This is a genomic window from Buttiauxella agrestis, assembly GCF_900446255.1.
GTDB classification, from domain to species: domain Bacteria; phylum Pseudomonadota; class Gammaproteobacteria; order Enterobacterales; family Enterobacteriaceae; genus Buttiauxella; species Buttiauxella agrestis.
In genome coordinates, this window is record NZ_UIGI01000001.1 from 4,885,120 (window position 1) to 4,942,790 (window position 57,671).

General features: G+C 50.2%; 50 protein-coding genes, 1 tRNA gene and 3 rRNA genes (2 of these 54 only partly in view). 23 read left to right on the forward strand and 31 right to left on the reverse strand.

Annotated features, from left to right (window positions below):
• Both waaA and coaD read left to right on the forward strand, forming a co-directional pair.
• A protein-coding gene (waaA, locus tag DY231_RS23105; RefSeq protein ID WP_115631682.1) for a lipid IV(A) 3-deoxy-D-manno-octulosonic acid transferase crosses the window boundary here: on the forward strand, positions 1 to 960 show its 3' portion. 318 nt of this gene lie to the left of the window's left edge; 960 of the gene's 1,278 nt are visible here — the last part of the coding sequence; its start codon lies beyond the left edge, outside the window; its stop codon occupies positions 958 to 960.
• 8 nt (positions 961 to 968) lie between these two features.
• Positions 969 to 1,448: a pantetheine-phosphate adenylyltransferase gene (gene coaD / locus DY231_RS23110; RefSeq protein WP_115631683.1), complete on the forward strand. Its 480-nt coding sequence runs from the start codon at positions 969 to 971 to the stop codon at positions 1,446 to 1,448.
• Here the strand turns inward: coaD and mutM are convergent, their stop codons facing one another.
• From mutM to radC, 4 genes are all read right to left on the reverse strand, one after another.
• The gene (gene mutM, locus DY231_RS23115; protein WP_034499991.1) at positions 1,449 to 2,258 is read right to left on the reverse strand and encodes a bifunctional DNA-formamidopyrimidine glycosylase/DNA-(apurinic or apyrimidinic site) lyase; all 810 of its coding nucleotides are present in this window, start codon (positions 2,256 to 2,258) and stop codon (positions 1,449 to 1,451) included.
• Positions 2,259 to 2,330: 72 nt separating this feature from the next.
• The gene (gene rpmG, locus DY231_RS23120; RefSeq protein ID WP_002208990.1) at positions 2,331 to 2,498 is read right to left on the reverse strand and encodes a 50S ribosomal protein L33; all 168 of its coding nucleotides are present in this window, start codon (positions 2,496 to 2,498) and stop codon (positions 2,331 to 2,333) included.
• 13 nt (positions 2,499 to 2,511) lie between these two features.
• Complete coding sequence (rpmB, locus tag DY231_RS23125; protein WP_034461465.1) at positions 2,512 to 2,748, reverse strand: 50S ribosomal protein L28; 237 nt, start codon at positions 2,746 to 2,748, stop codon at positions 2,512 to 2,514.
• 216 nt (positions 2,749 to 2,964) lie between these two features.
• Positions 2,965 to 3,630, reverse strand: coding sequence for a RadC family protein (gene radC, locus DY231_RS23130; protein WP_115631936.1), 666 nt, complete (start codon positions 3,628 to 3,630; stop codon positions 2,965 to 2,967).
• A 177-nt stretch (positions 3,631 to 3,807) separates the two neighbouring features.
• Here radC and coaBC point away from each other — a divergent pair, with 177 nt between their 5' ends.
• From coaBC to slmA, 3 genes are all read left to right on the forward strand, one after another.
• The gene (gene coaBC, locus DY231_RS23135; RefSeq protein WP_115631938.1) at positions 3,808 to 5,019 is read left to right on the forward strand and encodes a bifunctional phosphopantothenoylcysteine decarboxylase/phosphopantothenate--cysteine ligase CoaBC; all 1,212 of its coding nucleotides are present in this window, start codon (positions 3,808 to 3,810) and stop codon (positions 5,017 to 5,019) included.
• Entirely contained in the window at positions 4,997 to 5,455 is a 459-nt protein-coding gene (gene dut / locus DY231_RS23140; protein ID WP_147295662.1) for a dUTP diphosphatase, read from the forward strand. Before coaBC ends, dut begins: the two co-directional genes overlap by 23 nt.
• Positions 5,456 to 5,576: 121 nt before the next feature.
• On the forward strand, positions 5,577 to 6,173 hold the full coding sequence (slmA, locus tag DY231_RS23145; protein ID WP_115631684.1) for a nucleoid occlusion factor SlmA: 597 nt from the start codon (positions 5,577 to 5,579) through the stop codon (positions 6,171 to 6,173).
• A 30-nt stretch (positions 6,174 to 6,203) separates the two neighbouring features.
• Here slmA and pyrE read toward each other — a convergent pair whose 3' ends face one another.
• Together pyrE and rph are read right to left on the reverse strand one after the other, a co-directional pair.
• Entirely contained in the window at positions 6,204 to 6,845 is a 642-nt protein-coding gene (pyrE, locus tag DY231_RS23150) for an orotate phosphoribosyltransferase (protein WP_115631685.1), read from the reverse strand.
• 138 nt (positions 6,846 to 6,983) lie between these two features.
• Complete coding sequence (gene rph, locus DY231_RS23155) at positions 6,984 to 7,700, reverse strand: ribonuclease PH (protein WP_115631686.1); 717 nt, start codon at positions 7,698 to 7,700, stop codon at positions 6,984 to 6,986.
• Between the two features lie 124 nt (positions 7,701 to 7,824).
• Between rph and DY231_RS23160 the strand changes: the two genes are divergently transcribed.
• Together DY231_RS23160 and DY231_RS23165 are read left to right on the forward strand one after the other, a co-directional pair.
• Positions 7,825 to 8,688 carry a YicC/YloC family endoribonuclease gene (locus tag DY231_RS23160; RefSeq protein WP_115631687.1) on the forward strand — a complete coding sequence of 288 codons (864 nt, stop codon included), beginning with the start codon at positions 7,825 to 7,827 and terminating at the stop codon, positions 8,686 to 8,688.
• Positions 8,689 to 8,924: 236 nt separating this feature from the next.
• A complete protein-coding gene (locus DY231_RS23165; protein WP_115631688.1) occupies positions 8,925 to 9,542 on the forward strand; it encodes a trimeric intracellular cation channel family protein in 618 nt (205 codons plus the stop codon).
• Here the strand turns inward: DY231_RS23165 and ligB are convergent.
• A complete protein-coding gene (gene ligB, locus DY231_RS23170) occupies positions 9,539 to 11,227 on the reverse strand; it encodes an NAD-dependent DNA ligase LigB (protein ID WP_256682697.1) in 1,689 nt (562 codons plus the stop codon). The two genes, DY231_RS23165 and ligB, sit on opposite strands and share 4 nt — an antisense overlap.
• A gap of 255 nt (positions 11,228 to 11,482) precedes the next feature.
• On the opposite strand from ligB, the gene gmk reads away from it, so the two are divergent.
• From gmk to recG, 5 genes are read left to right on the forward strand one after another with little or no spacing between them, the layout of a single operon-like run.
• Positions 11,483 to 12,106 (forward strand): guanylate kinase, encoded by a 624-nt coding sequence (gene gmk, locus DY231_RS23175; RefSeq protein ID WP_034499981.1) that lies wholly within the window; start codon positions 11,483 to 11,485, stop codon positions 12,104 to 12,106.
• Positions 12,107 to 12,160: 54 nt separating this feature from the next.
• Positions 12,161 to 12,436 carry a DNA-directed RNA polymerase subunit omega gene (gene rpoZ, locus DY231_RS23180; RefSeq protein ID WP_034499980.1) on the forward strand — a complete coding sequence of 92 codons (276 nt, stop codon included), beginning with the start codon at positions 12,161 to 12,163 and terminating at the stop codon, positions 12,434 to 12,436.
• Between the two features lie 18 nt (positions 12,437 to 12,454).
• Positions 12,455 to 14,566, forward strand: coding sequence for a bifunctional GTP diphosphokinase/guanosine-3',5'-bis pyrophosphate 3'-pyrophosphohydrolase (gene spoT, locus DY231_RS23185; RefSeq protein WP_115631689.1), 2,112 nt, complete (start codon positions 12,455 to 12,457; stop codon positions 14,564 to 14,566).
• Positions 14,567 to 14,570: 4 nt separating this feature from the next.
• Positions 14,571 to 15,260: a tRNA (guanosine(18)-2'-O)-methyltransferase TrmH gene (gene trmH / locus DY231_RS23190; RefSeq protein WP_115631690.1), complete on the forward strand. Its 690-nt coding sequence runs from the start codon at positions 14,571 to 14,573 to the stop codon at positions 15,258 to 15,260.
• A gap of 4 nt (positions 15,261 to 15,264) precedes the next feature.
• On the forward strand, positions 15,265 to 17,346 hold the full coding sequence (recG, locus tag DY231_RS23195; protein ID WP_115631691.1) for an ATP-dependent DNA helicase RecG: 2,082 nt from the start codon (positions 15,265 to 15,267) through the stop codon (positions 17,344 to 17,346).
• A 3-nt stretch (positions 17,347 to 17,349) separates the two neighbouring features.
• On the opposite strand, the gene gltS is transcribed toward recG, so the two are convergent.
• Entirely contained in the window at positions 17,350 to 18,552 is a 1,203-nt protein-coding gene (gene gltS, locus DY231_RS23200) for a sodium/glutamate symporter (RefSeq protein WP_115631692.1), read from the reverse strand.
• Positions 18,553 to 18,781: 229 nt separating this feature from the next.
• Between gltS and DY231_RS23205 the strand changes: the two genes are divergently transcribed.
• Positions 18,782 to 20,173 carry a nucleobase:cation symporter-2 family protein gene (locus DY231_RS23205; protein ID WP_115631693.1) on the forward strand — a complete coding sequence of 464 codons (1,392 nt, stop codon included), beginning with the start codon at positions 18,782 to 18,784 and terminating at the stop codon, positions 20,171 to 20,173.
• A gap of 126 nt (positions 20,174 to 20,299) precedes the next feature.
• Entirely contained in the window at positions 20,300 to 21,982 is a 1,683-nt protein-coding gene (locus DY231_RS23210; RefSeq protein ID WP_115631694.1) for an AsmA family protein, read from the forward strand.
• Positions 21,983 to 22,007: 25 nt separating this feature from the next.
• Here DY231_RS23210 and fabY read toward each other — a convergent pair whose 3' ends face one another.
• The 5 genes from fabY to typA all read right to left on the reverse strand — a co-directional run bounded on the left by fabY (position 22,008) and on the right by typA (position 26,874).
• Positions 22,008 to 22,949, reverse strand: coding sequence for a fatty acid biosynthesis protein FabY (gene fabY / locus DY231_RS23215; RefSeq protein WP_034499970.1), 942 nt, complete (start codon positions 22,947 to 22,949; stop codon positions 22,008 to 22,010).
• A gap of 44 nt (positions 22,950 to 22,993) precedes the next feature.
• On the reverse strand, positions 22,994 to 23,431 hold the full coding sequence (gene dtd / locus DY231_RS23220; protein ID WP_034499967.1) for a D-aminoacyl-tRNA deacylase: 438 nt from the start codon (positions 23,429 to 23,431) through the stop codon (positions 22,994 to 22,996).
• A complete protein-coding gene (locus DY231_RS23225) occupies positions 23,428 to 24,300 on the reverse strand; it encodes a virulence factor BrkB family protein (RefSeq protein ID WP_034499965.1) in 873 nt (290 codons plus the stop codon). The genes dtd and DY231_RS23225 overlap by 4 nt, the downstream gene beginning before the upstream one ends.
• Positions 24,297 to 24,893: a glucose-1-phosphatase gene (yihX, locus tag DY231_RS23230; RefSeq protein ID WP_115631695.1), complete on the reverse strand. Its 597-nt coding sequence runs from the start codon at positions 24,891 to 24,893 to the stop codon at positions 24,297 to 24,299. The genes DY231_RS23225 and yihX overlap by 4 nt, the downstream gene beginning before the upstream one ends.
• A gap of 154 nt (positions 24,894 to 25,047) precedes the next feature.
• Positions 25,048 to 26,874 carry a ribosome-dependent GTPase TypA gene (gene typA, locus DY231_RS23235; protein WP_115631696.1) on the reverse strand — a complete coding sequence of 609 codons (1,827 nt, stop codon included), beginning with the start codon at positions 26,872 to 26,874 and terminating at the stop codon, positions 25,048 to 25,050.
• A gap of 343 nt (positions 26,875 to 27,217) precedes the next feature.
• Here typA and glnA point away from each other — a divergent pair, with 343 nt between their 5' ends.
• The 3 genes from glnA (at position 27,218) to glnG (ending at position 31,232) form a co-directional block, all read left to right on the forward strand.
• Complete coding sequence (gene glnA, locus DY231_RS23245; protein ID WP_064541871.1) at positions 27,218 to 28,627, forward strand: glutamate--ammonia ligase; 1,410 nt, start codon at positions 27,218 to 27,220, stop codon at positions 28,625 to 28,627.
• Between the two features lie 137 nt (positions 28,628 to 28,764).
• Positions 28,765 to 29,814 carry a nitrogen regulation protein NR(II) gene (gene glnL / locus DY231_RS23250; protein WP_115631697.1) on the forward strand — a complete coding sequence of 350 codons (1,050 nt, stop codon included), beginning with the start codon at positions 28,765 to 28,767 and terminating at the stop codon, positions 29,812 to 29,814.
• Positions 29,815 to 29,822: 8 nt separating this feature from the next.
• Complete coding sequence (gene glnG, locus DY231_RS23255; RefSeq protein WP_034499940.1) at positions 29,823 to 31,232, forward strand: nitrogen regulation protein NR(I); 1,410 nt, start codon at positions 29,823 to 29,825, stop codon at positions 31,230 to 31,232.
• Positions 31,233 to 31,263: 31 nt separating this feature from the next.
• Here glnG and hemN read toward each other — a convergent pair whose 3' ends face one another.
• Positions 31,264 to 32,637 (reverse strand): oxygen-independent coproporphyrinogen III oxidase, encoded by a 1,374-nt coding sequence (hemN, locus tag DY231_RS23260; protein WP_115631698.1) that lies wholly within the window; start codon positions 32,635 to 32,637, stop codon positions 31,264 to 31,266.
• A 149-nt stretch (positions 32,638 to 32,786) separates the two neighbouring features.
• Positions 32,787 to 33,302: a Der GTPase-activating protein YihI gene (gene yihI / locus DY231_RS23265; protein WP_115631699.1), complete on the reverse strand. Its 516-nt coding sequence runs from the start codon at positions 33,300 to 33,302 to the stop codon at positions 32,787 to 32,789.
• A gap of 586 nt (positions 33,303 to 33,888) precedes the next feature.
• Here yihI and yihA point away from each other — a divergent pair.
• Positions 33,889 to 34,545 (forward strand): ribosome biogenesis GTP-binding protein YihA/YsxC, encoded by a 657-nt coding sequence (gene yihA / locus DY231_RS23270; RefSeq protein ID WP_034500102.1) that lies wholly within the window; start codon positions 33,889 to 33,891, stop codon positions 34,543 to 34,545.
• A gap of 86 nt (positions 34,546 to 34,631) precedes the next feature.
• Here yihA and spfP read toward each other — a convergent pair whose 3' ends face one another.
• Together spfP and polA are read right to left on the reverse strand one after the other, a co-directional pair.
• Positions 34,632 to 34,679 (reverse strand): small protein SpfP, encoded by a 48-nt coding sequence (gene spfP / locus DY231_RS25705; protein ID WP_071892919.1) that lies wholly within the window; start codon positions 34,677 to 34,679, stop codon positions 34,632 to 34,634.
• Positions 34,680 to 34,832: 153 nt separating this feature from the next.
• Positions 34,833 to 37,625, reverse strand: a complete 2,793-nt coding sequence (gene polA / locus DY231_RS23275) for a DNA polymerase I (RefSeq protein ID WP_115631701.1) — start codon at positions 37,623 to 37,625, stop codon at positions 34,833 to 34,835.
• 448 nt (positions 37,626 to 38,073) lie between these two features.
• Between polA and yihG the strand changes: the two genes are divergently transcribed.
• Positions 38,074 to 38,961, forward strand: coding sequence for a 1-acylglycerol-3-phosphate O-acyltransferase, YihG family (yihG, locus tag DY231_RS23280; protein WP_115631702.1), 888 nt, complete (start codon positions 38,074 to 38,076; stop codon positions 38,959 to 38,961).
• Positions 38,962 to 38,992: 31 nt separating this feature from the next.
• Here the strand turns inward: yihG and dsbA are convergent, their stop codons facing one another.
• From dsbA to DY231_RS23295, 3 genes are all read right to left on the reverse strand, one after another.
• Positions 38,993 to 39,616, reverse strand: coding sequence for a thiol:disulfide interchange protein DsbA (gene dsbA / locus DY231_RS23285; RefSeq protein ID WP_115631940.1), 624 nt, complete (start codon positions 39,614 to 39,616; stop codon positions 38,993 to 38,995).
• Between the two features lie 28 nt (positions 39,617 to 39,644).
• Positions 39,645 to 40,631, reverse strand: coding sequence for a serine/threonine protein kinase (locus DY231_RS23290; RefSeq protein WP_115631703.1), 987 nt, complete (start codon positions 40,629 to 40,631; stop codon positions 39,645 to 39,647).
• 76 nt (positions 40,632 to 40,707) lie between these two features.
• On the reverse strand, positions 40,708 to 40,977 hold the full coding sequence (locus DY231_RS23295; RefSeq protein WP_034499931.1) for a YihD family protein: 270 nt from the start codon (positions 40,975 to 40,977) through the stop codon (positions 40,708 to 40,710).
• Between the two features lie 71 nt (positions 40,978 to 41,048).
• Here DY231_RS23295 and mobA point away from each other — a divergent pair, with 71 nt between their 5' ends.
• Together mobA and mobB are read left to right on the forward strand one after the other, a co-directional pair.
• On the forward strand, positions 41,049 to 41,630 hold the full coding sequence (gene mobA / locus DY231_RS23300) for a molybdenum cofactor guanylyltransferase MobA (protein ID WP_218568346.1): 582 nt from the start codon (positions 41,049 to 41,051) through the stop codon (positions 41,628 to 41,630).
• The gene (mobB, locus tag DY231_RS23305) at positions 41,630 to 42,136 is read left to right on the forward strand and encodes a molybdopterin-guanine dinucleotide biosynthesis protein MobB (RefSeq protein WP_115631705.1); all 507 of its coding nucleotides are present in this window, start codon (positions 41,630 to 41,632) and stop codon (positions 42,134 to 42,136) included. The genes mobA and mobB overlap by 1 nt, the downstream gene beginning before the upstream one ends.
• A 92-nt stretch (positions 42,137 to 42,228) precedes the next feature.
• On the opposite strand, the gene rrf is transcribed toward mobB, so the two are convergent.
• From rrf to DY231_RS23325, 4 genes are all read right to left on the reverse strand, one after another.
• A 5S ribosomal RNA gene (gene rrf, locus DY231_RS23310) occupies positions 42,229 to 42,344 on the reverse strand.
• 112 nt (positions 42,345 to 42,456) lie between these two features.
• Positions 42,457 to 45,365: ribosomal RNA gene (locus DY231_RS23315) — 23S ribosomal RNA — on the reverse strand.
• 218 nt (positions 45,366 to 45,583) lie between these two features.
• A tRNA-Glu gene (locus DY231_RS23320) sits at positions 45,584 to 45,659 on the reverse strand.
• An 85-nt stretch (positions 45,660 to 45,744) separates the two neighbouring features.
• Positions 45,745 to 47,284: ribosomal RNA gene (locus tag DY231_RS23325) — 16S ribosomal RNA — on the reverse strand.
• Together the 16S, 23S and 5S rRNA genes with 1 tRNA gene alongside form the textbook arrangement of a ribosomal RNA operon.
• Before the next feature lie 498 nt (positions 47,285 to 47,782).
• Between DY231_RS23325 and DY231_RS23330 the strand changes: the two genes are divergently transcribed.
• Both DY231_RS23330 and mdtD read left to right on the forward strand, forming a co-directional pair.
• Entirely contained in the window at positions 47,783 to 48,481 is a 699-nt protein-coding gene (locus tag DY231_RS23330) for a FadR/GntR family transcriptional regulator (protein WP_115631706.1), read from the forward strand.
• A gap of 42 nt (positions 48,482 to 48,523) precedes the next feature.
• A complete protein-coding gene (mdtD, locus tag DY231_RS23335) occupies positions 48,524 to 49,906 on the forward strand; it encodes a multidrug transporter subunit MdtD (RefSeq protein ID WP_034499906.1) in 1,383 nt (460 codons plus the stop codon).
• On the opposite strand, the gene rbsR is transcribed toward mdtD, so the two are convergent.
• The 7 genes from rbsR to kup all read right to left on the reverse strand — a co-directional run.
• Positions 49,903 to 50,895 carry a ribose operon transcriptional repressor RbsR gene (gene rbsR / locus DY231_RS23340; RefSeq protein WP_115631707.1) on the reverse strand — a complete coding sequence of 331 codons (993 nt, stop codon included), beginning with the start codon at positions 50,893 to 50,895 and terminating at the stop codon, positions 49,903 to 49,905. The genes mdtD and rbsR overlap by 4 nt on opposite strands.
• Positions 50,896 to 50,906: 11 nt before the next feature.
• Positions 50,907 to 51,827: a ribokinase gene (rbsK, locus tag DY231_RS23345; RefSeq protein WP_115631708.1), complete on the reverse strand. Its 921-nt coding sequence runs from the start codon at positions 51,825 to 51,827 to the stop codon at positions 50,907 to 50,909.
• A gap of 72 nt (positions 51,828 to 51,899) precedes the next feature.
• Entirely contained in the window at positions 51,900 to 52,787 is an 888-nt protein-coding gene (gene rbsB, locus DY231_RS23350; RefSeq protein WP_034460716.1) for a ribose ABC transporter substrate-binding protein RbsB, read from the reverse strand.
• Positions 52,788 to 52,815: 28 nt separating this feature from the next.
• The gene (gene rbsC / locus DY231_RS23355) at positions 52,816 to 53,781 is read right to left on the reverse strand and encodes a ribose ABC transporter permease (protein ID WP_034499898.1); all 966 of its coding nucleotides are present in this window, start codon (positions 53,779 to 53,781) and stop codon (positions 52,816 to 52,818) included.
• Positions 53,778 to 55,292 (reverse strand): ribose ABC transporter ATP-binding protein RbsA, encoded by a 1,515-nt coding sequence (gene rbsA, locus DY231_RS23360; protein ID WP_115631709.1) that lies wholly within the window; start codon positions 55,290 to 55,292, stop codon positions 53,778 to 53,780. Before rbsA ends, rbsC begins: the two co-directional genes overlap by 4 nt.
• Positions 55,293 to 55,299: 7 nt before the next feature.
• Positions 55,300 to 55,719 (reverse strand): D-ribose pyranase, encoded by a 420-nt coding sequence (rbsD, locus tag DY231_RS23365; protein WP_115631710.1) that lies wholly within the window; start codon positions 55,717 to 55,719, stop codon positions 55,300 to 55,302.
• Between the two features lie 193 nt (positions 55,720 to 55,912).
• Positions 55,913 to 57,671 carry the 3' portion of a low affinity potassium transporter Kup gene (gene kup, locus DY231_RS23370; protein WP_115631711.1) on the reverse strand. 110 nt of this gene lie beyond the right edge of the window, so the window shows 1,759 of its 1,869 coding nt (coding positions 111-1,869); its start codon lies off the right edge, out of view; the stop codon is at positions 55,913 to 55,915.

Genomic DNA, 57,671 nt, shown 5'->3' on the forward strand with positions numbered 1-57,671 from the left:
CCTTATGATCTCCCCGGCTCGCTTAATCGCTTTCTTGATAAGGTAGACCCTAAACTGGTTCTGATTATGGAAACCGAGTTATGGCCGAACCTTATATCAGCATTGCATAAACGCCATATTCCGCTAGTCATTGCCAATGCACGCTTGTCTGCTCGTTCAGCTGCAGGCTATGCCCGGCTGGGCAAATTCATTCGTTCATTGTTACGCCGCATCACACTCATTGCGGCTCAGAATGAAGAAGATGGCGAGCGTTTCATCGCTTTAGGCGCAAAACGCAGCCAGTTAACCGTTACAGGCAGCCTCAAGTTTGATATTTCAGTAACGCCGCAACTCGCTGCTCGTGCCGTCACGCTGCGCCGCCAATGGGCACCTCATCGCCCTGTGTGGATTGCAACCAGCACGCATGAAGGTGAAGAAAACGTGGTGCTGGATGCACATCAGATGCTTCTAAAACAGTTCCCAGATTTGCTGCTGATACTAGTTCCTCGCCATCCTGAACGTTTCCCTGATGCGATTAATCTGGCTCGCCAGAAAGAACTAAGCTTTATTACTCGTTCTTCTGGTGATGTCCCTTCTGCCAGCACGCAGGTTGTCATTGGCGATACCATGGGAGAGCTTATGCTGCTGTATGGAATTGCTGACCTTGCATTTGTCGGTGGTTCTCTGGTTGAACGCGGTGGACATAACCCTCTTGAACCAGCAGCTCACGCGATTCCTGTGTTGATGGGCCCACATACCTTTAACTTTAAGGATATTTGTGCCCGACTGTCGCAAGCAAGCGGCCTGATCACCGTGACGGATACCGCTTCTTTGAGTAAAGAGATTAGCTCTTTACTTACTGACGAGGATTATCGAAACTTCTATGGTCGCCATGCAGTGGAAGTGCTCTATCAAAATCAGGGCGCCCTACAACGTTTGTTGCAACTGCTGGAACCCTATTTGCCACTCAAAGCACATTAAGGTCTGACATGCAAAAGCGGGCTATCTATCCAGGGACTTTCGATCCTATTACCAACGGCCATCTGGACATCGTGACTCGCGCATCAAAGATGTTCGATACCTTAATTCTGGCAATTGCTAACAGTCCCCACAAAAAAACCTTGTTCACCCTTGAAGAAAGAGTGCATCTTGCGCAAGGCGTTACAGGCCATTTGCCTAATGTAGAAGTGGTCGGATTTGGCGATCTGATGGCGAATTTTGCCAAAACTCAGCAGGCTAACATTCTGGTAAGAGGGTTACGTACAGCGGCTGATTTCGAGTATGAGATGCAACTGGCTCATATGAACCGTCACTTAATGCCAGAGCTGGAAAGCGTCTTCCTGATGCCATCAAAAGAGTGGTCTTTTGTCTCTTCATCATTGGTGAAAGAAGTCGCGCGCCACGCAGGTGACGTCGCACACTTCTTACCAGAACAAGTACACCAGGCGTTGCTTGAAAAACTAAAGTGATTATTTCTGGCAATGGCGGCAATAAAAAGTGCTGCGTTGCCCGTGCTTGCTGATGACAATTGGCGCACCGCACACCCGACACGGTTCCCCTGTACGGCCATAGACCTGTAGTTCTTGAGCGAAATAGCCAGGTTTGCCATCAGACTGTAAAAAATCTTTCAACGTTGTCCCGCCCTGTTCAATCGAACGTAGCAGAACCGCTTTTATCGTTTTGACCAGTAATTCGCATTCGTTTTTTGACAACGACTGAGCAGCACGGTCAGGGTGAATTCCCGCAGCAAATAACGATTCGCTGGCATAAATATTACCGACACCGACTACCAGCTTGTTATCCATCAGCCAGGGCTTAATCGCCATTTTCTTTTTCGCGGATTTTTCACGCAGATACTCAGCCGAAAATTCGTCGCTTAAAGGTTCCGGACCAAGATGCGCCAGAACATTACTGCCCTCTAGCTCTTTCGCCCACAGCCAGGCACCAAAACGGCGCGGATCGGTATAACGTAGTACTTTGCCATTGCTCATGACCAAATCCACGTGGTCATGCTTTTCAGCGGGATAATCTTCAGGGAGGATGCGTAAGCTGCCAGACATTCCGAGATGGATAATAATCCAACCGTCCGGAAGCTCGAGCAGCAGATACTTAGCGCGGCGCTGCACGCTGAGAACGGGTTTATCGCTTAGAGCATGGATTTCGTCAGAGACAGGCCAACGCAGCCGCCCATTGCGCACAATGGCGTGAAGAATGGTTTCGCCAACCAGATGCGGTTCAATACCGCGGCGGCTGGTTTCTACTTCAGGTAATTCAGGCATCTCTCCTCCAGGCTCAAAACCCTAAAACAAAAAAACCCCGCCGAAGCGAGGTTTTCATCAAAGATACTAAAATTATTTAATTTTAGCTTCTTTGTACAGTACGTGTTGACGGACAACTGGATCGAACTTTTTCAGTTCCAGTTTTTCCGGCTTAGTACGCTTGTTCTTCGTGGTGGTATAGAAGTGACCAGTACCAGCAGAAGAAACCAGCTTGATCTTCTCGCGAACACCTTTAGCCATGACTTAGTTCCTCTTAGTACTTCTCGCCACGGGTACGCATATCGGCCAAGACCGTTTCGATACCCTTCTTATCAATTACACGCATACCTTTAGCAGATACACGCAGTGTGACAAAACGCTTCTCGCTCTCAACCCAAAAACGGTGAGAGTGCAGGTTCGGCAGGAAACGGCGTTTGGTCGCGTTCATTGCGTGGGAACGGTTATTACCGGTCACCGGACGCTTGCCAGTAACTTGGCAGACTCGGGACATGTCTATTCTCCAAAAATCAAATTAGCTCGAGCTTCGTATAGGGTTATGGCGCCTCGTCAGGCCGCAAGCCTGGTCCCTGGCGGTTCAATGTGAACCACAGTGCCAGGCGCATAATGCCAAAACCCGAGATTCTCAAAGGTGGCGTAGTATACGCTGCATAACGCATGTGCTCAAGTCCCGAACAGACAAAGATCCCAAAGGATCGCCTAATTCGTTCTAAATCCACCCACGTTCGGCAAAAGAAACGTACTCTCCACGGCCAATAACAAGGTGATCGAGCACTTGTATTTCCATAAACAGGCAAACTTTTATGATGCGTTCGGTAATAACACGATCAGCTTTGCTCGGTTCTGCTCGACCAGACGGGTGATTATGCGCGAGTATTAACGCCGCTGCATTGGATTTCATCGCTTCGCGCACAATTTCTCTTGGATGGACCTCTACATGGTTCAGCGTTCCAGAAAACATTGGGCAATGTTTAATCACCCGATGCTGATTATCCAGAAAAATCACCATAAAGATCTCGCGTTCTGCATTCGTCAGTTGGCTCTGAATAAACTCCCTGACTGAATCTGGCCCTTTAAGGGTTAGTTCTTCAACTCCACGCGAGTAGTAATAACGCCTCGCCAACTCCGCAATGGCGTTGAGTTGCGTATATTTCGCTGCACCAATGCCCTTCACTTCCTTGAATTGTGAATAATCCGCCGACAAAAGCCTACTAAGTGAACCGAACTGGTCCAGCAAACTGTGCGCAAACGCGAGTACATTCATATTATTGCAGCCAGTGCGTAAAAAAAGTGCCAAAAGCTCCACATCGGATAATGCGCTGGCACCAAATTTCAACAGCTTTTCACGCGGCATGTTCGCCTTATCCAACTCCATTATTTCTTCCACCAGAACCTCCTTGCCCTTCTCTGGCCGTCATTGTGCACAACTCATCAAGCACATACGACATGCAGATTTCCTCCATGCGGGATACCTCGCAAACAGCAAAAAGTCGATACCGAATGAGTGTGGTAAAATAGCCAGATGACTGTGACTTCTGGTGGAAAAATCATGATGGGGCTTTCTGGCAAAAAAATTGTTCTGGGTGTGAGCGGCGGAATCGCCGCCTATAAGACACCAGAACTGGTACGCCGTCTGCGTGAACGCGGCGCGGAGGTTCGGGTGGTTATGACAGAGGCAGCCAAAGCCTTTATTACCCCTCTGAGTTTACAAGCCGTGTCGGGTTATCCTGTGTCAGATAGCTTGTTGGATCCCGCGGCAGAAGCGGCAATGGGTCATATAGAATTAGGGAAATGGGCAGATTTAGTCATCCTGGCACCTGCCACAGCGGATTTAATTGCTCGCATTACCGCAGGTATGGCAAATGATCTTGTGAGTACAATATGTCTCGCAACCCCCTCTCCCGTTGTGGTCGTGCCTGCCATGAATCAGCAAATGTACCGGGCAACTGCAACTCAGCACAATCTTGAGACTCTCGCTTCGCGCGGTTTACTGATATGGGGCCCAGATAGCGGCAGCCAGGCCTGTGGTGATGTTGGCCCAGGTAGAATGCTTGACCCTCTAACGATAGTTGAAATGGCCGCTCAACATTTTTCTGTCATCAAAGATCTGCAACATCTTAATGTCATGATTACCGCAGGCCCTACTCGCGAACGTCTGGACCCAGTGCGCTACATCACCAATGATAGCTCGGGCAAAATGGGCTACGCGATTGCAGCAGCAGCGGCCGCGCGTGGTGCAAATGTGACCTTAATCTCTGGCCCAGTTTCTTTGCCTACTCCAGCCTGGGTAAAACGTGTTGATGTCACTACCGCTCTGGAAATGGAAGCCGCAGTGCAACAACATGTTCAGACGCAACAAATTTTCGTTGGCTGTGCGGCTGTTGCAGATTATCGTGCCGCAACCGTTGCAGACGAAAAAATCAAAAAGCAAGGCGATGAAATCACAATAAAAATGATAAAAAACCCGGATATTGTTGCCGGTGTCGCAGCACTTTTAACTCATCGTCCTTATGTTGTTGGGTTTGCCGCCGAAACAAATAATGTGGAAGAATACGCCCAGCAAAAACGCCTGAGTAAAAACCTCGACCTGATTTGTGCAAATGATGTTTCACAGGCAGGGCAAGGATTTAACAGCGAAAACAATGCATTACACCTTTTCTGGCAGGATGGAGATAAAGTCTTACCTCTCGAGCGTAAGGAACTCCTTGGCCATCTTTTACTGAACGAGATAGTTACCCGTTATGATGAAAAAAATCGACGTTAAGATTCTGGACCCACGCGTTGGCCAACAGTTCCCACTGCCGACTTATGCAACTTCCGGCTCTGCGGGACTTGATCTACGTGCCTGCCTGGATGACGCCGTAGAGCTTGCCCCTGGTGTCACCAAGCTGATTCCAACGGGGCTGGCTATCCATATCGCCGATCCGTCTCTGGCGGCAGTCATTCTGCCTCGTTCAGGTCTTGGTCATAAGCATGGCGTAGTTTTAGGCAACCTTGTTGGGCTGATAGACTCCGATTACCAGGGTCAGTTGATGGTTTCAGTCTGGAACCGTGGACAAGACAACTTCACTATCGAACCCGGTGAGCGTATTGCTCAAATGGTGTTTGTGCCTGTCGTACAGGCTGAATTCAATCTGGTTGAAGATTTTGACTCCAGCGACCGCGGCGAAGGTGGCTTCGGCCATTCAGGCCGTCAGTAACTTTCGTTTATACACGTAACCCCACAGCGTAAAAAATGTGAAAAAACCGCAAACTTTAAGTTTGCGAGCGCTGTGTGGCTACTTGCCTGACAAGTGCGTTATTTCAGGGGTATTTTAGAACATGGCAGAAAAACAAACTGCGAAACGGAATCGTCGCGAAGAAATACTTCAGTCTCTGGCCCAAATGCTTGAATCCAGTGATGGCAGCCAACGAATCACAACTGCCAAGCTTGCGGCTACTGTTGGTGTTTCCGAAGCAGCACTTTATCGACATTTTCCTAGCAAAACGAAGATGTTCGATAGCCTTATCGAGTTTATTGAAGACACTCTGATTACCCGTATCAATCTTATTCTGAAAGATGAGAAAGATACCCACGCACGTTTACGTTTAATCGTTCTCTTGATTCTGGGATTTGGCGAACGTAACCCTGGCCTTACTCGCATTCTTACCGGTCATGCATTGATGTTTGAACAAGACCGACTGCAAGGCCGGATCAATCAGCTTTTTGAGCGCATCGAAGTCCAGTTGCGCCAGGTCATGCGCGAAAAAAAGATGCGTGAAGGAGAAGGTTTCATCACCGATGAATCACTGCTGGCAAGTCTTCTTCTGGCATTTTGTGAAGGGACGCTGTCGCGTTTTGTGCGTAGCGAGTTCCGCTATTTACCGACCGATGATTTTGATACCCGCTGGCCGCTGGTTGCCTCCCAGCTTCAGTAATTGAAAAGGGCCTTTAAAAGGCCCTTTTTCTTATACGCCGTACTGAGTACGGTAATCCTGTACAGCAGCTAAATGCGCGGCCATCTCAGGTTTTTCTTCCAGGTATTCAACCAGGTCTGTCAGGGTGATGATTGAGATCACTTTGCATTGGTAGTCACGCTCAACTTCCTGAATGGCTGAAATTTCGCCACGGCCACGTTCCTGGCGGTCCAGAGAAATTAGCACACCAGCCAGGGACGCATTGTTCGCAGCAATGATTTCCATTGATTCACGGATTGCCGTCCCTGCGGTGATCACATCATCCACCAGCATCACGCGCCCTTGCAGTGCACTACCGACCAGATTACCGCCTTCACCATGATCTTTTGCTTCTTTGCGGTTAAAGCAATATGGCAGATCAAGCTCGTGATGTTCGGCCAATGCAACGGCCGTAGTCGTCGCAATTGGAATCCCTTTGTAAGCCGGCCCAAACAGCAAATCAAACTCAATCCCGGAATCGACTAACGCGGCAGCATAAAAACGCCCCAACAGTGCCAGATCACGCCCGGTATTGAACAGCCCTGCATTGAAGAAATAAGGGCTGGTACGGCCAGATTTCAGCGTGAATTCGCCGAACTTAAGTACCTGCTTGTTAAGCGCAAACTCAATAAACTGGCGCTGATACGGTTTCATGGATTTGCTCCTATAAATTTCATTTATACATTTACCCAAAATAATTCGAGTTGCTTCGCGGCGAGCGAATACTGCCAACGACAATGCAGCTTGAAGTATTAGGGATATAAAAAAGGCGACTCTCAGAGTCGCCTAAAATTAATTCTCTAACGCCGCCTTCTGCGCCGTTACGATTGATTCAATTCCCCCTCGCGCCAGCGCCAGTAGCGCCAACAACTCTTCATGGGTGAACGGCTCGCCTTCTGCGGTGCCCTGAACCTCAATCATGCGTCCATCTTCCATCATCACGACGTTCATGTCGGTTTCTGCTGCGGAATCTTCAACATATTCCAGGTCGCACAGAGCTTCGCCTTTAACGATACCGACTGATACCGCTGCAACCATCCCTTTCATTGGGTTGGTTTTTAATTTCCCAGCAGCAACCAGTTTGTTCAGAGCATCAGCCAGTGCAACACAAGCACCTGTGATAGATGCTGTGCGAGTGCCGCCGTCTGCCTGCAAAACATCGCAGTCCAGAGTAATGGTGTATTCGCCGAGGACTTTCAAATCCACTGCAGCACGCAGTGAACGGGCGATCAGGCGCTGAATCTCAAGAGTACGGCCGCCCTGCTTACCTTTTGCTGCTTCACGAGCATTACGGCTATGAGTTGCGCGCGGCAACATACCATATTCAGCAGTGATCCAACCTTGTCCCTGGCCTTTCAGAAAGCGCGGAACACCCTCTTCAACGGTGGCGGTACAAAGTACTTTAGTATCGCCAAACTCGACCAGCACGGAGCCTTCTGCGTGTTTGGTGTAATTACGGGTCAGGGTGACTGGGCGCACTTGATCGGCGCTACGACCTGATGGACGCATGGGGTTATCTCCGGCTAAAACGAATGTGGCTGCGCATTATACGGACTTCGCTCGCTTATTCCTATCCTGTCAGGCCGGGCATGGCTATAATCCCCACATCTATTACAGAATACGGTTACGAAATATGATCCGCAGTATGACCGCCTATGCCCGACGTGAAGTTAAAGGCGAATGGGGCAGCGCCTCCTGGGAGTTACGTTCGGTAAACCAGCGTTATCTCGAAACTTACATCCGCATGCCGGAGCAATTCCGTAGCCTCGAACCTGTGGCACGCGAGCGTATTCGTACCCGCTTAACCCGTGGGAAAGTCGAATGTAACCTGCGTTTCGAGCCCGATGCTCGCTCTCAAAGCTCTTTGCTGCTCAACGAAAAATTGGCTAAACAGCTGGTTGAAGCAGCGAACTGGGTAAAAATGCAAAGCGATGAAGGCGAAATCAACCCGGTTGATATTCTGCGCTGGCCTGGTGTGATGTCTGCTCAAGAGCAGGATCTGGATGCCATTACCGCTGAAATTCTTGCAGCATTGGACGGCGCGCTGGATGACTTCATTGTTGCGCGTGAAACAGAAGGCCAGGCACTGAAACAACTTATCGAGCAACGCCTTGAAGGTGTGAGCGGTGAAGTCGTTAAAGTTCGTGCACAAATGCCAGAAGTTCTGAAATGGCAGCGCGAGCGTTTAGTTGCCAAACTCGAAGACGCTCAGGTTCAGCTTGAAAATAACCGTCTTGAACAAGAACTGGTGTTAATGGCACAGCGTGTAGATGTCGCTGAAGAGCTGGACCGCCTCGAAGCGCACGTTAAAGAGACGTACAACATTCTGAAGAAAAAAGAAGCTGTTGGCCGTCGCCTCGACTTTATGATGCAAGAGTTCAATCGCGAGTCGAACACTCTGGCGTCAAAATCTATCAATTCAGATGTCACCAATTCAGCTATCGAATTGAAAGTGCTGATTGAACAGATGCGCGAGCAAATCCAGAATATCGAGTAATGTTCATATTGAATTTTAAGCCCGCACCATGCGGGCTTTTGTTACTTGAGCACTCTTTCAGAAATAATTTAACTAATCCATTTTAAATCCAGTTGGCAATAAAAACCCTTATATAACTGCCAATAAAAACATTTATGCATTAGTAAATATTATCGAAACCGCTTCGCTTTAAAAAAACTCAATCGTGATGTCATTCGCAAAACGTTACCCTCCCAGCGTTTAAATTGGGGGTATCAATGCTGTTACATATTCTTTATTTGGTCGGCATTACTGCCGAGGCAATGACCGGCGCGTTAGCGGCTGGCCGCCGTCGTATGGATACTTTCGGTGTGATTATCATCGCAACTGCCACGGCTCTTGGTGGTGGCTCAGTACGCGATATCCTCCTGGGACACTACCCTCTGGGTTGGGTGAAGCATCCTGAATATGTCATCATTGTTGCCGTCGCGGCGGTACTCACAACAGTGTTTGCTCCTGTAATGCCTCACCTACGCCGTCTTTTTCTGGTGCTGGACGCCCTGGGTCTGGTGGTGTTCTCTATCATCGGTGCGCAAATTGCATTGGATATGGGTGAAGGGCCAATTATCGCAATAATTGCAGCCGTGATAACGGGTGTGTTTGGCGGTGTTCTACGCGATATGTTCTGTAAACGCATCCCACTGGTGTTTCAGAAGGAATTGTACGCAGGCATTGCGTTCGCCTCTGCGGTGCTTTACATCGTTTTGCAGCACTACGTTTCCAACCAGGACGTCGTTATCATTTCCACATTAATATTCGGCTTCACCACGCGTTTGCTGGCGTTGCGCCTGCGCCTTGGTTTGCCCGTGTTTCATTACAAGCACGCGGATCACTAGTCGCTAAATCCCTGGATTCCATGCTGCGCCAGAAAGGCCGCAAGGGCAGCAATTTGGGGATGATTCACAAACTCCACCAACTTTTTAGCTCTCCCGGGACCGATACCGGGAAGCTTTTGCCAGCTGAGTTCATCCCGGGCGACTAAATGCAGCCATTGTGAATCCGGCATTGTCGTGAGTACCGCTCTTGGAAGCGGCAGGCCGAATGCCATCAACCATTGTTTAAACGGCTGCTGCCGTGTTTTCGTGAATTGCTGCCAAAGTTGCACGGTTTTGGCTGAAGAGAAACCGTTAATTTTTGATAACTCTTCCTGTGTGAGCGCCAACCATGAAAAGATATGTTGCAGGCTCAATTTTTGTTGAAGTTGCTGCCAGGAACTTACGCTCACACCGTTGATATTCAAAACTGCGGGAGAGCTTATCCATGCCAGTCGAGCAATAAACTGCTCACGGCACCGGGGTTCAAAATACAAGCAACTTAAAGGCGTAATCATCTCTTTTGATGGGGGTTGTGGCTTGCTACGCTGACTGACGCGCCATACCACTTCATCAACTCGTGGAATCCCTTGCCCAGCAAGACTCACCATCACCTGATCACCGGGCGCAATATCCATAGTCTGCCAACGTTTAACTGAACCGATATTGACGCGTTTAACTTGTTTATCATCAACCTGTAAAGGATTCAGGTTTAGGACAACGGTAATTCTTCCAGTTCGTCCAATCGAGAATTGAATATCTTTAACTTCTGCAAGTTGCTGTGCAGGTGGAAACTTCCAGGCGATCACCCATGTTGCTTTACCGGGAAGCCAATGCTTTCCAGCTGGTTCCTGGGATTGGCGAATGACAATCCCATCCGTCACAAACGGTAGGGGGCCCGCAAACCAGGACTCCCGTAGTGTGGCGATATCGCTCATGGATTTAATAGGTTTTGACCATGTTTTAGTCAGTGAGAAACCAGCTTGATCAAGCGAATTTAGCTTTTGATTCATGTCAGCGGGGCCATCGGGCCACGCCCAAATAAATATCCCCAATTCCTTGAGTAATCCAGCATCCCCCTTGCGCATCATGGCACCCGCGACTTTTCCTCTGGCACTGATACTCCCCATTGTTTTCTGTACATGATTTTCCCTTTTCAAGAAAACCTCTCCCTGTAAAACACTGTTAGCCAGCCGACCGGAAAGCATTTTAGGAATGGCATCAATCATTTTGGCTTTTGCCGTCCAGTCCTGTCCTTTCTCGCCATCGCCACGGCTAAGGAGTTTGAGCAAACGACCCTGTTGATAAACCAGTGTTACCGCAACGCCATCCACTTTGGGCTGTACCCAAAGATCTGACTTGCCATTTATCCACTGTGCAACAGCCGCAGCATCCGGAAGTTTTTTAACACCGGTATGAGCAATCGGGTGCAGCACTTTCCCCTCGGTGAAAAGCTGAGGTTCTTGCGGTTGCTCCGCTGGGTTAAAACAATGCTGCCATTCATTAAACTGGCTGCGTAGACCATCGTACGTCTCATCGCTGACAACGCTGGTACCTTGTTGGTAATAGGCTCGATCCCATTCTGTAAGCTTTTCGTTCAGTTTTCCCATCTCCTTCTGGGCGTGCACAGGCGACCAGTCAGGACAGGTTGCTGATGCCACTGCGCTGAGCAAAACCAGCAAACCGATAAGTTTTGTTATCCACAACATAAATCCCTCCATTTCAAACTCAGGGAGGTATAACGCCAGGAAGTGAACATGACGAATGGTGATTCAGCAGAGTGCGTGAAGCTTTCAGAGGAAGTTAATTTGTTGCAGTAACACGATGTGTTCTTTGGAAAGTATTACGCAAAATGGCAGAAATATTGCCATTGAACGTGACAAATTCACCGTGACGGGAAGACGCCGTGTATAATAGGCCGGTATACGCACTTCTTTTTATGCTTACCGAATAAGTTAGAACTCATGGCTCAAGGCACGCTTTATATTGTTTCCGCTCCAAGTGGCGCAGGAAAATCCAGCCTCATCCAGGCTTTGTTAAAGACACAACCGCTGTACGACACGCAAGTTTCTATTTCCCATACCACTCGTGGTATTCGTCCGGGAGAGAAACATGGCGAGCACTATTTCTTCGTGGAAAAGGAAGAGTTTAAGCAGATGATTGCTGAAGACGCATTCCTTGAACATGCGGAAGTGTTCGGTAATTACTACGGCACTTCTCGCCATGCCATTGAACAAGTTTTGGCAACCGGCGTTGACGTTTTCCTGGATATTGACTGGCAAGGCGCGCAGCAAATCCGTGAGAAAATGCCGCAAGCCCGCAGTATCTTTATTCTGCCGCCGTCAAAAGACGAGCTGGACAGGCGTCTGCGTGGTCGCGGGCAAGATAGTGAAGAAGTTATCACGAAGCGTATGGAACAGGCTGTTGCAGAAATGAGCCATTACGCTGAATATGACTATTTAATCGTCAACGACGATTTTGACACCGCACTGTCAGATTTAAAAATTATCATTCGTGCCGAGCGTCTACGAATGGGTCGCCAAAAAGCGCGACATGACGCTTTAATCAGCAAACTATTGGCAGACTGAGCCCAGTTTCAGTATCATGCCCAGTCATTTCTTCATCTGTGGAGCATTTTAATTATGGCACGCGTAACTGTTCAGGACGCTGTTGAGAAAATTGGTAACCGTTTTGACCTGGTTCTGGTCGCCGCACGTCGCGCTCGTCAGATGCAAACTGGTGGTAAAGATCCACTCGTTGCTGAAGAAAACGACAAAACGACCGTAATCGCACTGCGCGAAATCGAAGAAGGGTTGATTACCAACCAGATTCTCGATGTTCGTGATCGCCAGGAACAGCAAGAGCAGGAAGCCGCAGAATTGCAGGCTGTTACCGCTATTGCTGAAGGTCGTCGTTAATTAGCCTGCGGGTAGCCCTTGTATCTGTTTGAAAGCCTGAATCAACTGATTCAACAATACTTGCCCGAGGAGCAGATTAAGCGACTTCGGCAAGCATACCTTGTTGCGCGTGATGCTCACGAGGGACAAGCACGTTCAAGCGGTGAACCCTATATCACCCATCCTGTAGCTGTTGCCTGCATTCTGGCCGAGATGAAACTCGACTATGAAACGCTGATGGCCGCTCTACTGCATGATGTGATTGAAGACACCCCTGCCACCTACCAGGATATGGAACAACTGTTTGGCAAAAGCGTTGCCGAACTGGTGGAAGGGGTATCTAAGCTCGACAAACTGAAATTCCGCGATAAGAAAGAAGCTCAGGCTGAAAACTTCCGCAAAATGATCATGGCGATGGTGCAAGACATCCGCGTCATTCTGATCAAACTCGCTGACCGTACGCACAACATGCGCACTCTTGGGGCGTTGCGCCCTGATAAGCGTCGCCGCATTGCTCGCGAAACCCTCGAAATTTATAGCCCCCTGGCACACCGTCTTGGTATTCATCATCTGAAAACTGAGCTGGAAGAACTGGGCTTTGAAGCGCTTTACCCGAATCGCTATCGCGTCATTAAAGAAGTCGTGAAAGCCGCACGTGGTAACCGCAAAGAGATGATTCAAAAAATTCTCTCGGAAATCGACGGGCGTTTGCAAGAAGCAGGCATTCCCTGCCGCGTCAGTGGCCGCGAGAAACATCTTTACTCCATCTACTGCAAAATGACGCTTAAAGAGCAGCGTTTCCACTCGATTATGGATATCTACGCTTTCCGCGTAATTGTTCACGATATGGATACCTGTTATCGCGTTCTTGGGCAGATGCATAGCCTCTACAAGCCCCGTCCAGGGCGGGTAAAAGACTATATCGCCATTCCAAAAGCGAACGGATATCAATCGCTGCATACTTCAATGATTGGCCCGCACGGTGTGCCGGTTGAAGTGCAAATCCGTACCGAAGACATGGATCAGATGGCAGAAATGGGTGTTGCCGCTCACTGGGCTTATAAAGAGCAAGGTGAAAGTGGTACTACCGCGCAAATCCGCGCCCAGCGCTGGATGCAGAGCTTGCTTGAGTTGCAGCAAAGCGCCGGTAGCTCATTTGAATTTATCGAGAGCGTAAAATCCGATCTGTTCCCGGATGAGATTTACGTTTTCACCCCGGAAGGGCGCATCGTCGAATTGCCGGCGGGCGCGACGCCTGTCGATTTCGCCTATGCCGTGCATACTGACATCGGCCATGCCTGCGTTGGCGCACGTGTCGACAGGCAACCCTATCCGCTGTCACAGTCGCTCAGCAGCGGCCAGACAATCGAAATCATTACCGCACCGGGTGCTCGCCCTAACGCTGCCTGGCTGAACTTCGTTGTAAGTTCGAAAGCGCGCGCCAAAATTCGCCAGATGCTGAAAAACCTCAAACGAGACGATTCCGTCAGCTTGGGTCGTCGCCTGCTTAACCATGCGTTAGGTGGCAGCCGAAAACTTGCTGAAGTTCCGCCGGAAAATATTCAACGTGAGCTTGAGCGTATGAAGCTCGCCACGCTTGACGATTTGCTGGCTGAAATTGGTTTAGGCAACGCCATGAGCGTAGTGGTGGCGAAGAATCTGCAAGGTGAATCATCGGTAATTGCGCAAGGAAATACCCCCGCACACAGCCACCTGCCTATCAAAGGCGCTGACGGCGTGCTGATTACTTTCGCGAAGTGTTGCCGCCCAATTCCTGGCGACCCGATTGTGGCTCACGTCAGCCCTGGCAAAGGGTTAGTTATCCACCATGAGTCCTGCCGTAATATCCGTGGCTACCAAAAAGAAGCCGAGAAGTTTATGGCGGTCGAGTGGGATAAAGAGACCGAGCAAGAATTCCTCACTGAAATTAAAGTGGATATGTTCAACCATCAGGGTGCATTGGCAAACCTGACCGCGGCAATCAACACCGCAGGCTCGAATATCCACAGTCTGAATACTGAAGAGAAAGATGGCCGCGTTTACAGCGCGTTCATTCGTTTATCTGCTCGCGATCGTGTTCATCTGGCCAATGTTATGCGCAAGATTCGCGTAATGCCGGATGTCATTAAAGTTACCCGCAACCGAAACTAGTGTTATGAATCCTCAACGTTATGCGCGTATTTGCGAGATGCTTGCCAGGCGTCAGCCTGATCTGACCGTCTGCATGGAACAGGTCCATAAACCCCATAACGTCTCGGCGATTATTCGCACCGCTGATGCAGTGGGCGTGCATGAAGTTCACGCGGTTTGGCCGGGTAACAGAATGCGTACCATGGCCTCTTCTGCTGCCGGAAGTAACTCCTGGGTTGAAGTGAAAACACATCGCAATATTGGCGATGCCGTTAGCCATCTGAAAAACAACGGGATGCAAATCCTCGCCACCAACCTTTCGGATAAAGCCGTCGATTTTCGCGAGATTGATTACACGCGCCCGACCTGCATTCTGATGGGTCAGGAAAAAACCGGTATTACTCAGGAAGCACTAGCGCTGGCTGACCAGGACATCATTATTCCGATGATTGGCATGGTGCAATCTCTAAACGTTTCCGTGGCTTCCGCACTCATTCTTTATGAAGCGCAGCGCCAACGTCAGAATGCCGGAATGTATCAACGCGAAAACAGTACCCTGCCGGAGTCTGAGCAACAGCGACTGCTGTTTGAAGGCGGCTACCCGGTACTGGCACGAGTTTCTCGCCGTAAAGGTTTGCCCTACCCGCATGTGAATCAGCAAGGTGAGATAGAAGCTGATGCCGCATGGTGGGCCACAATGCAATCTGCGGAGTAGTTGGATGAAAGGCCGTTTGCTGGATGCCATACCGTTAAGTACGCTTGCCGGAGTGGGTGCCAGTCAGAGTGGCAAACTGGCCAAAATTGGCCTGTATACCATTCAGGATCTTCTTCTCCACCTTCCGCTTCGCTACGAAGACCGCACCCATCTCTACCCGATTAACGACCTTATACCGGGTGTTTACGCCACTGTGGAAGGTGAAGTGCTGAACTGTAATATCAGTTTTGGCCGCCGCCGTATGATGACCTGCCAGATTTCTGATGGCACCGGCATCCTGACCATGCGGTTTTTCAACTTCAATGCCGCAATGAAAAACAGCCTCTCGGCCGGTAAACGCGTGCTTGCCTATGGTGAAGCGAAACGCGGCACGCACGGCGCGGAAATGATTCACCCGGAATACCGTATTCAGGGCGACCTCAGCACACCAGAATTACAAGAAACGCTGACGCCGGTTTACCCCACAACGGAAGGCATTCGTCAGGCGACACTGCGCAAACTCACCGACCAGGCCCTGGAATTGCTGGATACCTGCGCCATTGCCGAATTGCTCCCGGCTGATTTGAGCAAGGGAATGATGAGCCTGCCAGAAGCGTTGCGCACTCTGCATCGCCCGCCGCCAACCATGCAGTTAGCCGATCTGGAAACCGGGAAGCACCCGGCTCAACAGCGCTTAATCCTCGAAGAATTACTGGCTCATAACCTGAGCATGCTCGCGTTGCGCGCAGGTGCCCAGCGTTATCATGCGTTGCCGTTGCATAATCATGACGAGTTAAAAAACCGCTTGTTAGCCGCGCTGCCGTTTAAACCAACCCGGGCGCAAGAACGGGTCGTGGCAGAAATCGAACACGACTTAGCACTCGATGTACCGATGATGCGTCTGGTACAAGGTGATGTAGGGTCGGGCAAAACGCTGGTTGCCGCGCTCGCCGCACTGCGTGCGATTGCTCATGGCAAACAAGTAGGCCTGATGGCACCCACCGAATTGCTCGCCGAGCAGCACGCCAACAACTTCCGCCAGTGGTTTGCACCACTGGGAATCGAAGTGGGCTGGCTTGCGGGTAAGCAGAAAGGCAAAGCCCGTATCGCTCAGCAAGACGCAATAGCCAGCGGCCAGGTGTCGATGGTGGTGGGAACGCACGCGATCTTCCAGGAACAGGTGCAGTTCTCACAGCTCGCGTTAGTTATCATTGATGAGCAGCATCGCTTTGGCGTCCATCAGCGCCTGGCGCTATGGGAAAAGGGTCAGATTCAGGGATTCCATCCGCATCAACTTATCATGACTGCAACCCCAATTCCGCGCACGCTGGCGATGACGGCATATGCCGATTTGGATACGTCCACTATCGACGAGCTGCCACCAGGCCGTACGCCAGTAACCACTGTTGCGATCCCTGATACGCGCCGCAACGATATTATCGAGCGAGTGCGAGAAGCGTGTAGCAATGAAGGTCGCCAGGCATACTGGGTCTGTACTCTGATAGAAGAGTCTGAATTGCTGGAAGCCCAGGCCGCGGAAGTCACATGGGATGAGTTAAAAGCTGCCCTGCCGAATCTGAACGTTGGCCTGGTTCATGGCCGCATGAAGCCTCAAGAAAAGCAGGCCGTGATGCAGGCTTTCAAAGAAGGCTCGATTCATCTGTTGATCGCCACAACGGTTATTGAAGTGGGTGTGGATGTGCCGAATGCCAGCCTGATGATTATTGAAAACCCAGAACGTCTCGGTCTTGCGCAACTCCACCAGCTTCGTGGCCGTGTTGGCCGTGGTGCCGTCGCATCCCACTGCGTGTTGCTTTATAAATCACCGCTATCAAAAACGGCGCAGCTACGATTGCAGGTGTTGCGCGACAGCAATGATGGCTTTGTGATTGCACAAAAGGATTTAGAAATTCGTGGGCCAGGTGAATTACTCGGCACGCGCCAGACGGGGAATGCCGAGTTTAAAGTAGCTGATTTGCTGCGCGATCAAGCGATGATTCCAGAAGTACAGCGCCTTGCGCGCCATATCCATGAACGCTATCCCGAGCAGGCAACCGCGCTCATTGAACGCTGGATGCCTGAAACGGAACGCTATTCAAATGCCTGATGCTTAGCCAAAGATTGGCAGCATCAGATACATCTTGATTACCAACGCGTTGACGATATCAATAAAGAACGCGCCAACCATTGGCACCACCAGGAACGCCATGTGTGACGGGCCAAAGCGCTCAGTAATCGCCTGCATGTTAGCGATTGCTGTAGGCGTTGCGCCCAGGCCAAAACCACAATGCCCCGCAGCAAGGACCGCCGCATCATAGTTTTTACCCATCAAACGATACGTCACGAAGATGGCATACAGTGCCATAAAGATGGTCTGCACCGTCAGAATCGCCAGCATTGGCAACGCCAGAGAAGCCAGCTCCCACAGCTTCAGGCTCATCAGCGCCATAGCGAGGAACAGCGACAAACAGACGTTCCCGAGCACGGAAACTGCACGTTCAAATACCCGATAGAAGCCGAGCAGTGAGAGTGTGTTGCTGAGGATAACCCCAACAAATAACACGCAAACAAACGTCGGTAATTCAAAGCTCGTGCCTTGAATGAGTTGGCCCGCAAACTTACCCACGGTAAGGCAGATAGCAATCATCGCAATGGTTTCAATCATCACCATGGAGGTGATCATGCGCCCGACAGCCGGTTTTTCAAAAGCGGTGGGATCAATGCTATCTTCAGGTGTGCCATTTGGCGTGGATGAGTGTTTGACCAGATAACGCGCCACCGGCCCGCCAATCAAACCGCCCAACACTAAACCAAACGTTGCGCAAGCCATCGCAACTTCAGTGGCGTTCTGGAAGCCATAGCGCTCGGTAAACAGCTTACTCCAGGCCGCTCCCGTACCATGTCCGCCCGATAACGTAATAGAACCTGCCAGTAAACCCATTAATGGATCAAGGCCCAACAGGCTCGCCATACCAATACCGATGGCATTTTGCATCACCAGCAAACCAACAACCACAACCAGGAAAATACCGACAACTTTGCCACCCGCACGCAAGCTGGAAAGGTTGGCGTTAAGGCCGATGGTGGCAAAGAAGGCGAGCATCAAAGGGTCTTTGAGGCTCATATCAAATTCAAATTCCCAGCCGACGCTCTTTTTGAGCACCAACAAGGCCAGAGCGATTAAGAGTCCACCCGCTACCGGTTCAGGGATAGTGTATTTTTTTAACAGCGGTATGGTATGGACCATTTTACGGCCCAGTAACAACACGAGAGTTGCGGCAACAAGCGTAGAAAGTGTGTCGAGATAAAACATAGAAGTGCTCCTGTTTGCGCATATTTCTCACAGACGCTTTTAATTATCCTTCACTGGAATTTCAGGGTTTAGAAAAGTCAGCAGCTGGATTTTAACCAAAAAACAGCTGAAAGTTATATAAAAAGGTCGTTATATACACTTTTTATCTTATGAAACTTCGGTAGCAAACGTTTGCTTTTACCATTCAGTCCGCTAAAATCACCGTTTTTTCTCCTGGGGATAATTTCCGATGTCTGTTAATGCTGTTGAGTCAGACGATGCGCAACCGATTGCTAAGACTCATTCCAGTGAATTGATCTACCGCCTCGAGGATCGCCCTCCTCTTCCACAAACACTTTTTGCTGCCGGGCAGCACTTATTAGCGATGTTTGTAGCGGTTATCACGCCTGCGATGTTGATTTGTCAGGCGCTGGGACTTCCGGCTGAAGATACCCAACACATTATCAGCATGTCTTTGTTCGCCTCAGGCGTAGCATCGATTATCCAGATTAAAGCCTGGGGCCCGGTTGGCTCTGGGCTTCTGTCTATCCAGGGCACCAGTTTTAACTTTGTTTCACCGTTGATTATGGGCGGCATGGCATTGAAAAATGGCGGTGCCGATGTACCAACCATGATGGCCGCACTCTTCGGCACGTTGATGTTGGCAAGCTGCACAGAGATGCTGTTGTCGCGCTTTCTGCATCTGGCTCGTCGCATTATTACGCCACTGGTTTCTGGTGTAGTGGTGATGATTATCGGCCTGTCGCTGATTCAGGTTGGCTTGACATCCATTGGTGGTGGCTACGGTGCAATGAGCGACCACACCTTTGGCGCGCCGAAAAATCTGCTGCTGGCAGGTGCCGTGCTGCTGGTCATTATTTTGCTTAACCGTCAGCGAAACCCTTACTTACGTGTAGCGTCACTGGTTATCGCGATGGCGGTAGGTTATGCGCTGGCCTGGGCGATGGGCATGCTGCCGAACGTCGCGCCATCAACCAATACAGACCTGATCATGGTGCCAACGCCGCTTTATTACGGGTTGGGTATCGACTGGAATTTGCTTATCCCGCTGATGCTGGTGTTTATGGTGACGTCTCTGGAAACTATCGGCGATATTACGGCAACGTCTGACGTTTCCGAACAGCCGGTTTCTGGCCCGCTGTATATGAAGCGCCTGAAAGGTGGCGTGCTGGCGAACGGCCTGAATTCCTGCGTTTCCGCCGTGTTCAACACCTTCCCTAACTCTTGCTTCGGCCAGAACAACGGCGTTATTCAGCTTACTGGCGTTGCCAGCCGCTATGTCGGTTTTGTCGTTGCGCTGATGCTGATTGTGCTGGGCCTGTTCCCAGCAGTAAGCGGATTCGTACAACACATTCCCGAACCAGTTCTGGGCGGCGCAACTATCGTGATGTTCGGCACCATCGCCGCATCCGGCGTGCGTATTGTCTCTCGTGAACCTCTGAACCGCCGCGCAATTATGATTATTGCGCTGTCCCTGGCGGTCGGTATGGGTGTTTCTCAGCAGCCACTGATTTTGCAGTTTGCACCTGAATGGCTGAAGACATTGCTCTCTTCCGGTATTGCTGCCGGTGGTATCACCGCTATCGTGTTAAACCTGATTTTCCCACCTGAGAAAAATTGATGTACTTCACGCGCTGGCGATTTGTTTACGCCAGCGCGTGTTACCCCTCCTGACAATCCCATCCTTGAGCTATAACGGTAAATGGGGCATAAAACCCTTTACCGAAACTTCATGGGATGGAAGACAATGAAATTTCTCGGAAAGCTAATCATTGCGTTATTGGTTGTCGTACTTGTACTGCTTCTTGCTGCTTATCTTTTACTGCAAACCCGTTGGGGCGCCGCCCAGGTTAGCAGTTGGGTTAATGAGAAGAGTGATTACAATTTCTCTTTTGAAGAGATGGATCATCGTTGGGCATCACCCACGCATGTCACTCTGACGAATGTCACTTTCGGGCGCAAAGGCCAACCGGCGACGCTGGTTGCAAAGAATATTGATATTGGGCTTAGCTCACGTCAGTTCTCAGATCCTCTGCACGTCGACAATATTTTGTTGCAAAACGGAACGTTAAACATCAGCCCGGACGCCGCCCCGCTGCCATTCCAGGCCGACATGCTGCAATTAAGTGATATGGCACTCAACAGTCCAAATACCGAATGGGATTTACATGCCCAACGCGTCAACGGGGGTGTAAAGCCCTGGCAACCGACGAAAGGTAAAGTGCTGGGAAGTACCGCAGATATTCAGTTTAGTGCCGGGTCCATGACGCTCAACGGTGTTCCAGCGACCAACGTGTTATTGCAGGGTGCGATTAATAACGAGCAGGTGACGCTTTCCACTATCGGGGCGGATATGGCTCGCGGCTCGCTTACCGGCAACGCCAGGCGCCTTGCTGACGGTTCATGGCAAATTGGTAGCCTGCGTTTGAACGATATTCGCCTGCAAACTGAAAAATCAATTACCGATTTCCTGGCCCCGCTTACCACCATTCCTTCGCTAAAAATTGATAACCTGGAAGTCACCGACGCGCGACTGGAAGGGAAAGATTGGGCGGTAACCGATTTAGATCTGAGTTTGCGCAACCTGACGCTGGCAAAAGGCGGATGGCAAAGTGATGACGGACGGCTGTCAATGAACGCCAGTGATTTCATTATTGGCGCATTACATTTGAACGACCCCATCGCAAACGTCGATTTTAATCAGCAAACGGCTGCGCTACGCCAGTTCACTTCCCGCTGGGAAAGAGGCATGGTCCGCGCTTCAGGCGAGTGGCAACGCAATGAGAAAAAACTCGCGCTCGATGAGCTGGTTTTTGCAGGACTGGAATATACGCTGCCCGCCGACTGGAAAGCGCTTTGGATGAAACCTTTACCGGAATGGCTGAATTCGGTATCGATTAAAAAACTCACGGCTAACAGAAACCTGGTTATTGATATCGATCCTGCCTTCCCGTTCCAGCTCACGGCGCTGGACGGCACAGCGAATAATATCGAAGTGGTGCGCAACCACCAGTGGGGTGTCTGGAGCGGAAACTTAACCCTGAATGCAGCAGCCGCCACGTTTAACCGTGTGGATGTTCGCAGGCCGTCTATTTCATTGAATGCAACTGACAGCCAAATCACGATCACGGAATTAAGTGCTTTTGCGGGAGAAGGCATGCTGGAAGCGACGGGTGCAGTTTCGCAGGCTCCACAGCGAAATGCTGCAATTAACCTTCGTGGCCGTTCGGTGCCGATAAACGTCTTACAACAATGGGGATGGCCGTCATTACCACTCGAAGGGAATGGTAATTTGCAACTTTCCGTCACCGGAAATCTTGCGGCACAAACACCTCTAAAACCGACAGTAAACGGTAACTTGCAAGCCAGCGGAACCGATGGCAAACAAGTACAGCAAACAATGCAGAATGGGGAAGTACCCGGCGTGTAAGCGCCGGGCAGTTATTCTTCACCTATTATTCTTCTTCGTTCCCGCCCTCTTCAAGCGGGCCAAAAGGTTTAGCTGGCAGTACCAGATACACCCCTTCAAAAACAGCACCTTGCGTATCATCGCCGAAAAGCTCAACTTGCAATGCAACGCGAGCTTTGCGGCCACGCGCCAGGCGGTCGAGATCGCCACTCAACGAGCCTAAGTCAGCAATGGCTCCAGGCCTTCCGGTGATCGGACTGCTATATCGGATATGCGCATCGGCAAGAATAATCGTGCCGCCGAGATGACGCTCGCGCAGCATCAGCCAGATCAGCCCCCAACCGGTCAGCGTAGCGAGCGAAAACAGGCTACCGGCGAATAAGGTTTGATGGGGATTTTGATTACCCGCTTCGGGCATGGTGGTAATGAATTTCTGCCCGGTGTATTGCAGGATGCGCACGCCCATTTTTTCACTTAACGGGATGTGTTCATACCAGGCCTGCTGTAACTGAGCGCACCAGTCTGCACGATGGAGAATGTCGTCCAGCGAAGCGACGGGTTTTATCATCAAATAGTGGCGAATCGGCGTGGTCGAAGGCGTGGTGATTTCGCCCTGATTCTCAAATCCCAATTTGGCAAAGAACTCGACGGCATCTTCACGTGCGCTACACACCACACGTTTCACCCCTTCCTGGCGCGCGACAGACTCAAGTGTCATCGCCACCAGCGTACCCAGCCCCTTATCTTGCACCGAAGGGTGAACCGCCATAAAACGAATAGCAGCTTCGTTATCGGCGTTGATATACAAGCGACCAATGGCGACAGGATTGCCTTCTTCATCCACCACCATCTGGTGATGGGCCATGGCATCCCACGCATCGCGTTCGGAGCCTTTAGGTTGATGCAGCGGCTTACGCAGCATCTCCCAGCGAAACTGGTAATAGAGCTCAAGCTCTTCTTCGGTTTGCGGTACGCGAAGGTGATACATACATGTACTCTCTCTTGTTACGCGGGACCGTGTAAGTTGCGAATTCAGACCTGTAACCAAAACGTCACCGGGCCATCGTTGGTCAGGCTGACTTTCATGTCGGCGGCGAAGCGCCCTGTTTCGGCCACAATGCCCTGCTGGCGGCAACGTTGAACAAAGTATTCATATAACTCTTCGGCAAGTTGCGGTGCTGCTCCGCCAGAAAAGCTCGGACGCATACCGCGTTCGGTATCAGCGGCGAGGGTAAACTGCGACACCACCAGCACACTGCCACCCGCTTGCTGAACATTAAGATTCATCTTGTCGTTTTCATCGCCAAAAATACGATAACCCAAAACCCGCTCGCAAAGACGATTCGCTTTTTGTTCGTTATCTTCTTTTTCGACACCCAATAACACTAAAAGTCCTGGGCCAATTTCACCCGTTACTTCACCCGCCACGGTGACGCTAGCGTGGGTGACGCGCTGAATTAATGCGATCATGGTTCTTCCAATTCTTCCTGCTGAGCTTCTATGCGAAGTCTTCGGTAATCGCCGAGAGTGACAGTAATTTCGGCGCCGAGCAACACGATACACCAGGTCCAGTAGACCCAGACGAATAAAATGGGGATCACGGCTAACACGCCGTAAATCAATTGGTAAGAGGGAAACATGGTGATGTAGAGGGCAAAGCCCTTCTTCCCAAGCTCAAACAAAAGAGCCGCTACTAGCGAGCCAACCAGTGCGTCGCGCACCGGGACACGAGTAGTGGGGACAATGCTGTACAACATCCAGAATGACAGCCAGGATAGCAGCAACGGGAAAACACGTAACACGATATCAATCGTGCTGTTAAACCCCGTCACCCATCGTAGTGAGAGCAGATACGAACTAATCGCCAGGCTCGCGCCCGCCAGCAATGGCCCAAGCGTTAAAATCATCCAGTAGACGGCAAACGAATAGATTTTTGGCCGCGTACGCGTACTGCGCCAGATTGTATTGAGCGCGCTATCAACGGCATACATCAACAGCAAAGCAGTGACGATAAGCCCACAGGCACCCACCGCGGTCATCTTGTTGGAGTTAGCAACAAACTGTTCGATATAGCGCTGGATGATATCGCCTGTAGCAGGCAGAAAATTTGAGAAAACAAAATGCCGAAGCTGAACACTGACGTCGGCGAACATCGGAAAAGCCGCAAACAGCGCAAACACCACCGCAACCAAAGGTACCAGCGAGAGCAATGACACGTAAGCAAGGTTACCTGCAAGCGTGGTCATATTGTCCTGATCGATGCGATGCCAGAGCAACTTACCCCAGGCGATACATGGCCTGAGGCGGTTACTCGTTTTGCGATGAACGTCTTTTATCATAGGTTTTTTGCAAAATATCCGGGCACCGTATCTTTTCCGGTCACCAAAATGCTGGTGATACCCAACTGCTCAGCTCCCTTTATATTATCGGCGTTGTCGTCAAAAAAGACCGCCTCATTCGCAGAAAAACCTTCTGTTTCGAGAAGTTTTTGGTAGATCTCGACGTCCGGTTTGCGCATTCCCATTTCCTGAGACAGATAGATTTTATCTGCCGCCTCGGCGATTTGCGGGTATTCACCGGGCCAGAAATAAGTGTGTAAGCGGTTGGTGTTAGAGAGCACCACGACACGGTGCCCCTGTTCACGAAGTTTGTTCATGACGGCGATGACTTCCGGACGCAAGCCAACAAAAATTGCCTGCCAGCCGGCAGAGAACTGATCAAAGCTTAGCGCCATACCCATTTCGTCACATACCGCTGCGGCGAATTCTTCGTCGGTAATCTGCCCACGTTCGTGGCGCTTAAAAGCATCCCCCATCACAAAGCTTTTTTGCAAATTCGCCAGTGGCACCCGGCTGTAATCGCTCCAGACCCCCATCACGCGGTTGAAGTCGATATCAACAATGACGTTACCTAAATCAAAGATATACAGCATAAGCCTCTCCTTTGCGCATGGACAAATAACTGTAGCGGTAAAGGAAGGCTTTGACTATCGCTGGTGAAGAAAGGGATACGTGTTATGCGAAGTTGCAGGCAAAAAAAAGCCCCGCCTAAACAGGCAGGGCTTCAATGCTTTGCAGAAAAGAAACTTACGCTTCTTTGCTACCACGACCCGCACGTTTGCGGTCGTTTTCAGTCAGGTGACGCTTACGAATACGTACGGAAGTCGGAGTAACTTCTACCAGTTCGTCATCATCGATGAATTCCAGAGCTTGCTCCAGAGACATCTTCAATGCAGGAACCAGAGTTGTTGCTTCGTCAGTACCGGACGCACGCATGTTAGTCAGTTTCTTACCGGTCAGGCAGTTTACAGTCAGGTCGTTAGAACGACTGTGAATACCGATGATCTGGCCTTCATAAACTTCTGCACCGTGACCCAGGAACAGCTTACCGCGGTCCTGCAGGCTGAACAGCGCAAACGCTACTGCTTTACCCTGGCCGTTAGAGATCAGCACGCCGTTCTGGCGCTGGCCGATTTCGCCTGGTTTCACGTCGTCGTAGTGGCTGAATGTGGAGTACAGCAGACCAGTACCAGAAGTCATGGTCATGAACTCAGTACGGAAGCCGATCAGGCCACGTGCTGGGATCAGGTAATCCAGACGGATACGGCCTTTGCCGTCAGGGATCATGTCTTTGACATCGCCCTTACGCTCGCCCATCGCCTGCATCACAGAACCCTGGTGCTGTTCTTCGATATCCAGAGTCACGTTCTCGAACGGCTCTTGCATACGACCATCGATCATACGGTTGATTACTTTCGGACGGGACACAGCCAGTTCGAAGCCTTCACGACGCATGTTTTCGATAAGTACAGACAGGTGCAGTTCGCCACGACCGGATACACGGAATGCATCCGCATCTTCGGTTTCTTCAACACGCAGTGCAACGTTGTGCACCAGCTCTTTGTTCAGGCGGTCAAGAATCTGACGAGAGGTAACGAATTTACCTTCTTTGCCACAGAACGGAGAGGTGTTGACGTTGAAGAACATGGTAACAGTGGGTTCATCAACAGACAGTGCTGGCAGCGCTTCAACATTTTGCGTATCGCAAAGGGTGTCGGAGATGTTCAGCTCGCCCAGACCGGTAATCGCGATGATGTCGCCGGCTTCCGCTTCGGTGGATTCAATACGCTCCAGGCCAAGGTGGGTCAGTACTTTACCGACTTTACCATTACGAGTTTTACCTTCGCTGTCGATGATAGTGATTTGCTGGTTAGGCTTCACTTTACCGCGTTTGATGCGACCGATGCCGATAACACCAACATAGTTGTTGTAGTCGAGCTGGGAGATTTGCATCTGGAACGGACCGTCGAGGTCAACGGTTGGTGCTTTTACGTGGTCAACAATCGCCTGGTACAGCGGGGTCATGTCTTCCGCCATATCACCGTGATCGTTACCCGCGATACCCATCAATGCTGATGCATAGATGATTGGGAAATCGAGTTGCTCGTCGGTTGCGTCGAGGTTTACGAACAGGTCGAAGACCTGATCAACAACCCAGTCAGGACGCGCGCCAGGACGGTCAACTTTGTTGATTACAACAATCGGCTTCAAACCATGGGCAAACGCCTTTTTGGTTACGAAGCGCGTCTGCGGCATTGGGCCATCCATTGCATCAACGACCAGCAGAACGGAGTCTACCATGGACATTACACGTTCAACTTCACCACCGAAGTCGGCGTGCCCAGGGGTATCAACTATGTTGATACGGTAGTCATTCCATTTGATAGCGGTGTTTTTAGCGAGGATGGTAATCCCACGCTCTTTCTCCAAATCGTTGGAGTCCATCACGCGTTCAGTAGCTTCAGCACGGTCATTACTGAAAGTACCAGATTGCTGCAGCAGCTTATCAACCAGGGTAGTTTTACCATGGTCAACGTGCGCGATGATGGCGATATTACGCAGATTTTCGATCACAACTTTGCCTCAGGCATTAGAAATAGCGCGTTATTGTACACGTATTAATCGAAGGACATAACAGGATCACAAAGAACTTTTACAAACAATGTAAAAAGTAAGGGTTTGTGATCGCTTTCACGGAGCAAAAAAGGGAGCTACAACGAAAATTGCACCAATATGGTGCTCAAATCTCAGACTGAAGCACTACATTGGTGCAAACTATCCATCGTGGTGCAGCCCTTTTGCACTATAGTGCGCATGATAGCGCCTTTTTGGGGTAATTTAAAAGTTGGCACAGATTTCGCTTTAATCATTTCAGGGCAACAAGCCAATTCAATGACCAAATCCGGGAGAGTTAAGTATGTCCGCTGAACACGTTTTGACGATGCTGAATGAACACGAAGTGAAGTTTGTAGATTTGCGCTTCACTGACACTAAAGGTAAAGAACAGCACGTCACTATCCCTGCTCATCAGGTTACTGCTGACTTCTTCGAAGAAGGCAAAATGTTTGATGGTTCTTCAATTGGTGGCTGGAAAGGCATCAATGAATCCGACATGGTTCTGATGCCAGATGCGTCTACCGCTGTCATTGACCCATTCTTCGCTGATTCTACGCTGATCATTCGTTGCGACATTCTTGAGCCTGGCACCATGCAGGGTTATGACCGCGACCCACGCTCCATTTCCAAGCGTGCTGAAGACTACCTGCGTTCTACTGGCATCGCCGATACCGTGCTGTTCGGGCCAGAACCAGAGTTCTTCCTGTTCGACGACGTTCGTTTCGGTAGCTCTATTTCCGGTTCTCATGTCGCTATCGATGATATCGAAGGCGCATGGAACAGCGGCACCAAATACGAAGGCGGCAACAAAGGCCACCGTCCTGCAGTTAAAGGCGGTTACTTCCCAGTTCCTCCGGTTGACTCCGCTCAAGACCTGCGTTCTGCAATGTGTCTGACTATGGAGCAAATGGGCCTGGTTGTTGAAGCTCACCACCACGAAGTGGCAACTGCTGGTCAGAACGAAGTGGCTACCCGCTTCAACACCATGACTAAAAAAGCAGATGAAATTCAGATCTACAAATATGTGGTTCATAACGTTGCGCATGCATACGGTAAAACTGCGACATTTATGCCAAAACCAATGTTTGGCGATAACGGTTCTGGTATGCACTGCCATATGTCCCTGGCTAAGAACGGTGTAAACCTGTTCGCGGGTGACAAATATGCAGGCCTGTCTGAGCAAGCGCTGTACTACATCGGTGGTGTTATCAAACACGCTAAAGCCATCAACGCCCTGGCTAACCCAACCACCAACTCCTACAAGCGTCTGGTCCCGGGTTACGAAGCTCCAGTCATGCTGGCTTACTCTGCCGCTAACCGTTCTGCTTCAATCCGTATCCCAGTAGTTGCATCTCCGAAAGCACGCCGTATCGAAGTGCGCTTCCCGGACCCAGCGGCTAACCCGTACCTGTGCTTCGCAGCACTGCTGATGGCTGGTCTTGATGGTATCAAGAACAAAATCCATCCGGGCGAAGCAATGGACAAAAACCTGTACGACCTGCCGCCAGAAGAAGCGAAAGAGATCCCGCAAGTTGCTGGCTCTCTGGAAGAAGCACTGAACTGCCTGAACGAAGACCGCGAGTTCCTGACTGCGGGCGGCGTGTTCACTGATGAAGCTATCGATGCTTACATCGCTCTGCGTATCGAAGAAAACGACCGTGTGCGCATGACTCCACACCCAGTCGAGTTCGAACTGTACTACAGCGTTTAATCACGTTGTAAATACCCAGAACTTTTAGCCCATCGTTGATGGGCTTTTTTCTCCACAAATAACCTGTTGCCGCAATATCTTTTGCCGACGGGAAACTATAATGCACCATCACAGTGCAAATTATCGGAGACTGCTGTATGGCAACCGGCACACTGCCCGATGCTGGGCAGATCCTGAATTCTTTAATCAACAGTATTTTACTGGTGGATGACGAGCTGGCAGTGCATTACGCCAACCCGGCGGCACAGCAACTTTTGGCGCAGAGTTCGCGCAAGCTGTACGGCACTCCATTACCAGAACTGTTGAGTTACTTTTCGCTCAATGTTGGCTTGATGCAGGAAAGCCTGACCGCAGGCCAGGGCTTCACCGATAACGAAGTCACACTGGTTATTGATAGCCGCTCCCACATTCTTTCCCTGACTGCACAACGTTTACCAGAAGGATACATCCTGATGGAAATGGCGCCGATGGATAACCAACGTCGCTTGAGTCAGGAACAGTTGCAGCAGGCGCAACAAATTGCCGCCCGAGATTTAGTCCGTGGGCTGGCGCATGAGATTAAAAATCCACTGGGTGGGTTACGTGGAGCAGCCCAACTGCTGGCCAGAGCCTTACCAGACCCGTCACTGACTGAATACACCAAGGTGATTATTGAGCAGGCTGATCGCTTACGGAATCTGGTAGATAGACTGTTAGGCCCACAACAGCCGGGAATGCACGTCACTGAAAGCATCCACAAAGTGACAGAGCGCGTGATGAAACTGGTGTCGATGGAATTACCAGCAAACGTAACGCTGGTCAGAGACTACGACCCAAGTTTGCCGGAGCTGGCTCACGATCCCGACCAAATTGAACAGATTTTATTAAATATTGTTCGCAATGCCCTTCAGGCGCTTGGCAGCGACGGCGGTGAGATAGTGTTACGCACACGCACCGCATTCCAGCTTACGCTGCATGGCACGCGCTACCGTCTGGCGGCGCGTATTGACATTGAAGACAACGGTCCGGGCATTCCGGCCCATCTGCAGGACACACTATTCTACCCAATGGTGAGCGGACGTGAGGGAGGGACAGGTTTAGGTCTTTCCATAGCACGCAACTTGATAGATCAGCATTCGGGAAAAATCGAATTTAACAGTTGGCCAGGTCATACCGAGTTTTCGGTTTATCTGCCTATTCGTAAGTAGAGGTCTTTATGCAACGAGGCATAGTTTGGATCGTTGATGACGATAGCTCCATCCGTTGGGTGCTGGAACGTGCTCTGACCGGAGCGGGTTTAAGCTGCACCACCTTTGAGAGCGGCAGTGAAGTCCTTAATGCTCTTGCAACCAAGACCCCGGACGTTTTGTTATCTGACATTCGCATGCCCGGCATGGACGGCCTGGCGCTGCTTAAGCAGATTAAACAACGCCACCCGATGCTACCGGTCATCATAATGACGGCTCACTCAGATCTTGAAGCCGCCGTGAGTGCCTATCAACAAGGCGCTTTTGATTACCTGCCAAAACCTTTTGATATTGACGAAGCGGTCGCACTCGTTGAGCGCGCCATCAGCCACTATCTGGAACAACAGCAGCCGCGCAACGTACAGGTGAATGGGCCGACCACCGATATTATCGGTGAAGCACCGGCTATGCAGGATGTGTTTCGCATTATTGGCCGTTTGTCACGGTCATCAATAAGCGTGCTGATTAACGGTGAATCGGGTACCGGTAAAGAGCTAGTCGCACATGCTTTGCACCGCCACAGCCCACGGGTGAAATCTCCTTTTATTGCGCTGAACATGGCCGCAATTCCAAAGGATTTGATTGAGTCTGAGCTGTTTGGCCACGAGAAAGGCGCATTCACCGGTGCCAATCAAATTCGCCAGGGACGTTTTGAGCAGTCTGATGGTGGCACGCTTTTCCTTGATGAAATCGGCGATATGCCGATGGATGTGCAAACTCGCTTGCTGCGTGTATTAGCCGATGGGCAGTTTTATCGCGTTGGCGGGTATGCGCCGGTGAAAGTCGACGTCCGTATTATTGCCGCGACTCACCAGAACCTTGAGTTGCGCGTGCAGGAAGGGAAATTTCGCGAGGATTTATTCCACCGTCTGAACGTGATTCGTGTGCATCTGCCACCGTTGCGTGAACGCCGTGAGGATATTCCGCGCCTGGCCCGCCATTTCTTACAAGTGGCAGCTCAGGAATTAGGCGTAGAAGCCAAGTTGCTGCATCCTGAAACTGAAAATGCTTTAACGCGCCTGGCCTGGCCTGGTAACGTGCGCCAACTGGAAAACACCTGCCGCTGGTTAACAGTGATGGCGGCAGGCCAGGAAGTGTTGATTCAGGATTTACCGGCAGAATTGTTCGAAACCACCATTCCCGATAGCCCGACGCATTCGCAATCGGACAACTGGGCAACACTTCTGGCTCAATGGGCCGACCGGGCATTACGTTCCGGTCATCAGAATTTACTTTCTGAGGCACAGCCAGAAATGGAGCGCACCTTGCTAACAACGGCGCTGCGTCATACGCAAGGTCACAAGCAGGAAGCCGCGAGATTACTCGGCTGGGGGCGCAATACCCTGACGCGTAAGTTAAAAGAGTTGGGGATGGAGTAACAAAAAGGCGGCTTTCAAGCCGCCTTTAGTTTTATATGACACGCGAGAATTGTTGCAGTCGCGCCTTCTGACGCAAGTAACTATCAAAACACATGCAGATATTACGGATTAGCAGGCGCCCTTTTGCCGTTACCTGAATATGTTTACTGTCGATATCCACCAGCCCATCTTTCGCCAACGGTTCCAACAGTTTTAAATCCTCTGCGAAATACTCGGCAAAATTCAGATCCCAAAGCTGCTCTATTTCGGCAAATTTAAGCTGGAAGTTGCAGATAAGTGCTTTGATAACGTCTCGACGAATGCAGTCATCACGGGTGAGTACCAGGCCACGCCACAGCGCATCGCCCTGGCTATCAACCTGTTGATAATAGGTTTTAAGCTCTTTCTGGTTCTGAGCATAACAGTCGCCAATCATGCTAATGGCAGAAACACCCATCCCCAACAAGTCGGTATCGCCCTGCGTGGTGTAGCCCTGGAAATTACGGTGCAGCTTGCCTTCGCGCTGCGCAATCGCCAGTTCATCATCCGGGCGCGCGAAGTGGTCCATGCCAATAAACTGGTATCCGGCATGGGTCAGCGAGCCGATAGTTTCTTGCAGAATGTCGAGTTTTTGCTGTGCGCTGGGCAAATCAGTATCTTTAATTTTGCGCTGTGCGGCAAACAAAGTCGGCAAATGGGCGTAGTTAAAAACGCTCAGGCGGTGCGGACTGAGTTCTGCGACGCGTTTAAGCGTAAAAGCAAAGCTTTCTGGTGTCTGCTTTGGCAGGCCGTAGATTAAATCGATATTAGTCGAGGTAAAGCCGAGTTCGCGCGCACGCTGAATCAACGCAAAGATAAACTCTTCGTCTTGCTCGCGGTTAACCAGGCGCTGCACTTCTTTGTTGAAATCCTGCACCCCCATGCTCAGGCGGGTAAAGCCTTCCTGACGCAGATGGTCGAGCACATCGAGTTCGATTTCACGCGGGTCGATTTCAATAGACAATTCGGCGTCTTCGTTGAAATTGAAATGACCACGCAGAAGCCCCATCAGACGGCTTATCTGCGCTTTACTGAGGTAAGTCGGTGTACCGCCGCCCCAATGCAATTGACTGACGTGACGGCCCTTAAAGAGCGGCGCACGGTGGGCTATCTCTTGTTCCAGCGCATCTAAATACTGATCGGCTTTGTGAGTCTGGCGGGTAACAATTTTATTGCAGCCGCAGAAATAGCAAAGCTTGTGGCAGAACGGGATATGGACATAGAGCGACAGCGGGCGCTCAGGGTAACGAGCAACCGCTTCAAGAAACGCCGCCTCGCCGAAGTCTTCTGAAAACTCCAGCGCGGTGGGATAAGAGGTATAACGCGGCCCTGAATAATTATATTTCTGGATCAGGGCCAAATCCCAATCGATTAACTGCTCAGACATTCTCACTCCCTCCGGTGATGCCGCATTCGTTGACGGCGCAACGACTTTTGTAATCGCGACAGCCGCCGTAGTTTAACGAATAACCACAGCAGATAACACACCAGCGGAATAACCACGCAAAGAACAGGTAATCCCATTGAGGTAAACCGTTAGTCAGTGCCTTTAAGCAGGCGCATCAAGTCATCGCCTTTCTCTTCTTCATCTTCGTCATCTTCATAAGAGATGCCGAGTTCTTCCATCAGTGCATCAATACGATCAAGCTTAGCGTTAACCCAAGCCTGCTCTTCTGCATTGAGAGTTTCACCTTCTTCAAGACGCTCTAACAGCGCATCCAGGCGCTCATCATTTTCCAGCAAATCCAGTTCAGCCTGTGGTGTAAGCATAGGTTTCTCAACTTTAGGTTTGTGCTGTTTTGGTTTCTTGACCTGGACTTCAGTTACGCCCAGAGCAACGGGTTTTTTACTGCCGATACGCGGATCTTTAGCCTGAGAGCTACCTGTTCCACTTTTAGCCTGAGTGCCACCACTTGCGCGACTCCCCGCAGCGTGTCCACTGTGCTTTTTATCGCGTTTACGGTCACGCGCTTCACGATCTAACTCTTCACGCGTTTTACGACGTGCTTTTGAAGGTTTGGAACCAGGTGCTGCTGAGTTTTGTTGCTTCATAATAGGTTATCTTGAGCCATTTTTATTCAGTATAGAATTGCGGCGGAATCTAGCAGAAAGCAAGCAAAGAAAAAAGGCGGCAGGTTAACCTGTCGCCTTTTTCTTGTCTCTGGACCCTTCATAGGTCACACAATCCCTGTTTGCACTCGACGCCCTGTCTTTCCCTTGCAAACAACTTCCGTGTAGTTCCTTGTCCTTTTAAAACGTCTCCTGACGTTGCCTCCTGGCATTTCCCTGGTTCTTCGTCATCATGACGCTCCTGAACCCTCATCCTGAGTTGCTATCCTTTGTGGCTCTCCTTTGCCTGTGCCGCTTACTTTACGCTTACCTATGGATACTACAAGATGAGCATTAGAGTTAAGTCATTGCCATCATTAAGCCATTCCTGAATAACCATATGTTATATAAACACTTTAAATTATGTCTGCATCTCACAACACTGCGTTATCTGCCAATATGAATGGTCAATGTCTTACAAGCCTCGGGCGAATTTCTGTAAGCCTGTGAGCCATGCCGAGAAACACGGCGTTTTGCTCATGTTCAGGTATAATCCCCCACAATGCTCATCCTGAGGGAGACAACCGTTTTGAAAAACTGGAACTACCAACTGACCCACTTCGTGCTTAGCGCACCGGATATTCGCCATTTACCTTCTGATACCGGTATTGAGGTTGCTTTCGCAGGCCGCTCAAACGCAGGGAAATCCAGCGCGTTAAATACGCTGACAAATCAGAAAGCACTGGCTCGTACCAGTAAAACACCTGGCCGTACGCAGCTCATCAACCTGTTTGAAGTGGCTGAAGGCTTACGTGTGGTGGATTTACCGGGCTATGGCTACGCCGAAGTACCGGAAGAAGTAAAACTGAAATGGCAGCGCGCGCTTGGCGAGTATCTGCAAAAGCGTAATAGCCTGAAAGGTTTAGTGGTGCTGATGGATATTCGTCATCCGCTGAAAGATCTCGATCAGCAAATGATTCACTGGGCTGTTGCCAGCGGTATTCCCGTGATGCTGCTGCTAACTAAAGCCGACAAACTGGCCTCTGGTGCGCGTAAAGCACAACTGAATATGGTGCGCGAAGCGGTTGTAGAGTTTAACGGTGATATTCAGGTTGAGGCGTTTTCCTCACTGAAAAAAATCGGCGTGGATGTGTTACGTCATAAGCTTGATGGTTGGTACAACGATATCCCACCAGCGATCGAAGAAGACAGCGTAGAAGAAGACGACGAAACTACTGGGGAATAAGTAATGTATGGGGAAACTCGTGCATTTCCTGACTCGCGCCCAATAAAAAACGCCCCAGTCATTACTGACTGGGGCGGCTAAAATATTCAGCCAAATCCGATTACGTGAAGTAAAAGGTCTGAAAGATAGAACATCTTACCTCTGTACCCTACGCAAATAACTCTACTCCTTTTTAATCGGTTGAAAAAGTATTTTTTGTAGTTTTTTTTCACCCTTTACACACCGATATTGAAGCGTCATCACAAAAAGCTATGAGTTATGTTGCTTAGTTACATAAATCGCTTTAATTAGTGAGCTTCATCCCAGTTTACACCGCTTCCAACTTCCACCAGCAACGGCACATCAAGTTTCATGCTGCCTTCCATCAGCTCGTGAATTTTCTTCGATACGGCTTCCAGATCATCTTGATGCACTTCAAACACCAGTTCATCGTGTACCTGCATGATCATTTTCACACGCGGTTTTTCTGATTCAAGCCAGGCATCGACAGCAATCATGGCACGCTTGATGATATCGGCTGCCGTTCCCTGCATTGGGGCGTTGATAGCCGCACGTTCAGCACCAGCGCGACGGGCCGCATTACTGGAATTGATATCAGGTAAATAGAGACGGCGGCCATCCAGCGTTTCGACATAACCCTGCTCTTTTGCCTGCTTGCGAGTACGCTCCATATATTCCAGAACACCCGGGTAGCGCTCGAAGTAGAGATCCATGTATTTCTGCGACTCTTTTCGCGGAATATTGAGCTGGCGTGACAAACCAAACGCACTCATGCCGTAAATCAAACCGAAGTTGATCGCTTTCGCGCTGCGGCGTTGCTCGCCAGAAACATTATCCAGCGGAATACCGAATACTTCCGCAGCCGTCGCGCGGTGGATATCTTTGCCCTCAGCAAACGCCGTCAGCAGCCCTTTATCGCGGGATAAATGCGCCATGATGCGCAGTTCAATTTGCGAGTAGTCGGCAGAGACAATCAGGTAATCCTTCGGCGCAATAAAGGCCTGACGAATACGACGTCCTTCTTCATTACGCACTGGAATATTTTGCAGGTTTGGTTCGGTTGAAGATAAGCGCCCGGTTGCCGCAACAGCCTGATGATAAGAAGTGTGTACGCGCCCCGTTTTCGGGTTAATCATCAGCGGCAGCTTATCGGTATAGGTCGATTTCAGTTTTGCCAGCCCACGATGCTCAAGAATAACTTTAGGCAATGGATAGTCCAGAGCCAGCTCTTCCAGCACTTCTTCAGATGTTGACGGTGCGCCGCCAGGGGTTTTTTTCAGCGGCTTAATACCCTGCTTTTCAAACAGAATGGTTTGCAACTGCTTTGGAGAAGAGAGGTTAAACGGCTCACCCGCGATTTCGTGAGCGGTGATTTCCAGCTCAGCGAGGCGTTTTGTCAGTTGCTCAGAATGCGTATGCAGCACAGCCGGATCGATCTTCACGCCATTGCGTTCAATGCGTGAAAGCACAGGCACCAGCGGCATCTCAATATTTTTGAAGATACTTAATGGCCCTTCACGCTTTTCAAGCTGAGGCCACATTTTCAGGTGCAACTGCAAAGTCACGTCTGCATCTTCTGCGGCGTAACGCCCGGCCTGCTCGAGATCTATCTGGTTGAAGGTCAGCTGCTTTTTACCTTTACCAGCAATCTCTTCAAAAGTGATGGTTGTGTGCTTCAACCAGCGTGCGGAAAGGCTGTCCATATCATGGCGGCCTGCGACGCTATCAAGAATATAGGACTCAAGCATGGTATCGAACGCAATTCCGCGAAGTTCGATATCGTAGTTTTGCATGATGCCACGGTCAAACTTGAGGTTTTGCCCAACCTTAAGAATGCTTTCATCTTCAAGTAGCGGCTTCAACATTTCGAGTGCGCGTTCGCGAGTAATTTGCACTGGGGCATCTAAATAGTCATGCGCAACGGGGATGTAGCACGCAACGCCCGGCTCCGTGGCAAATGAAAGCCCGACCAGATTCGCACTGACGTTATCCAGACTGTCCGTTTCCGTGTCAAAGGCGATAACAGGCGCTTTCTTCAGACGAGTAATCCATTCTTCAAGCACGCTTTCTTCAAGAATGGTGACGTAGTTTTCATGAGAAAGGGCAATTGCTGGCTCTTCTGGTTCAGCTTCGGCTTCAATCTCAAGGGTTTTTTTAGGCTGAGTAGCCGTCTTCGCGCCCTTGGCCTGTAACCACTTGCCAGCTTCTACGTCGGTAATCCAGCGTTTGAATTCATATTGTTTGAACAGCTCAAGAAGCTCTTCGTCTGCAGGCTGCTGCACTTCTAATTGCTCGCAACCGAGTTCAAGCTCAACGTCCGTTTTAATGGTTGCCAGTTTATAGGAGAGGTAAGCAAGATCTTTGCTTTGCTCAAGCTTCGCCGCCATGGTTTTTGCACCACGGAAGGTTAATTCGGCGATTTTCTCTGGGTTGGCATACAGCGTATCCAGTCCACCTAAGCCTTGTAGCAGCGCCTGTGCTGTTTTCTCGCCAACGCCCGGCACACCAGGTATGTTATCTGACGAGTCACCCATTAACGCCAGGAAGTCGATGATGAGTTCTGGCGGCACGCCATATTTAGTGCGGACTTCATCCGGGCCAAGAATAGTATTGGTCATGGTATTGATCAGCGTAACGCCCGGTGTAACCAACTGCGCCATATCTTTATCACCGGTGCTAATCAACACCGGGCGACCAACTCGCTCGGCCTCAAGCGCTAGTGTGCCAATCACATCGTCAGCTTCCACGCCTGAAACCGCCAGGAGAGGCAAGCCCATGGCTTTAACCATCGCGTGGAGAGGTTCTATTTGCGCGCGCAGATCGTCGGGCATTGGCGGGCGATGAGATTTGTAATGCTCGAACAATTCGTCACGGAAGGTTTTACCTTTAGCATCAAAAACCACAGCGGCGTGAGTGGGTTGATACTGCAACAACAGACTGCGCAGCATGTTCAGCACACCGTACATTGCCCCTGTTGGTTCACCTTTGCTGTTGGTCAGCGGTGGAAAGGCGTGATAAGCACGATAAAGGTAGGATGAGCCATCAACGAGGATAAGTGGGTTTTGCGCGATCTGAACCATAATGTTCCGTTCCATGACTGGTTTTTTAGTTTATAGCTAAAGGATGCCATAGCCTGGCTGAAAACATGAACTTTTGAGGCAGATTAGGTGAAAAGTTTTGTTGATCTTCGAGATCGGCCTCAAGATCAATATTGTGGATAAGTTTGTGCATAATTCTTTAAGTATTTGATTATTCCTTTTACAGGAAATACTAATTCTCATAAATATTATTGTTTATCATTACCTTAGGGATTAACCGCTCAGGTTGGATGGCCTTACACAGGTGATCCGGAAATGTGGATATAAAAAATAATTATGTTATAGAGCAATAATATCAAAAGTCCTATATGCACCATTTATTAATGAGCAGTTTTAGTTTCATCACTCACTCGTCTTTTCTGATAAAATTCTCCACGTATTATTCTTTCCCCTGAACCTGACACTCTCTAACCATCTGAAAAATTTATTTATGTCGAGATTGTTCGCTGCGATAACGTTAATTCTGAGTGTCGTTCTCACCATTCTGGTGACTATTGCATGTTCGGTTCCCATTATTATCGCTGGAATCATCAAACTCCTGTTACCTATTCCAATCATCTGGCGTTCAATCTCGGCCTTTGCTGATTTCATGATGTATTGCTGGTGTGAGGGGTTAGCTTTCTTACTTAAGCTTAACCCACACCTAAAATGGGATATTGAGGGTCTGGACGAACTCAGCAAGAAGAACTGGTACCTGCTGATTTGTAATCACAGAAGCTGGGCCGATATCGTCATTTTATGCGTACTGTTTCGCAAACATATCCCGATGAATAAGTACTTTTTAAAACAACAGCTCGCCTGGGTACCCTTTATGGGCCTGGCTTGCTGGGCGTTGGATATGCCTTTTATGAAGCGGTATTCACGGGGATACTTACTCCGCCACCCGGAGCGGCGCGGTAAAGATGTCGAGACCACCCGCCGTTCATGCGAGAAATTTCGCTCTCATCCAACGACAATTGTGAATTTTGTCGAGGGTTCAAGATTTACTAGAGAAAAGCGATTACAGACTCGTTCAGCTTTCCAGAATCTTCTTCCACCGAAAGCTGCGGGTATCGCAATGGCTCTTAATGTATTGGGAAAACAGTTTGATAAACTCTTAAACGTCACGCTCTGTTACCCGGAGAATGCACAAAGCCCGTTCTATGACATGTTAAGTGGAAAGATGACTCGGATCGTGGTGAGAGTGTCGCTGGTGCCGATTGCAGAGGATCTGCATGGAGATTACATAAATGATAAGGGTTTTAAACGGCGTTTTCAGCAATGGCTGAATGCGTTATGGCATAAGAAAGACGCGCTGCTGACGAGCATTAAACGATAAAAAAAAGCCGGTCAATCGACCGGCTTTTTTATTATTTTTTCTCGACCAGGAACTTGGCCACATCAGCATATTGCTGGACGAATGCGTCCATGTTGCTGGTGTCCATTCCTTGCGGATTCAATTGATATTTACCGTTCACGAAAATAGCTGGAACACCCTGCAATTGCAGATCTGCCGCGGCTTTCTCTTGTTGGGCAACCAATGATTTCACCACAAAGCTATTCCATGCTGCGTCATACTCTTCAGCTTTAACGCCTGCATCAATGAATACCTGGCGGATATCTGCCACGTTTTGAACAGTCTGTGTTTTTTGCACAGCTTCAAACATAGGAGCAGTGATTTTATCTTCCACACCCAGCGCCATTGCTACCGCCCACGCCTGAGTCAGATCTTTGCCCAATGGGCCAAGGAACTCGACATGGTATTTAGTCATTTTGGTGCCTTCCGGCAGTTTTTTCTTCACGGTATCAGAAACATGAAGAACTTCTTCAAACTGATAGCAATGCGGGCAATAGAAAGAGAAGAACTCCAGAACCTGCGGCTCGCCAGCGACCGGTTTTTCCAAAGTAACGAACTCTTTGCCATCTTTATACTGCGCTGCAGAAACGCTGAATGCCAGGATCATCCCCGCCAGCGCCAGCCAAACCTTTTTCATCATCAAATCTCTCCTGAATAAATACTGATTAATACATTGGCGTTAATGTTAATGGTGGTTCACGCAGAACCCGGACCTGCTCTGTAAAAGTCGCAATTTGTCTCCGCCAGTAATCTTCGTCGGTAATCCACGGAAAATTTCTGGGGAATGCGGGATCATCCCAGCGTCGAATTATCCACGCGAGATAATAGACCATACGCATGGCTCGTAAAGGTTCTATGAGCGCAATTTCGTCTGAATTAAATGGGGCAAACTCTTCATATGCCTCAACAATCATTTCCAACTGCATTCTCTGCTCGGGTTTATCGCCATTGAGCAGCATCCAGATATCCTGAATTGCGGGGCCATTACGAGCATCATCGAGATCGACGAACAGAGGGCCATCGCGCCAGAGAATATTCCCCGGGTGGCAGTCTCCATGCAGTCGCAGTGACTCAAAATCAGCATGCCAGTGAAGTTTCACTTCTTCTATAAGTGCATCAGTTGCTTTTAAGAAGCGCTGTTTCAGAGCAGATGGAATGAGATGCGTGCGCTCAAACAGTTCACGCGGCTCAAATAAATATTCACTCAAGCCCATATCAGGACGAGCAGAAAATTGCTTGCGGCGCCCCGTTTGATGGATGCGGCCAAGATAGCGTCCCACCCATTCCATTTGATCCAGGCTATCTGTTTCGTACTGTCTTCCGCCTAAACTTGGAAACACAGCGTATATAAAGCCTTGATGGCGCAGCAATGTATTGCCGTTAAACTTCAATGGTGCGGCGACAGGAACCTCATCAGCCAGCAACTCAAGGGCAAACTGATGTTCTTCTTGTATTTGTTCAGGAGACCAGCGATGAGGACGATAAAATTTCACCACATAACGTTTTCGATCCTCGTCCTGAAACTGATAGACGCGGTTCTCAAAACTATTTAATGCAGTCAAGCCGGAATCCACCCGTATACCCTGGTCAAAAAGGGCATCCATGATGGTATCCGGATGTAGTGTCTGAAAATTGAAAGCGCTGTCTGTCATCCACGCAACCGACTGTAAATGCGAATAGTTGAGGATAACATTTCGTAGCCGTTAAAGTGGACTGGCTTACAAGCTTTTACTCTTTAATTACGCCACGAGCACGCAATAATGCGGTCTTAAAATCTTCTTCGTAGTCTTTCTGAATGCCTGGAATAACAGCATCTTTTGCAGAGTCACGCATTTTCAGATGATAAATAAGCACGTCATCGGTCAGATCGGTTAATTCACCGGTATAACCTGACTCTTTACTAAGTTTCTGTAAAAATTGAATCAAATTGAGATCAGGCTCTTTCTGCCATGCGGGCTGAAGTAGCTCGAGCAGTTCGTTAAGACGTTTGCATTTCATTATTGTGCTCCGTTCACATGCGAGGGGTACACGTTAGCAGGCTCAAACCCACATTAAAAGAGGCGATATTGGTGAGATGTTTAACGGAAGTTACTGGTGTGGTTTTGGCTGGTGGGCGATCAACTCGAATGGGCGGCCAGGATAAAGGGCTCATCGAATTAAATGGACTACCGCTGTTTGAACATGTCATCAGAAAGCTGGCACCACAGGTCAACGACGTGGTGATTAGCGCCAACAGAAATAGAGCAAAATATCAGTCTGTTGGGTTAACCGTTCTCAGCGATACATTGCCCGATTACCCCGGGCCGCTTGCTGGAATGTTGTCACTAATTAAGCAGTTACACAGTGAGTGGTTTTTGTTTTGCCCATGCGATACACCCAATATACCCGAAGATTTAGCATCCAGGCTTTGGGAGCAAAAAGGGGATGCTTCTGCCGTTTGGGTAAACGATGGTGAGCGAGATCATCCCACTATTGCCCTCCTGCACAAGAAACTCACTGCTCCGCTGGAAATCTATCTGGCGTCAGGTGAACGGCGAGTCATGGTTTTTCTGCGAGAGGTGGGCGGACACGCCGTATTATTTCCGAATCAGAAGCAAAATTTCGTCAACATTAATTCACCAGAAGATCTCGCTCAGTGGGAAAACATATAATGGTGCCTCTACTTGCTTTTGCCGCCTGGAGCGGTACAGGCAAAACAACACTTCTTAAGCAATTGATTCCTTTGCTTAATGAGCGAGGGATTCGTCCTGGTCTGATCAAACATACCCATCATGATGTCGATATCGATACACCCGGAAAAGACAGTTATGAACTGCGAAAAGCCGGTGCCGCACAAACAATCGTCGCCAATAATAATAGATGGGCATTAATGACCGAAACACCTGCGCAAGAAGAGCTGGATCTCCACTGGTTAGCCAGTCGAATGGATCCAACTTCATTGGATTTGATATTAGTTGAGGGATTTAAGCATGAAGCGATTCCAAAAATTCTGCTTTACAGGGATGGGCTAAAGCACAACATTGCTGAGCTTGTGGTAGATAACCAAGTGATTGCCATTGCTAGTGACGTGCAGCTTCCTGATGTACAGATTCCAGTTCTGGATATCAATTCACCCTTTCAGATCGCTGATTTTATTGCGGATTGGATTAAGAAGTGAAATTAGCCTGCCTTGTTGCGGGCATTTTTATGCATAAATCGCAGACAGCAAAAAGCCCTGTACGTCAGTACAGGGCTTTCTACTTATTTGGAGCCTGGCAGTTCCCTACTCTCGCATGGGGAGACCCCACACTACCATCGGCGCTACGGCGTTTCACTTCTGAGTTCGGCATGGGGTCAGGTGGGACCACCGCGCTAGTGCCGCCAGGCATATTCTGTTTCATCAACCGTCATGTTATCCACATAACCATCGACTTAAAATCTCGGTTCAAGCTGAAAATCAAATGCTTAGTCTCTCAACCAAAACACCTTCGGTGTTGTAAGGTTAAGCCTCACGGATCATTAGTACTGGTTAGCTCAACGTATCGCTACGCTTACACACCCAGCCTATCAACGTCGTAGTCTTCAACGTTCCTTCAGGGGAATCAAGTTCCCAGGGAGAATTCATCTCGGGGCAAGTTTCGCGCTTAGATGCTTTCAGCGCTTATCTTTTCCGCATTTAGCTACCGGGCAATGCCATTGGCATGACAACCCGAACACCAGTGATGCGTCCACTCCGGTCCTCTCGTACTAGGAGCAGCCCCCCTCAATTCTCCAGCGCCCACGGCAGATAGGGACCGAACTGTCTCACGACGTTCTAAACCCAGCTCGCGTACCACTTTAAATGGCGAACAGCCATACCCTTGGGACCTACTTCAGCCCCAGGATGTGATGAGCCGACATCGAGGTGCCAAACACCGCCGTCGATATGAACTCTTGGGCGGTATCAGCCTGTTATCCCCGGAGTACCTTTTATCCGTTGAGCGATGGCCCTTCCATTCAGAACCACCGGATCACTAAGACCTGCTTTCGCACCTGCTCGAGCCGTCACTCTCGCAGTCAAGCTAGCTTATGCCTTTGCACTAACCTCACGATGTCCGACCGTGATTAGCTAACCTTCGTGCTCCTCCGTTACGCTTTAGGAGGAGACCGCCCCAGTCAAACTACCCACCAGACACTGTCCGCAACCCGGATCACGGGTCTACGTTAGAACATCAAACATTAAAGGGTGGTATTTCAAGGTTGGCTCCATGCAGACTGGCGTCCACACTTCAAAGCCTCCCACCTATCCTACACATCAAGGCTCAATGTTCAGTGTCAAGCTATAGTAAAGGTTCACGGGGTCTTTCCGTCTTGCCGCGGGTACACTGCATCTTCACAGCGATTTCAATTTCACTGAGTCTCGGGTGGAGACAGCCTGGCCATCATTACGCCATTCGTGCAGGTCGGAACTTACCCGACAAGGAATTTCGCTACCTTAGGACCGTTATAGTTACGGCCGCCGTTTACCGGGGCTTCGATCAAGAGCTTCAGCTTGCGCTTAACCCCATCAATTAACCTTCCGGCACCGGGCAGGCGTCACACCGTATACGTCCACTTTCGTGTTTGCACAGTGCTGTGTTTTTAATAAACAGTTGCAGCCAGCTGGTATCTTCGACTGCCTTCAGCTCCATCCGCGAGGGACTTCACCTACCGACAGCGTGCCTTCTCCCGAAGTTACGGCACCATTTTGCCTAGTTCCTTCACCCGAGTTCTCTCAAGCGCCTTGGTATTCTCTACCTGACCACCTGTGTCGGTTTGGGGTACGATTCGTTGTTACCTGATGCTTAGAGGCTTTTCCTGGAAGTGCGGCATTTGTTACTTCAGCACCGTAGTGCCTCGTCATCACACCTCAGCGTTAGATAAGAGTCCGGATTTACCTAAACTCTCCGCCTACATGCTTAAACCGGGACAACCGTCGCCCGGCTAACATAGCCCTCTCCGTCCCCCCTTCGCAGTAACACCGAGTACAGGAATATTAACCTGTTTCCCATCGACTACGCCTTTCGGCCTCGCCTTAGGGGTCGACTCACCCTGCCCCGATTAACGTTGGACAGGAACCCTTGGTCTTCCGGCGAGCGGGTTTTTCACCCGCTTTATCGTTACTTATGTCAGCATTCGCACTTCTGATACCTCCACCAGACCTCACAGTCCAGCTTCAACGGCTTACAGAACGCTCCCCTACCCAACAACGCCTAAGCGTCGCTGCCGCAGCTTCGGTGCATGGTTTAGCCCCGTTACATCTTCCGCGCAGGCCGACTCGACCAGTGAGCTATTACGCTTTCTTTAAATGATGGCTGCTTCTAAGCCAACATCCTGGCTGTCTGTGCCTTCCCACATCGTTTCCCACTTAACCATGACTTTGGGACCTTAGCTGGCGGTCTGGGTTGTTTCCCTCTTCACGACGGACGTTAGCACCCGCCGTGTGTCTCCCGTGATAACATTCTTCGGTATTCGTAGTTTGCATCGGGTTGGTAAGCCGGGATGGCCCCCTAGCCGAAACAGTGCTCTACCCCCGAAGATGAGTTCACGAGGCGCTACCTAAATAGCTTTCGGGGAGAACCAGCTATCTCCCGGTTTGATTGGCCTTTCACCCCCAGCCACAAGTCATCCGCTAATTTTTCAACATTAGTCGGTTCGGTCCTCCAGTTAGTGTTACCCAACCTTCAACCTGCCCATGGCTAGATCACCGGGTTTCGGGTCTATACCCTGCAACTTAACGCCCAGTTAAGACTCGGTTTCCCTGCGGCTCCCCTATACGGTTAACCTTGCTACAGAATATAAGTCGCTGACCCATTATACAAAAGGTACGCAGTCACCCCATAAAAGAGGCTCCCACTGCTTGTACGTACACGGTTTCAGGTTCTGTTTCACTCCCCTCGCCGGGGTTCTTTTCGCCTTTCCCTCACGGTACTGGTTCACTATCGGTCAGTCAGGAGTATTTAGCCTTGGAGGATGGTCCCCCCATATTCAGACAGGATACCACGTGTCCCGCCCTACTCTTCGAGTTCACAGTATGTGTATTTTTGTGTACGGGAGTATCACCCTGTACCCTGCGACTTTCCAGACGCTTCCACTAATACACAAACTGATTCAGACTCTGGGCTGCTCCCCGTTCGCTCGCCGCTACTGGGGGAATCTCGGTTGATTTCTTTTCCTCGGGGTACTTAGATGTTTCAGTTCCCCCGGTTCGCTTCGTTAAGCTATGTATTCACTTAACGATAGTGCAACGAATTGCACTGGGTTTCCCCATTCGGAAATCGTCGGTTATAACGGTTCATATCACCTTACCGACGCTTATCGCAGATTAGCACGTCCTTCATCGCCTCTGACTGCCAGGGCATCCACCGTGTACGCTTAGTCGCTTAACCTCACAACCCGAAGATGTCTCGTGAGACACAATCGATGTTGTGAAAATTTGAGAGACTCGAACACACCGCATTTTCCTTTCTTATTACGGAGAAAGGAAACAGTGTGTCGTTTCAATTTTCAGCTTGTTCCGGATTTTTAAAGAGCAATATCTCAAACGTGACTCGAAAGTCAGTTTTGAGATATGTGTGATAATGTCTTTCACATCATTATCTTAAGATGGCGTCCCCAAGGGGATTCGAACCCCTGTTACAGCCGTGAAAGGGCAGTGTCCTGGGCCTCTAGACGATGGGGACACGATATCCCGTTGAAGGGATCGCTTGCTCATTTACTTCTATCAGACAATCTGTGTGAGCACTACGCAAGTTCGTATCTATTAGGTAAGGAGGTGATCCAACCGCAGGTTCCCCTACGGTTACCTTGTTACGACTTCACCCCAGTCATGAATCACAAAGTGGTAAGCGCCCTCCCGAAGGTTAAGCTACCTACTTCTTTTGCAACCCACTCCCATGGTGTGACGGGCGGTGTGTACAAGGCCCGGGAACGTATTCACCGTAGCATTCTGATCTACGATTACTAGCGATTCCGACTTCACGGAGTCGAGTTGCAGACTCCGATCCGGACTACGACGCACTTTATGAGGTCCGCTTGCTCTCGCGAGGTCGCTTCTCTTTGTATGCGCCATTGTAGCACGTGTGTAGCCCTACTCGTAAGGGCCATGATGACTTGACGTCATCCCCACCTTCCTCCAGTTTATCACTGGCAGTCTCCTTTGAGTTCCCGGCCGAACCGCTGGCAACAAAGGATAAGGGTTGCGCTCGTTGCGGGACTTAACCCAACATTTCACAACACGAGCTGACGACAGCCATGCAGCACCTGTCTCAGAGTTCCCGAAGGCACTAAGCTATCTCTAGCGAATTCTCTGGATGTCAAGAGTAGGTAAGGTTCTTCGCGTTGCATCGAATTAAACCACATGCTCCACCGCTTGTGCGGGCCCCCGTCAATTCATTTGAGTTTTAACCTTGCGGCCGTACTCCCCAGGCGGTCGACTTAACGCGTTAGCTCCGGAAGCCACTCCTCAAGGGAACAACCTCCAAGTCGACATCGTTTACGGCGTGGACTACCAGGGTATCTAATCCTGTTTGCTCCCCACGCTTTCGCACCTGAGCGTCAGTCTTTGTCCAGGGGGCCGCCTTCGCCACCGGTATTCCTCCAGATCTCTACGCATTTCACCGCTACACCTGGAATTCTACCCCCCTCTACAAGACTCTAGCCTGCCAGTTTCGAATGCAGTTCCCAGGTTGAGCCCGGGGATTTCACATCCGACTTGACAGACCGCCTGCGTGCGCTTTACGCCCAGTAATTCCGATTAACGCTTGCACCCTCCGTATTACCGCGGCTGCTGGCACGGAGTTAGCCGGTGCTTCTTCTGCGAGTAACGTCAATCACTGCGGTTATTAACCACAATGCCTTCCTCCTCGCTGAAAGTACTTTACAACCCGAAGGCCTTCTTCATACACGCGGCATGGCTGCATCAGGCTTGCGCCCATTGTGCAATATTCCCCACTGCTGCCTCCCGTAGGAGTCTGGACCGTGTCTCAGTTCCAGTGTGGCTGGTCATCCTCTCAGACCAGCTAGGGATCGTCGCCTAGGTGAGCCATTACCTCACCTACTAGCTAATCCCATCTGGGCACATCTGATGGCAAGAGGCCCGAAGGTCCCCCTCTTTGGTCCGAAGACGTTATGCGGTATTAGCTACCGTTTCCAGTAGTTATCCCCCTCCATCAGGCAGTTTCCCAGACATTACTCACCCGTCCGCCGCTCGTCACCCAGGAGCAAGCTCCCTGTGCTACCGCTCGACTTGCATGTGTTAGGCCTGCCGCCAGCGTTCAATCTGAGCCATGATCAAACTCTTCAATTAAAAGCTTGATTTGCTTCAACTCGTGAAGCGGTGCTCAAAAATTAACTTTCGTAATAATTCAACTAAATGAATTACTGCTTGGTCACTCTTCAAGACTTGATATTTTTTTATACCCGAAGGTATCTGAGATATCAATCCTGCGAGTGCCCACACAGATTGTCTGATAAATTGTTAAAGAGCAGTGAGTCAGGCGCTTTCGCTTGCTAACTCGAGGTGGCGCATATTACGCTTTCCTCTTTCAGAGTCAAGCGTTTATTTTCGCTTTTCATCTGGCTGACGGGCCGGTTTGTAAGCCGTTGTGCCGTGTCAGTGGAGGCGCAGTATAGGGATTTTCCGGAAGCTGACAAGTGTTTATTACAAATAAATTACCAAGCGTCTTTTTTTTCGCCAAAAGCACTGTAAAAGCCGCGGAACACGGGATATTTGCTGTTTTAAGCATCAGAAGAGAAGACCTGATGGCATACTAATAAAAGAAACAAAGCTAAAGGAACTGCATTCATGTCTTTATCTGCACAACAACTCGCGGCACAAAAGAACCTTTCCTATGTTCTGGCGGAGAAACTAGCACAAGGCATTCTCAGAGGTGAGTATGAAGCGGGCAGTATTTTGCCCGGTGAAATCGAACTGGGTGAACTCTTCGGTGTGAGTCGAACGGCTGTACGAGAAGCAGTAAAGACATTAACCGCGAAAGGGATGGTTTTACCACGCCCTCGCATCGGCACTCGCGTTATGCCTCGCAGCCACTGGAACTTCCTTGATAAGGAACTGCTAACCTGGTGGATGACAGAAGAGAACTTTAATGACGTGGTGGATTACTTCCTTGTTATGCGTAATAGCCTGGAACCACAAGCCTGTGCAATGGCCGCAATAAATGGCAGTGAAGAACAGAAAGCCCTCCTTAATGAAATGATGGCTGAGATGGTAAAGCTAAAAGGTGAATTTGACCGTCAACGCTGGATAGAAGTCGATATGGCGTACCATGAGCAAATCTATGCAATGAGTGGTAACCCTTTCCTTTGTTCTTTCGCTAACTTATTCCGTTCTATTTATTACAATTACTTCACCGCAATAACTAATAACGAAGTTATTAAGCTCGACTTGCACCAGGCAATCGTTGATGCCATTACCCAGGGCGACAGCCAGGCCGCGTTAATCGCTGGTCAGACGCTGTTGAACGAACCGTTCACTCAAGGGTAAAGACTCGCCTTCTCCTGGATGCGTTAAAACATCAGGATAAAAATGACCAAAACAGCTCGCAGTATGGCCGGGTTACCGTGGATAGCGGCGATGGCCTTCTTCATGCAGGCGCTGGATGCCACTATTCTCAACACTGCATTACCCGCAATAGCTCATAGCCTTGGGCGTTCGCCGCTGGCAATGCAATCCGCGATTATCAGTTACACCTTAACCGTTGCGATGCTGATCCCTGTCAGCGGCTGGCTTGCTGACCGCTTCGGCACACGGCGCGTGTTTATGTTCGCCGTTTCCCTCTTCACCCTCGGCTCGTTTGCCTGCGCGATGTCCAACTCGCTGGGTGAATTGGTCGTGTTCCGTGTGATTCAGGGAATCGGCGGGGCAATGATGATGCCGGTCGCGCGCTTAGCATTATTACGCGCCTATCCGCGTAGCGAATTGCTGCCCGTTTTAAACTTCGTCACCATGCCAGGGCTTGTAGGCCCAATCCTCGGCCCGTTGCTCGGCGGCGTTTTAGTCACGTGGGCGAGTTGGCACTGGATTTTCCTCATTAATATACCTATCGGAATTCTTGGCCTTATCTACGCCCGCAAGTACATGCCAAACTTCACAACTCCACGACGCGGCTTTGATATGACAGGCTTTCTTTTGTTTGGTCTGAGCCTGGTGTGCATTTCTAGTGGGATGGAGTTATTCGGCGAACGGATTGTTGCCAGTTACATCGGTATTCTGACGATATTAAGTGGGCTTGCTCTGCTGGCAGCTTATATCTGGCACGCGCGTCGCCACCCGACACCACTGATCGCTTTGCCAATGTTTCGCACCAGAACTTTCTCTATAGGGATCATCGGCAATCTTGCTTCGCGCCTGGGTACCGGTTGCGTACCATTCCTGATGCCTTTAATGCTACAAGTCGGTTTTGGTTATTCTGCATTGATTGCCGGATGCATGATGGCTCCAACCGCCATTGGCTCGTTACTGGCAAAATCGACCGTAACTCAGGTATTACGTCGTCTTGGCTATAGAAAAACGTTAGTCGGTGTCACGCTGGTTATCGGTTTGCTGATTGGCCAATTCTCATTGCAGTCGCCAGGAATGGAAGTGTGGATGCTGATTTTGCCGCTGTTTATTCTGGGGATGGCGATGTCTACGCAGTTCACGGCAATGAATACGATTACGCTCGCCGACCTCACCGATGAAAACGCCAGCAGCGGCAATAGTGTGCTGGCCGTAACGCAACAGTTGGCGATCAGTCTTGGCGTGGCGGTAAGTGCAGCGGTGCTTCGGTTGTATGAAGGAGTAGAAAGCATTAATACCGTTGAGCAGTTCCACTACACCTTCCTGACGATGGGTGCAGTGACGTTGGTTTCCGCTCTGGTGTTCTTACTATTACGCCCTAAAGACGGGCGCAATATGATCAAGCGTTAAACGGAACCGCGCTCCACCAGCTCAGGCGTCAAAAAGAGACGCTGCTGTTCCAGGGTGGGTTGCGCCATTCGATGTATCAATACATCAACGGCCAACTCACCCAGCTCATCTTTAGGCTGATGAATAGTCGTTAACGGTGGCGTCATATATCGCGCCAGTTCGATATCATCGTAACCCACCACCGCCATATCTTGCGGAACCTTCAAACCCGCCTGATACAGCGCATGATAAGCGCCAACGGCCATCGCATCGTTGCCAGTAAATACGGCGTGGGGAGGCTGTTCCAGCGCAAGCAGTGAATTCATCGCAGTAAAACCGCCCTGAAACTCAAAGTCACCGATGATTTCATAACCTTCATGAATTGTAAGCCCTGCGCGGTTCATCGCGTTGCGATAGCCTTCAAGGCGTAAGCGCGCTGGCGTTTTATCTTGCGGGCCAGTAATACAAGCGATCCGGGTATAACCATTATCAATGAGGTGTTGCGTTGCCGTGTCGCCGCCCAGTAAAGAGTTGTCCTGAATGACGTCACTTTCGCCCTCAAAAGGAGACCAGTCCATCATCACCGTAGGAATAGAAGGATAGCGGCTCATAATCGCGGGCGAAGGGAGATGAGTTTCGGTACATAAAAGAAGAAGACCATCGACGCGCTTTTGCAGCAGCGTTTCCAGGTTGCGATTCATTCGCTGCTCATCGCCTTCGGTATTACACAACACCAGGCTATAACCGCGCTCAAAACAACTACGTTCAACGCCACGCACCAGTTCAGAATAAAACGGGTTACTACTGGCGGTGATTAACATGCCAATAGTGTGGGTTTGGTTAAGCTTGAGACTACGCGCCAGTGCCGAGGGCGCATAGTTAAGAGTCTTGATTGCCGCATCAACCTTTGCGCGAATGGCATCACTCACGAAACGGTCATTGTTAATGACGTGCGAAACGGTTGAAGTCGAAACCCCTGCCATCTTCGCGACGTCTTTCATGGTGGCCATGATTATCCTTGCTATTGCAAAAACTCGTCGATTTCGTGACGCCACGGCACCGAAGGCTGTGCACCTTTACGGGTTACGGCAATTGCGGCGGCGGCATGAGCAAAACGAATCGCTTCGTTCAACGGCTTATCTTCCAGCAATGCAGTTACCAACGCGCCATTAAAGGTATCGCCCGCAGCGATGGTATCTACAGCTTTCACCTTAAAGCCCGGAACACGCTGGCCTTTACCGTTTTCACTCAGCCAAACGCCACGGCTGCCGAGTGTAATAATGACGGTTTCAATACCTTTCGCATGCAGCGCCTGAGCTGCAACCGCCGCGTCATCATCATTTTCGACGCGCACACCTGTCAGTTTTTCCGCTTCGGTTTCGTTTGGCGTGATCATATCCACCAGCGCGAGCAGCTCGTCAGATAATTCACAGGCCGGTGCAGGGTTAAGCACGACTTTAGTTTGATTCTGATGGGCAATTTTTGCTGCTGCCAGCACACTTTCCAGCGGTGACTCGAGCTGCATTAAAAGTGCGGATGCCTGTGCAATTTTCTGATTCTGTTCTTCCACAAGCGTTGGCGTTAATGCCCCGTTAGCTCCGGAGTGAATACCAATCACGTTTTCACCCGCACTATTCACGAAGATCAGCGCAACACCCGTTGCTGCATCTTTAATCGTGCTAATCGGGGAAGTATCGATGTTATCACTTGCCAATTGTGTGCAAACGCGGCGGCCGGTGTCGTCGTCACCCACACAGGCGATAAAGGCAATATCCGCACCGCTGCGCCCGGCAGCAACTGCCTGGTTGGCCCCTTTTCCACCGAACGCGACCTGATATTCTTGCCCGGTAACGGTTTCACCCGGCGTCGGAAAATGTTCGAGGTTAAGGATATGGTCAGCGTTAATGCTGCCCAGGACAACGAGCTTGCCTTTAGTTTTCATTTTTTATCAGTCCAGTTAATTGCGCCACCCCTGTTCTCGAGTGGCGCGGTGCCCTGCTTTTCTATTGTTGTCTTATTTAGTAACCAGCTTCAGGTCAACCGGGATTTTAGAGTCGACTTTCTCGCCTTTCAGAACTTTGTCAGCAGTTTCAACACCGATAACGCCAATCTGATCGGCCATCTGGGCAACCGTCGCGCCCAACTTACCGCTTTCAACTGCTTTTACGCCGTCAGCAGTGCCGTCAAAACCAACCACCAGAACGTCAGATTTACCGGCAGTTTGCAGTGCACGCAGAGCGCCCAGCGCCATCTCGTCATTCTGAGCAAATACCGCCTGCACGTCTGGATGGGCTGTCAGCAGGTTCTGCATTACGTTCAGGCCTTTAGTACGGTCGAAGTCAGCAGGCTGGCTCGCCAGAACGGTAAATTTGTGTGCAGCAGTCGCTTGTTTAAAGCCTTCACCACGTTCACGCGCAGCAGATGCACCGGCGATACCTTGCAGTTCGATAACTTTCGCGCCTTCACCGAGTTTCTTAGCGATGAAGTCACCCGCCATTTTACCACCGGCAACGTTATCAGAAGCGATGTGGCTCACTACGGTGCCCTGGTTTGCCATACGGTCGAGCGTAATTACAGGGATTTTAGCCTGGTTCGCCATTTTCACCGCATTGCCGACAGCATCGGAATCAGTTGGGTTGATAAGCATCAGCTTGGTGCCACGAACTGTCAGATCCTGCACGTTCGCCAGCTCCTTCGCCGGGTTGTTTTGCGAATCCAGAACAATCAGGTTGTAGCCCAGTTTGTCGGCTTCTTTCTGCGCGCCGTCTTTCAGGGAAACGAAGAACGGGTTATTCAGCGTGGAAACAACCAGCGCGATGGTGTCTTTGGCCATCGCGTTTGCACTTACGGTGGCACTCAGTGCAACAGCAGAAACCAGAGTAGCCAGCTTTTTCATATTCATAGTCGGATGTCCTGTAGGGTTATGATTGTTACTGCTTTTTATTGTCCACCAGCACCGCCAGTAAAATAACCACTGCTTTGACGATCATCTGGTAATAAGAAGAAACACCTAATAAATTCAGTCCGTTATTCAGGAAGCCTAAGATCAGCGCACCGATCAGCGTACCAACAATCCGCCCTTTACCGCCCGCAAGGCTGGTGCCGCCAAGCACTACCGCAGCGATGGCATCCAGCTCATAGCCTGTACCTGCCGTCGGTTGCGCAGAGGAAAGACGTGCCACCTCAATGATCCCGGCCAAAGACGCCAGCAGACCGCAAAGTGAGTAAACGATAATTTTAACTTTGTTAACGCTAATACCAGACAGACGCGTCGCCGCTTCGTTACCGCCCAGCGCATAGATATAACGACCCAGACGTGTGTGGTGCAGCATGTACCACGCAGCCAGGAAGACCACACCCATAATCCACACTGGAGTAGGAATTCCCAGCGGACGGCCAATACCAAACCAGCCAAACACATCGGCGTTATCGGAGAAACCCGTGTTGACCGGGCTGCCGTTGGTGTAAACCATAGTCACGCCGCGCAGAAGGAGCATCATCACCAGTGTTGCGATAAATGCCTGCACTCGCCCTTTCGCGACAATCACGCCAGTCACAGCACCGATTGCCGCCCCAAGTGCCAGCGCTCCGGCAACTGCCACCAGCGCATTCACTTCTAAGCCAACAATCGAGGCTGCTACCGCTCCGGTTAGCGCCAGTAAAGAACCGACGGACAGGTCGATTCCCGAAGTCAGAATAACCAGCGTCATCCCGACCGCCATAATGGCGTTCACAGAGGTTTGTTGCAGGATATTGAAGAGGTTATTGACGGTGAAAAAGTTCGGGCTAAGGCTCGATACAACTGCGATCAACACCAGCAGTGCGATCAGTGATTTTTGCTCTAACAGCCACGCTTTGGTGAACCAGCGACGGGTCGGAATAGACTGGGTACTCATTTTACAGACTCCTGATTCACGCGATTTAACTTGCCGACGGCCGCCGCCATCAATATTTCCTGGGTCGCTTCTTCACGGGTAAATTCCCCACCAGGATGCCCTTCATGCATCACCATAATTCGGTCGCTCATACCGAGGACTTCCGGCATTTCTGACGAAACGAGAATGATGCTTAACCCATCTGCTTTGAACTGATTGATTAATTGATAAATTTCTTTTTTCGCCCCAACGTCAACGCCGCGCGTTGGCTCATCAAGGATCAACACTTTCGGACGCGTCATCAGGCCACGGGCAATCGCCACTTTTTGCTGATTTCCCCCTGATAGCAGGCCAATCGGCTGTTCCATCGACGGGGTTTTCACGTTAAACAAACGGATAAAGTCCTGAACCGCTTGCTGTTCATCTTTATGCTTCAGGCTGCCGACGTTATGGCTGAAATAGCGCAGCGCGGTCAGCGACATGTTCTCTTTTACTGACATGCCGAGCACCAGCCCGTCACGTTTACGGTCTTCAGAGATATAAACAATGCCGTTTGCCAGACCATCTTGCGGCGAACGCGTCACCACTTCGCGACCATCGAGTGCCACATAGCCACCAGTGCGCGGCAGTGCGCCATACAGCACTTTCATTAATTCGGTGCGCCCGGCGCCCATCAAACCGGCAACGCCGAGGATCTCGCCTTTGCGCAACGTGAAACTCACATCATGCACGCCAGGTCCGGAAAGGTTATCGACGCGCAGCAGGATTTCGCCGGGTTGCTTATCCAGACGAGGATATTGTTCTTCAAGTTTGCGCCCGACCATCATTTCGATAAGCGTATCTTCGGTCAGCGTCACCACTTCACGCTCGGCGATAAACTGCCCATCGCGGAACACGGTCACGTCGTCGCAAATCTCGAAGATTTCTTTCATACGGTGCGAGATATAAACGATGCCACGCCCTTGAGCTTTCAGCTCGCGGATCACGCGGAATAAAGAGTCGGTTTCGGTATCGGTCAAAGCATCGGTTGGCTCGTCCATCACAATGACTTTCGACTCAAAGCTCAGAACCTTGGCGATTTCGACCATTTGCTGATCGCCGATCGACAAATCACCCACCAGCTTTTGGCTGTTAAAGCGCAGGTTCAGTTTCGCCAGCAATTTGTCTGCTTCGGCATACATCGTTTTCCAGTCGATTTTGCCGAAACGGTTAACGAACTCACGGCCAAGGAAGATGTTTTCCGCAATGCTGAGTTGCGGAATCAGATTGAGTTCCTGGTGAATAATACCGATACCCGCTTCCTGGGAGGATTTCGGGCCATTGAACGTGGTTTCTTTGCCAAGCCACAACAGCGAACCCGCATCACGCTGATAAATGCCAGTCAGCACTTTCATCATGGTGGATTTGCCTGCGCCGTTTTCACCCACCAGCGCCATCACGCGCCCGGCGTATACATTCAACGCCGCCCCAGAAAGGGCTTTTACACCTGGGAACGATTTATCGATCCCTTTTAATTGCAGTAACGGTTCCATGCCGGCCTCAGAAAGTTACGCCAGCACAGAGAATGATATTCGCATACGGGGAACACTCCCCGCTGCGAATAACCGCCTGGCTTTCAGCGGTGTGTTGCTTGAACTGCTCATGACTGATGTAACGAATAGAAATGGTGTTTCCCTGGTGTTGTTGCAGTTGCTCGATGTAACTGAGCAACGTTTCGTGGAGTTGGGGATTATGTTGTTTAATTTCCGAAGCTAAGACGGCAGCTTCAACCTGCATCTCTTGTGTTACGACTTCAACGACCTGCATAAAACCCGGTACGCCGTGAGTCAGTGCCAAATCAATACGCGGTGTATTGCGTGGAATGGGCAACCCGGCATCGGCAATCACCAGCGTGTCGGTGTGGCCAAGACGAGAAATAACAGACGAGATATCAGCGTTGAGAACAGTGCCTTTCTTCATTTTCTTACTCCACTAGCGAAACGTTTCGCTGAGGTAAAGTGTAGGAAATGTAGTGATGGGAAAACAACCAGTGCGTGACGAAAATGTGATCATCATCGAAACGTTTCGCTGTTCTGTTTCAAAAAGGGAGAAATGAGAGCGCGCACAATCAAAAAGACAAAAAAAAGCCCCTTCGATTGAAGAGGCGTTGGGATTAAATCTCGACCTGGGTTCCTAACTCAATAACCCGGTTTGGTGGGATTTCGAATTGGTCAGGAGCGCGCAAGGCATTGCGTTGCAGTGCGAGGAACAGTTTGCCGCGCAGTCGCAGATACCAAGGGCGTTTACCGATGATCAGTGATTCATGCGACATAAAGAACGATGTCTCCATCATTCGGCAACTCAACCCTTCCAGGCCACAGCGGTGGAACACCTCTTCCACGTTTGGCGTTTCACGCCAGCCGTAGCTTGCGACCACGCGCCAGAAGGTTGGCGAAAGCTGTTCGATAGAAACACGACGTACATTATGAACATACGGCGCATCTTCGGTTCGCAGCGTAAGCAGCACTACCCGCTCATGCAAAACTTTGTTGTGCTTAAGGTTGTGAAGCATTGCAAAAGGAATCACGTTCAGCGCACGGGACATATAAACAGCGGTGCCCGGAACACGTACTGGCGGTGATTTTTCCAGGGAGGCAATCATCGCTTCCAGTGAATTTCCGTGCTCATGCATACGACGCAGCAGGCGGAAACGCTCGCTTTTCCAGGTCGTCATAATGATAAACATCACCAGCGCCAGGCAAAGCGGCAACCAACCGCCGGAGAAGATTTTCACAACGTTCGCAGAGAACAGCGGAATGTCGATGCACAAGAATGCAAAGCCCATCAGCAGCACAGCAACTTTGTTCCAGTGCCAGTTTTTGGTCGCGACCGTACAGCAAAGAATGGACGTCAGGACCATCGTACCCGTTACCGCGATACCGTACGCCGCCGCCAGGTTACTGGAATGCTCAAAGCTCACAATCACAATCACCACAGAGATATAGAGGAGCCAGTTAATTGCTGGCACATATATCTGCCCTGACTCCATTTCCGAGGTATGGATGATGCGCATTGGCGACAGATAACCCAGGCGAACTGCCTGGCGAGTCAACGAGAACACACCGGAAATCACGGCCTGAGAGGCGATAACCGTGGCAAGTGTTGCCAGAATCATCAGCGGGATCAGCGCCCAGTCTGGAGCCAGTAAGAAGAATGGGTTCTTAATCGCTTCCGGGGTTTTAAGCAGCAGTGCGCCCTGGCCGAAATAATTCAGCACCAGAGACGGCAGCACGACGGAAAACCATGCAATACGAATAGGCAATTTACCGAAGTGGCCCATATCGGCATACAGCGCTTCAACACCCGTAATAGAAAGAACGACCGCGCCGAGTGCGAAGAATGAAACGGTTTTATATTCCAGGAAGAAATGCACAGCCCACGCAGGATTCAGCGCCTGAAGCACTTCCGGGTTGGCCATAATACTGCGTGCACCCAACACTGCCAGCACCAGGAACCAAAGCATCATGACGGGAGCGAACAGCTTGCCCACCATACCCGTGCCGTGTTTTTGAATCATAAACAGCAGCGTCAGGACCACTATCGACAGCGGGACAATATAGGCATCGAGTTGCGGGGCGGCTATCTCAAGCCCTTCGATGGCCGACATAACCGATATTGCCGGAGTAATGACCACCTCGCCATAGAAGAAGCTGCCGCCGATCAATCCCATGATCACCAGCACAGAAGTCATTTTCGCCGAGGTATGACGCCCAGCCAAAGACATCAGCGTCAAAATACCCCCTTCGCCAGCGTTATCCGCACGCATAACAAAGGTCAGATACTTAACCGAGACGACTAAGATTAACAGCCAGAAAATCAGAGACAAAAAGCCAAATACGGCGTCGCGTTCTACGCCAAACCCAAATTGACCA

Excerpts from the sequence above, each read along its gene's own strand:
- coaD (WP_115631683.1), top strand. The coding sequence starts at position 969 with ATGCAAAAGCGGGCTATCTATCCAGGGACTTTCGATCCTATTACCAAC.
- mutM (WP_034499991.1), bottom strand. The coding sequence starts at position 2,258 with ATGCCTGAATTACCTGAAGTAGAAACCAGCCGCCGCGGTATTGAACCG.
- rpmG (WP_002208990.1), bottom strand. The coding sequence starts at position 2,498 with ATGGCTAAAGGTGTTCGCGAGAAGATCAAGCTGGTTTCTTCTGCTGGT.
- rpmB (WP_034461465.1), bottom strand. The coding sequence starts at position 2,748 with ATGTCCCGAGTCTGCCAAGTTACTGGCAAGCGTCCGGTGACCGGTAAT.
- radC (WP_115631936.1), bottom strand. The coding sequence starts at position 3,630 with ATGGAGTTGGATAAGGCGAACATGCCGCGTGAAAAGCTGTTGAAATTT.
- coaBC (WP_115631938.1), top strand. The coding sequence starts at position 3,808 with ATGGGGCTTTCTGGCAAAAAAATTGTTCTGGGTGTGAGCGGCGGAATC.
- dut (WP_147295662.1), top strand. The coding sequence starts at position 4,997 with ATGATGAAAAAAATCGACGTTAAGATTCTGGACCCACGCGTTGGCCAA.
- slmA (WP_115631684.1), top strand. The coding sequence starts at position 5,577 with ATGGCAGAAAAACAAACTGCGAAACGGAATCGTCGCGAAGAAATACTT.
- pyrE (WP_115631685.1), bottom strand. The coding sequence starts at position 6,845 with ATGAAACCGTATCAGCGCCAGTTTATTGAGTTTGCGCTTAACAAGCAG.
- rph (WP_115631686.1), bottom strand. The coding sequence starts at position 7,700 with ATGCGTCCATCAGGTCGTAGCGCCGATCAAGTGCGCCCAGTCACCCTG.
- DY231_RS23160 (WP_115631687.1), top strand. The coding sequence starts at position 7,825 with ATGATCCGCAGTATGACCGCCTATGCCCGACGTGAAGTTAAAGGCGAA.
- DY231_RS23165 (WP_115631688.1), top strand. The coding sequence starts at position 8,925 with ATGCTGTTACATATTCTTTATTTGGTCGGCATTACTGCCGAGGCAATG.
- ligB (WP_256682697.1), bottom strand. The coding sequence starts at position 11,227 with ATGTTGTGGATAACAAAACTTATCGGTTTGCTGGTTTTGCTCAGCGCA.
- gmk (WP_034499981.1), top strand. The coding sequence starts at position 11,483 with ATGGCTCAAGGCACGCTTTATATTGTTTCCGCTCCAAGTGGCGCAGGA.
- rpoZ (WP_034499980.1), top strand. The coding sequence starts at position 12,161 with ATGGCACGCGTAACTGTTCAGGACGCTGTTGAGAAAATTGGTAACCGT.
- trmH (WP_115631690.1), top strand. The coding sequence starts at position 14,571 with ATGAATCCTCAACGTTATGCGCGTATTTGCGAGATGCTTGCCAGGCGT.
- recG (WP_115631691.1), top strand. The coding sequence starts at position 15,265 with ATGAAAGGCCGTTTGCTGGATGCCATACCGTTAAGTACGCTTGCCGGA.
- gltS (WP_115631692.1), bottom strand. The coding sequence starts at position 18,552 with ATGTTTTATCTCGACACACTTTCTACGCTTGTTGCCGCAACTCTCGTG.
- DY231_RS23205 (WP_115631693.1), top strand. The coding sequence starts at position 18,782 with ATGTCTGTTAATGCTGTTGAGTCAGACGATGCGCAACCGATTGCTAAG.
- DY231_RS23210 (WP_115631694.1), top strand. The coding sequence starts at position 20,300 with ATGAAATTTCTCGGAAAGCTAATCATTGCGTTATTGGTTGTCGTACTT.
- fabY (WP_034499970.1), bottom strand. The coding sequence starts at position 22,949 with ATGTATCACCTTCGCGTACCGCAAACCGAAGAAGAGCTTGAGCTCTAT.
- dtd (WP_034499967.1), bottom strand. The coding sequence starts at position 23,431 with ATGATCGCATTAATTCAGCGCGTCACCCACGCTAGCGTCACCGTGGCG.
- DY231_RS23225 (WP_034499965.1), bottom strand. The coding sequence starts at position 24,300 with ATGATAAAAGACGTTCATCGCAAAACGAGTAACCGCCTCAGGCCATGT.
- yihX (WP_115631695.1), bottom strand. The coding sequence starts at position 24,893 with ATGCTGTATATCTTTGATTTAGGTAACGTCATTGTTGATATCGACTTC.
- glnA (WP_064541871.1), top strand. The coding sequence starts at position 27,218 with ATGTCCGCTGAACACGTTTTGACGATGCTGAATGAACACGAAGTGAAG.
- glnL (WP_115631697.1), top strand. The coding sequence starts at position 28,765 with ATGGCAACCGGCACACTGCCCGATGCTGGGCAGATCCTGAATTCTTTA.
- glnG (WP_034499940.1), top strand. The coding sequence starts at position 29,823 with ATGCAACGAGGCATAGTTTGGATCGTTGATGACGATAGCTCCATCCGT.
- hemN (WP_115631698.1), bottom strand. The coding sequence starts at position 32,637 with ATGTCTGAGCAGTTAATCGATTGGGATTTGGCCCTGATCCAGAAATAT.
- yihI (WP_115631699.1), bottom strand. The coding sequence starts at position 33,302 with ATGAAGCAACAAAACTCAGCAGCACCTGGTTCCAAACCTTCAAAAGCA.
- polA (WP_115631701.1), bottom strand. The coding sequence starts at position 37,625 with ATGGTTCAGATCGCGCAAAACCCACTTATCCTCGTTGATGGCTCATCC.
- yihG (WP_115631702.1), top strand. The coding sequence starts at position 38,074 with ATGTCGAGATTGTTCGCTGCGATAACGTTAATTCTGAGTGTCGTTCTC.
- dsbA (WP_115631940.1), bottom strand. The coding sequence starts at position 39,616 with ATGAAAAAGGTTTGGCTGGCGCTGGCGGGGATGATCCTGGCATTCAGC.
- DY231_RS23290 (WP_115631703.1), bottom strand. The coding sequence starts at position 40,631 with ATGACAGACAGCGCTTTCAATTTTCAGACACTACATCCGGATACCATC.
- DY231_RS23295 (WP_034499931.1), bottom strand. The coding sequence starts at position 40,977 with ATGAAATGCAAACGTCTTAACGAACTGCTCGAGCTACTTCAGCCCGCA.
- mobB (WP_115631705.1), top strand. The coding sequence starts at position 41,630 with ATGGTGCCTCTACTTGCTTTTGCCGCCTGGAGCGGTACAGGCAAAACA.
- DY231_RS23330 (WP_115631706.1), top strand. The coding sequence starts at position 47,783 with ATGTCTTTATCTGCACAACAACTCGCGGCACAAAAGAACCTTTCCTAT.
- mdtD (WP_034499906.1), top strand. The coding sequence starts at position 48,524 with ATGACCAAAACAGCTCGCAGTATGGCCGGGTTACCGTGGATAGCGGCG.
- rbsR (WP_115631707.1), bottom strand. The coding sequence starts at position 50,895 with ATGGCCACCATGAAAGACGTCGCGAAGATGGCAGGGGTTTCGACTTCA.
- rbsK (WP_115631708.1), bottom strand. The coding sequence starts at position 51,827 with ATGAAAACTAAAGGCAAGCTCGTTGTCCTGGGCAGCATTAACGCTGAC.
- rbsB (WP_034460716.1), bottom strand. The coding sequence starts at position 52,787 with ATGAATATGAAAAAGCTGGCTACTCTGGTTTCTGCTGTTGCACTGAGT.
- rbsC (WP_034499898.1), bottom strand. The coding sequence starts at position 53,781 with ATGAGTACCCAGTCTATTCCGACCCGTCGCTGGTTCACCAAAGCGTGG.
- rbsA (WP_115631709.1), bottom strand. The coding sequence starts at position 55,292 with ATGGAACCGTTACTGCAATTAAAAGGGATCGATAAATCGTTCCCAGGT.
- rbsD (WP_115631710.1), bottom strand. The coding sequence starts at position 55,719 with ATGAAGAAAGGCACTGTTCTCAACGCTGATATCTCGTCTGTTATTTCT.